51 protein-coding genes (2 of these 51 running past the window's edge) are annotated in these 56,764 nt (G+C 67.3%); 27 read left to right on the forward strand and 24 right to left on the reverse strand.

Annotated elements, in window-relative coordinates; translation table 11 throughout:
* Positions 1-611 carry the 3' portion of a LysR substrate-binding domain-containing protein gene (locus tag PWS46_RS04465; protein WP_434618579.1) on the forward strand. The gene continues 295 nt to the left of window position 1, outside the view, so the window shows 611 of its 906 coding nt (coding positions 296-906); its start codon lies off the left edge, out of view; its stop codon occupies positions 609-611.
* Between the two features lie 12 nt (positions 612-623).
* Here PWS46_RS04465 and PWS46_RS04470 read toward each other — a convergent pair whose 3' ends face one another.
* Positions 624-1,979 (reverse strand): PepSY-associated TM helix domain-containing protein, encoded by a 1,356-nt coding sequence (locus PWS46_RS04470; RefSeq protein WP_434618582.1) that lies wholly within the window; start codon positions 1,977-1,979, stop codon positions 624-626.
* Between the two features lie 51 nt (positions 1,980-2,030).
* On the reverse strand, positions 2,031-2,402 hold the full coding sequence (locus PWS46_RS04475) for a hypothetical protein (protein WP_434618584.1): 372 nt from the start codon (positions 2,400-2,402) through the stop codon (positions 2,031-2,033).
* A gap of 215 nt (positions 2,403-2,617) precedes the next feature.
* On the opposite strand from PWS46_RS04475, the gene PWS46_RS04480 reads away from it, so the two are divergent.
* Both PWS46_RS04480 and pbpC read left to right on the forward strand, forming a co-directional pair.
* Entirely contained in the window at positions 2,618-7,834 is a 5,217-nt protein-coding gene (locus PWS46_RS04480) for an MG2 domain-containing protein (protein WP_434618587.1), read from the forward strand.
* 3 nt (positions 7,835-7,837) lie between these two features.
* Positions 7,838-9,907, forward strand: coding sequence for a penicillin-binding protein 1C (gene pbpC, locus PWS46_RS04485; RefSeq protein ID WP_434618590.1), 2,070 nt, complete (start codon positions 7,838-7,840; stop codon positions 9,905-9,907).
* 6 nt (positions 9,908-9,913) lie between these two features.
* Here the strand turns inward: pbpC and PWS46_RS04490 are convergent, their stop codons facing one another.
* Complete coding sequence (locus PWS46_RS04490; RefSeq protein WP_434618593.1) at positions 9,914-10,186, reverse strand: hypothetical protein; 273 nt, start codon at positions 10,184-10,186, stop codon at positions 9,914-9,916.
* Positions 10,187-10,303: 117 nt separating this feature from the next.
* Here PWS46_RS04490 and PWS46_RS04495 point away from each other — a divergent pair, with 117 nt between their 5' ends.
* Positions 10,304-10,699, forward strand: a complete 396-nt coding sequence (locus tag PWS46_RS04495; RefSeq protein WP_434618596.1) for a hypothetical protein — start codon at positions 10,304-10,306, stop codon at positions 10,697-10,699.
* 70 nt (positions 10,700-10,769) lie between these two features.
* Positions 10,770-12,377 carry a multicopper oxidase family protein gene (locus PWS46_RS04500; RefSeq protein WP_434618598.1) on the forward strand — a complete coding sequence of 536 codons (1,608 nt, stop codon included), beginning with the start codon at positions 10,770-10,772 and terminating at the stop codon, positions 12,375-12,377.
* Between the two features lie 84 nt (positions 12,378-12,461).
* Here PWS46_RS04500 and PWS46_RS04505 read toward each other — a convergent pair whose 3' ends face one another.
* Genes PWS46_RS04505 through map form a run of 4 tightly spaced genes read right to left on the reverse strand, consistent with a single transcriptional unit; the run spans position 12,462 to position 14,935 of the window.
* Positions 12,462-12,914, reverse strand: coding sequence for a cupin domain-containing protein (locus PWS46_RS04505; RefSeq protein WP_434618601.1), 453 nt, complete (start codon positions 12,912-12,914; stop codon positions 12,462-12,464).
* A complete protein-coding gene (locus tag PWS46_RS04510; protein ID WP_434618604.1) occupies positions 12,907-13,500 on the reverse strand; it encodes a Uma2 family endonuclease in 594 nt (197 codons plus the stop codon). The genes PWS46_RS04505 and PWS46_RS04510 overlap by 8 nt, the downstream gene beginning before the upstream one ends.
* A gap of 38 nt (positions 13,501-13,538) precedes the next feature.
* A complete protein-coding gene (locus PWS46_RS04515; protein WP_434618607.1) occupies positions 13,539-14,129 on the reverse strand; it encodes an NUDIX domain-containing protein in 591 nt (196 codons plus the stop codon).
* The gene (map, locus tag PWS46_RS04520) at positions 14,126-14,935 is read right to left on the reverse strand and encodes a type I methionyl aminopeptidase (protein ID WP_434619903.1); all 810 of its coding nucleotides are present in this window, start codon (positions 14,933-14,935) and stop codon (positions 14,126-14,128) included. Before map ends, PWS46_RS04515 begins: the two co-directional genes overlap by 4 nt.
* 315 nt (positions 14,936-15,250) lie before the next feature.
* Here map and radA point away from each other — a divergent pair, with 315 nt between their 5' ends.
* The 4 genes from radA (at position 15,251) to PWS46_RS04540 (ending at position 20,068) form a co-directional block, all read left to right on the forward strand.
* Entirely contained in the window at positions 15,251-16,699 is a 1,449-nt protein-coding gene (gene radA, locus PWS46_RS04525) for a DNA repair protein RadA (RefSeq protein WP_434618610.1), read from the forward strand.
* Positions 16,700-16,923: 224 nt separating this feature from the next.
* Positions 16,924-17,613 carry a CvpA family protein gene (locus tag PWS46_RS04530; RefSeq protein WP_434618612.1) on the forward strand — a complete coding sequence of 230 codons (690 nt, stop codon included), beginning with the start codon at positions 16,924-16,926 and terminating at the stop codon, positions 17,611-17,613.
* A gap of 104 nt (positions 17,614-17,717) precedes the next feature.
* Positions 17,718-19,166, forward strand: coding sequence for an amidophosphoribosyltransferase (gene purF, locus PWS46_RS04535; protein WP_434618615.1), 1,449 nt, complete (start codon positions 17,718-17,720; stop codon positions 19,164-19,166).
* Between the two features lie 194 nt (positions 19,167-19,360).
* Positions 19,361-20,068: an SDR family NAD(P)-dependent oxidoreductase gene (locus PWS46_RS04540; RefSeq protein ID WP_434618618.1), complete on the forward strand. Its 708-nt coding sequence runs from the start codon at positions 19,361-19,363 to the stop codon at positions 20,066-20,068.
* Positions 20,069-20,244: 176 nt separating this feature from the next.
* Here the strand turns inward: PWS46_RS04540 and mutS are convergent, their stop codons facing one another.
* Entirely contained in the window at positions 20,245-22,893 is a 2,649-nt protein-coding gene (mutS, locus tag PWS46_RS04545) for a DNA mismatch repair protein MutS (RefSeq protein ID WP_434619906.1), read from the reverse strand.
* A 250-nt stretch (positions 22,894-23,143) separates the two neighbouring features.
* Between mutS and PWS46_RS04550 the strand changes: the two genes are divergently transcribed.
* Entirely contained in the window at positions 23,144-23,650 is a 507-nt protein-coding gene (locus PWS46_RS04550; protein WP_434618621.1) for a hypothetical protein, read from the forward strand.
* Between the two features lie 186 nt (positions 23,651-23,836).
* Here the strand turns inward: PWS46_RS04550 and PWS46_RS04555 are convergent, their stop codons facing one another.
* Complete coding sequence (locus PWS46_RS04555) at positions 23,837-24,187, reverse strand: hypothetical protein (RefSeq protein ID WP_434618624.1); 351 nt, start codon at positions 24,185-24,187, stop codon at positions 23,837-23,839.
* 229 nt (positions 24,188-24,416) lie between these two features.
* Between PWS46_RS04555 and PWS46_RS04560 the strand changes: the two genes are divergently transcribed.
* Positions 24,417-27,254, forward strand: coding sequence for a [protein-PII] uridylyltransferase (locus tag PWS46_RS04560; RefSeq protein ID WP_434618627.1), 2,838 nt, complete (start codon positions 24,417-24,419; stop codon positions 27,252-27,254).
* A gap of 160 nt (positions 27,255-27,414) precedes the next feature.
* Here PWS46_RS04560 and ccoG read toward each other — a convergent pair whose 3' ends face one another.
* Both ccoG and PWS46_RS04570 read right to left on the reverse strand, forming a co-directional pair.
* Positions 27,415-28,932, reverse strand: a complete 1,518-nt coding sequence (gene ccoG, locus PWS46_RS04565; protein ID WP_434618630.1) for a cytochrome c oxidase accessory protein CcoG — start codon at positions 28,930-28,932, stop codon at positions 27,415-27,417.
* A 105-nt stretch (positions 28,933-29,037) separates the two neighbouring features.
* Entirely contained in the window at positions 29,038-29,631 is a 594-nt protein-coding gene (locus tag PWS46_RS04570) for an HD domain-containing protein (protein WP_434618632.1), read from the reverse strand.
* Between the two features lie 84 nt (positions 29,632-29,715).
* Between PWS46_RS04570 and PWS46_RS04575 the strand changes: the two genes are divergently transcribed.
* Positions 29,716-30,906 (forward strand): vWA domain-containing protein, encoded by a 1,191-nt coding sequence (locus PWS46_RS04575; RefSeq protein WP_434618635.1) that lies wholly within the window; start codon positions 29,716-29,718, stop codon positions 30,904-30,906.
* A gap of 118 nt (positions 30,907-31,024) precedes the next feature.
* Positions 31,025-31,870, forward strand: coding sequence for a hypothetical protein (locus tag PWS46_RS04580; protein WP_434618638.1), 846 nt, complete (start codon positions 31,025-31,027; stop codon positions 31,868-31,870).
* 88 nt (positions 31,871-31,958) lie between these two features.
* On the opposite strand, the gene PWS46_RS04585 is transcribed toward PWS46_RS04580, so the two are convergent.
* On the reverse strand, positions 31,959-32,345 hold the full coding sequence (locus PWS46_RS04585) for a helix-turn-helix domain-containing protein (RefSeq protein ID WP_434618641.1): 387 nt from the start codon (positions 32,343-32,345) through the stop codon (positions 31,959-31,961).
* Positions 32,333-32,608 carry a BrnT family toxin gene (locus tag PWS46_RS04590; RefSeq protein WP_434618644.1) on the reverse strand — a complete coding sequence of 92 codons (276 nt, stop codon included), beginning with the start codon at positions 32,606-32,608 and terminating at the stop codon, positions 32,333-32,335. Before PWS46_RS04590 ends, PWS46_RS04585 begins: the two co-directional genes overlap by 13 nt.
* A 370-nt stretch (positions 32,609-32,978) precedes the next feature.
* Here PWS46_RS04590 and PWS46_RS04595 point away from each other — a divergent pair, with 370 nt between their 5' ends.
* The 6 genes from PWS46_RS04595 (at position 32,979) to PWS46_RS04620 (ending at position 39,540) form a co-directional block, all read left to right on the forward strand.
* A complete protein-coding gene (locus PWS46_RS04595; RefSeq protein WP_434618647.1) occupies positions 32,979-33,719 on the forward strand; it encodes a hypothetical protein in 741 nt (246 codons plus the stop codon).
* Between the two features lie 182 nt (positions 33,720-33,901).
* Positions 33,902-36,013, forward strand: a complete 2,112-nt coding sequence (locus tag PWS46_RS04600) for a multicopper oxidase family protein (RefSeq protein ID WP_434618650.1) — start codon at positions 33,902-33,904, stop codon at positions 36,011-36,013.
* Positions 36,014-36,154: 141 nt separating this feature from the next.
* Complete coding sequence (locus PWS46_RS04605; protein WP_434618653.1) at positions 36,155-37,600, forward strand: NADP-dependent isocitrate dehydrogenase; 1,446 nt, start codon at positions 36,155-36,157, stop codon at positions 37,598-37,600.
* 75 nt (positions 37,601-37,675) lie between these two features.
* Positions 37,676-38,197, forward strand: a complete 522-nt coding sequence (locus PWS46_RS04610; RefSeq protein WP_434618656.1) for an RNA polymerase sigma factor — start codon at positions 37,676-37,678, stop codon at positions 38,195-38,197.
* The gene (locus PWS46_RS04615; protein ID WP_434618659.1) at positions 38,197-38,997 is read left to right on the forward strand and encodes an anti-sigma factor family protein; all 801 of its coding nucleotides are present in this window, start codon (positions 38,197-38,199) and stop codon (positions 38,995-38,997) included. The genes PWS46_RS04610 and PWS46_RS04615 overlap by 1 nt, the downstream gene beginning before the upstream one ends.
* Positions 38,998-39,171: 174 nt before the next feature.
* Positions 39,172-39,540 carry a GcrA family cell cycle regulator gene (locus tag PWS46_RS04620; RefSeq protein WP_085089167.1) on the forward strand — a complete coding sequence of 123 codons (369 nt, stop codon included), beginning with the start codon at positions 39,172-39,174 and terminating at the stop codon, positions 39,538-39,540.
* A gap of 94 nt (positions 39,541-39,634) precedes the next feature.
* Here the strand turns inward: PWS46_RS04620 and PWS46_RS04625 are convergent, their stop codons facing one another.
* From PWS46_RS04625 to rpsF, 9 genes are all read right to left on the reverse strand, one after another.
* Positions 39,635-40,078: an NfeD family protein gene (locus PWS46_RS04625; RefSeq protein ID WP_434618663.1), complete on the reverse strand. Its 444-nt coding sequence runs from the start codon at positions 40,076-40,078 to the stop codon at positions 39,635-39,637.
* Positions 40,079-40,082: 4 nt separating this feature from the next.
* Entirely contained in the window at positions 40,083-41,042 is a 960-nt protein-coding gene (locus PWS46_RS04630; protein ID WP_434618666.1) for an SPFH domain-containing protein, read from the reverse strand.
* A 105-nt stretch (positions 41,043-41,147) separates the two neighbouring features.
* A complete protein-coding gene (locus PWS46_RS04635; protein ID WP_434618669.1) occupies positions 41,148-41,528 on the reverse strand; it encodes an oxidoreductase in 381 nt (126 codons plus the stop codon).
* A gap of 145 nt (positions 41,529-41,673) precedes the next feature.
* Entirely contained in the window at positions 41,674-42,897 is a 1,224-nt protein-coding gene (locus PWS46_RS04640; protein WP_085089173.1) for an NADP-dependent isocitrate dehydrogenase, read from the reverse strand.
* Positions 42,898-43,222: 325 nt separating this feature from the next.
* Complete coding sequence (locus PWS46_RS04645; protein WP_434618673.1) at positions 43,223-44,491, reverse strand: class I SAM-dependent methyltransferase; 1,269 nt, start codon at positions 44,489-44,491, stop codon at positions 43,223-43,225.
* A gap of 254 nt (positions 44,492-44,745) precedes the next feature.
* Positions 44,746-45,309 carry a 50S ribosomal protein L9 gene (gene rplI, locus PWS46_RS04650; RefSeq protein ID WP_295827864.1) on the reverse strand — a complete coding sequence of 188 codons (564 nt, stop codon included), beginning with the start codon at positions 45,307-45,309 and terminating at the stop codon, positions 44,746-44,748.
* Positions 45,309-46,268: a DUF2232 domain-containing protein gene (locus tag PWS46_RS04655; protein ID WP_434618677.1), complete on the reverse strand. Its 960-nt coding sequence runs from the start codon at positions 46,266-46,268 to the stop codon at positions 45,309-45,311. The genes rplI and PWS46_RS04655 overlap by 1 nt, the downstream gene beginning before the upstream one ends.
* Before the next feature lie 48 nt (positions 46,269-46,316).
* Positions 46,317-46,586: a 30S ribosomal protein S18 gene (gene rpsR, locus PWS46_RS04660; protein WP_012974291.1), complete on the reverse strand. Its 270-nt coding sequence runs from the start codon at positions 46,584-46,586 to the stop codon at positions 46,317-46,319.
* A complete protein-coding gene (rpsF, locus tag PWS46_RS04665) occupies positions 46,587-47,027 on the reverse strand; it encodes a 30S ribosomal protein S6 (RefSeq protein WP_085089177.1) in 441 nt (146 codons plus the stop codon).
* Positions 47,028-47,446: 419 nt separating this feature from the next.
* Between rpsF and PWS46_RS04670 the strand changes: the two genes are divergently transcribed.
* From PWS46_RS04670 to PWS46_RS04700, 7 genes are all read left to right on the forward strand, one after another.
* A complete protein-coding gene (locus PWS46_RS04670) occupies positions 47,447-48,433 on the forward strand; it encodes an acyltransferase family protein (RefSeq protein ID WP_434618682.1) in 987 nt (328 codons plus the stop codon).
* Positions 48,434-48,690: 257 nt separating this feature from the next.
* Positions 48,691-49,632: an ACP S-malonyltransferase gene (gene fabD, locus PWS46_RS04675; RefSeq protein ID WP_434618685.1), complete on the forward strand. Its 942-nt coding sequence runs from the start codon at positions 48,691-48,693 to the stop codon at positions 49,630-49,632.
* 40 nt (positions 49,633-49,672) lie between these two features.
* Positions 49,673-50,410, forward strand: a complete 738-nt coding sequence (gene fabG / locus PWS46_RS04680; RefSeq protein WP_434618688.1) for a 3-oxoacyl-[acyl-carrier-protein] reductase — start codon at positions 49,673-49,675, stop codon at positions 50,408-50,410.
* Between the two features lie 188 nt (positions 50,411-50,598).
* Positions 50,599-50,838 (forward strand): acyl carrier protein, encoded by a 240-nt coding sequence (locus PWS46_RS04685; protein ID WP_014247969.1) that lies wholly within the window; start codon positions 50,599-50,601, stop codon positions 50,836-50,838.
* A gap of 127 nt (positions 50,839-50,965) precedes the next feature.
* Positions 50,966-52,228: a beta-ketoacyl-ACP synthase II gene (gene fabF, locus PWS46_RS04690; RefSeq protein WP_434618692.1), complete on the forward strand. Its 1,263-nt coding sequence runs from the start codon at positions 50,966-50,968 to the stop codon at positions 52,226-52,228.
* 49 nt (positions 52,229-52,277) lie between these two features.
* The gene (mltG, locus tag PWS46_RS04695; protein WP_434618695.1) at positions 52,278-53,285 is read left to right on the forward strand and encodes an endolytic transglycosylase MltG; all 1,008 of its coding nucleotides are present in this window, start codon (positions 52,278-52,280) and stop codon (positions 53,283-53,285) included.
* A gap of 124 nt (positions 53,286-53,409) precedes the next feature.
* Entirely contained in the window at positions 53,410-53,700 is a 291-nt protein-coding gene (locus PWS46_RS04700; protein ID WP_434618698.1) for a DUF2934 domain-containing protein, read from the forward strand.
* Between the two features lie 28 nt (positions 53,701-53,728).
* Here PWS46_RS04700 and PWS46_RS04705 read toward each other — a convergent pair whose 3' ends face one another.
* A complete protein-coding gene (locus tag PWS46_RS04705) occupies positions 53,729-53,968 on the reverse strand; it encodes a hypothetical protein (protein WP_085089184.1) in 240 nt (79 codons plus the stop codon).
* Between the two features lie 702 nt (positions 53,969-54,670).
* Here PWS46_RS04705 and recG point away from each other — a divergent pair.
* Positions 54,671-56,752, forward strand: coding sequence for an ATP-dependent DNA helicase RecG (recG, locus tag PWS46_RS04710; RefSeq protein WP_434618701.1), 2,082 nt, complete (start codon positions 54,671-54,673; stop codon positions 56,750-56,752).
* Here the strand turns inward: recG and PWS46_RS04715 are convergent.
* Positions 56,704-56,764: the 3' portion of a DUF502 domain-containing protein gene (locus PWS46_RS04715; RefSeq protein ID WP_434618704.1), read on the reverse strand. It continues 677 nt past the right edge of the window; only the last 61 of its 738 coding nucleotides appear in the window; its start codon lies beyond the right edge, outside the window — the gene reads right to left on this strand; the stop codon is at positions 56,704-56,706. The two genes, recG and PWS46_RS04715, sit on opposite strands and share 49 nt — an antisense overlap.

Below are 56,764 nucleotides of genomic sequence, written 5' to 3' on the forward strand. Positions count from 1 at the left end.
AGACGGTCGGCAATCACTGGCTGCCGCCGCGCCTGCTGCGCTTCGCCGCCGCCTATCCCGGCATCCGCGTCGACCTGTCCATCGGCAACACCGAGCAGGTGGCCGAGGCGGTGCGCGACGGCCGGGCCGAGCTTGGCATCGCCGAAGGCGCGGTGAGCGATTCGGCCCTGGTCAGCGAACCGGTCGAGGGCGACCGGCTACGGCTGGTGGTGGGCGGCGGCCATCCCTGGGCCGGGCTCGGCCGGGTGGGACGGGACGAGCTGGCGGCCGGGCGCTGGATCCTGCGCGAACCCGGTTCCGGCACCCGCGCGCTGTTCGAGGCGGCGGTGCGCGGGGTGGGGCTCGATCCGGGCGGTCTGGATGTCGCCATGACCCTGCCCGGCGGCTGCATCATCCGGGAAGCCCTGTTGGCCGGGGTGGGGGCGAGCGTGCTGTCCGACCTGATCCTGGCCGACGATCTGGCCGCCGGCCGCATCGTCGCGCTGGAGGGGCTGGACCTGCCGTCCCGCCCCTTCCATCTGGTCCGTCACCGCGACCGCCACCGCAGTCTGGCGGAGCGGGCTTTCGTGCGCAGCGCTCTGGAAGCCGGACAGGCGCCGGCTTCCCCCTGACCCGACGCGCGGTCAGGCCGTGCGCAGCGTGCGGACGCCGTAGGTAGCGGCCTCGACGACGGCGAAGACCAGCATCGAAATCCCGACCATCGGGAAGAACAGCCCGCCGGCCGCCGCGATGACGAACAGCCCCTTCGGCACGCCGGCCCCGGCCGGGAGGCGCGGCGCGCCCAGGCTGCCGGCGGGGCGGCGCTTCCACCACATCACCAGCCCCGACACCACCAGCCCGATCATCGCCACCAGCGAGGTCAGCAGGACCAACTGGTTGGCCAGCCCGAAGGCTTGGCCCATATGGATGCTGACCCCCCATTCCGCCAGCCGGCCGAACAGGCCGAGATCCTTCAGCCGCATGTCGAACAGCACCTTGCCGGAATACTGGTCGAGATGGACGACCCGTTCCTGCGTGATGTCGTCCGGATAGACCGACGCGGTGAAGACGCCGTCCGGCTTGGTCGGAATGACGAGGGCATAGCCCGGCGCGATCCCCAGCCCCTCCACCGTCCGCACCACGTCGTCCAGCTTGGCCGGAACCCCGCCTGCGGTGGTGGACAGCGGCGTCGGCTGGTTCTCGATGATCCAGGGGGCGCGGTCGATGCTGTCCTTCAGCGGCACGGTCGAGACCGGATATTTGTCCCAATAGCCGTCGGGCATGCCCATGCCGACCGCATAGGCGAAGCCGTAGAACTGCTTGCCCCAATAGCCGGACCAGGGCAGGCCGGTCATCGCCAGGAAGACGATGAAGACGCTGACGAAGACTCCGGTCACGGCGTGCAGGTCGCGCCAGAACAGGCGCTTGCCCGGCGTGCCGCGCACGGTGACCACTCCGCCCTTCTGGCCGCGCGGCCACCACAGATAGATGCCTGAGGCGGTCAACAGCACCATCCAGCCGGCGACGGCCTCGACGATGCGTTCGGCGAACCAGCCCGCATATTTCAGGCTGTGCAGCTTGCGCACCAGATACATCGACGGCGATCCGGCGGCACCGCCGTCCCACAGGCTGCCCAGCACCCGGCCGCTGTAGGGATCGACATAGACCGTGTCCTTGAGTCCGTCGGCGCCGGTGATCTGCACCCCGGCGGCGCGGTCTGCCGCCTCGGGCGGGCTGTAGCCTTTCAGCGTGCCGGGATGCGCCTCCAGCGCCTTCGCCACCAGGGCGGAGGGCGCCAGCCGCTCGGTGCCTTGCGGCGCGACGATGCGCAGGTCGCGGTGCAGGCCGTCGTTGATCTCGTCCTTGAACAGATAGATGCCGCCGGTCGCGGCGAGCAGGATGACGATGGGCGCGCAGATCAGCCCGGCGAAGAAATGCCAGCGCCAGAGCGCACGATAGAGCGCAGAGCCGATGGCTCCGCCTTGCAGAGGTCCAGTCATGATGTGTCCATTCGGTCGTCGCGATACGGATCGCCCGGTCAAGCGGGCGGCTCAGTGCCTCGGATGACGACCGGATGGCGGGGCCTGGGACTGGAAGGGCTTGCGGTCCTTCGGCCGGTGGACTTCGTCGGGCTTCGCCGACTCCGATGCCAGCAGGATCCCGGCAGGAATGACCGGCATCTGCAGGGCCGGCAGCAGCGCGATGTACTGGCCGAGCCAACTGCAAGGCAGATGCAGCGGCGAAAGCTGCTGCTTGTCGGTTTCGCCGCCATCGGGCAGCGGAACGCCGTCCCGGTCCACCGGCAGATAGACGATCTCGCTGCCGGTACAGATGGCGACATAGCCGTCGCGGTCGGCGGCGCCGGCGGTGGGGGCGACGACGCGCAGGAACAGGCTGAGTGCCAGCGCGAGCGCCAGCACCATCCCCCAACGTTCCTGCACTGTGCGGCAATATGCCAGCATCCGATTGCGACCGCCTCGCAAGCCTAGAAGCGGATCGTTACCCGATCCGCGAGGGGCGAACAAGTGCGGCGGGATCTCCTTACAGCCGAACGGTGCATCGGCGGTTCGCCATATCGCCATGAACCGATTATCGGCGCTATAAACGGAGGCATTCCCGCTTCCGCTTGTAAGGCGACATGATGGCACGGCTGCTGACGCTGCTCTGGGTTCTGGTGGTGATGGCCTTCGCGGCTGCTCCGGTCCGCGCCGACTATACGCCGCCGGGGGCGCTGTCGGACGCCACCGCCTATGCCAACGGGCTGCTGCTGAAATCGCCGCCGCAGCCCAAGCCGCAGGTGATCGCCGACCTGCTGAAGCAGGCCCATGCCGCCCGCGACCGCAAGGACATGGCCGGCGCCATCCAGGCCTATGAGAAGGCCATCACCCAGGGCGGCGGCTCGCCGTCGGTCTGGCTGGAGCTGAGCGCGGCCTGGATGGCAGCCACTCCGCCCAACAAGGACCGCGCGCTGCAGAGCGCCGTGATGGCCGGGCAGTTCAACCCGAAGGACGAGGAACGCGTCGCCATCCTCTGGCGCATCGCCACCCTGATGGACGAGGCGTTCGGCAAGCCGGACGAGGCGGTGAAGGCACTCAACTCCATCCGCCAGCTGGCGCCGAAGCTGGACGCGGCGACGCTCGACGCCCGCGCGCCGAAGCTGGAGGAACGTTTCGTCGCCATGCGCCGCAAGGCCGGGCTGGCGATGACCGGCGTCACCGTCAATGCGGAGGGCAGCAGCCCGCGCGTCTGCTTCCAGTTCAACGACCGCCTCAGCGGCAAGCAGGGCGTGCGCTTCGACGATTATGTCCGGGTGGAGCCGCCGACCAAGACCGCCATCGAGGCGCGCGAGAACAGCCTGTGCCTGCGCGGCGTCAGCCACGGCAACGGCTACACCGTCACCTTGCGCCAGGGCCTGCCCGGCGAGGACGGCGTGGTGCTGAAGGCCGACGAGACCCAGCATGTGCGCGTGCCCGACCGGCCGTCGATGGCCGCCTTCCGCGGCTCGGCCTACATCCTGCCGCGCAAGGGCGCCGACGGCATCCCGGTGGTCAGCGTCAACACCGATCGGCTCGACATCTCGGTCTACCGCATCGCCGACCGGGCGCTGGTCTCCAACAAGTCCGAAGGCAACATCTTCAACGAGCTGACCGGCTATTCCGCCGACCGGCTGGCGGAGGAGAACGGCGAACTGGTCTGGTCCGGCTCGCTGGAGGTGAAGGGGGAGCGCAACCGCGACACCACCGCCGCGATCCCCTTCCGGCAGGCGGTGGGCGACGATCCCAAGCCCGGCCTCTATGTCGTCACCGCCCGCCCGCATGACGTGGAGCAGGCCGACCGCTGGGACGCGCTGGCGACCCAATGGGTGCTGCTGTCCGACATCGGCCTGACCAGCTTCCGCGGCGCCGACGGGCTGACCGTCTTCGCCCGCTCCTTCGGCTCGGCCAAGCCGCTGCCGGGGGTGGATGTCGCGCTGGTCGCCCGCAACAACAGCGAACTGGCGCGGGTGAAGACCGACGAGTTCGGCCGCGCCCGCTTCGCGCCCGGCCTGCTGAAGACCGGCGGCAACGCGCCCGAGATGGTGATGGCCTATCTCGGCACCGACTTCGCCATGCAGGACCTGACCGGCGCCGCCTTCGACCTCAGCGACCGCGGAGTCGGCGGGCGTCCGGCGCCGGGGCCGATGGACGCCTTCGTCTATGCCGACCGCGGCGTCTACCGCCAGGGCGAGACGGTCAACCTGTCGATCCTGCTGCGCGACGACAAGACGGAGGCGGTGAGCGACTTCCCGCTGACGGTGAAGGTCCTGCGCCCCAGCGGCACCGAATATTACAGCGGCGCCCTGAAGGGGCAGGGGGCCGGCGGCTATTTCCTGCCGCTGAGCCTGACCCGCACCGCGCCGCTCGGCGGCTGGGAGGTGCTGGTCTATGGCGACCCGAAGGGCGAGCCGATCGGCCGCGGCGGGTTCCAGGTCGAGGATTTCGTGCCGGTCAAGCTGGCGCTCGACCTGACTGCCGGCGCGCCGATCCTGGTGCCGGGCCAGCCCTTCGAGGTGACGGCGCAGGGCCGCTTCCTCTACGGCCCGCCGGCCGCCGGTCTGGACGGCACCGCCGAGGTGGCGCTGAAGCCCGACCCGACGCCCTATCCGGCCTTCAAGGACTATCGCTTCGGCCGGGTGCAGGACAACCCCACCGAGCGGCTCGACCCGCTGGAGTTCCCGACCACCGACGAGCAGGGCGTCTCCCACATCGCCGTGACGCTGCCGGAGGTGCCCGACACCAGCAAGCCGCTGCGCGCCGACATCCGCGTCACCCTGTCGGAGCCGGGCGGGCGCCCGGTGAAGAAGTCGGTTTCGGTACCGGTGCGGCCAAAGACCTATGCGCTCGGCCTGCGCCCGCGCTTTTCCGACGGCCGCATCGGCGAGGGGGCGGAGGCCGCCTTCGACCTGGTCGCCGTGGCCCCGGACGGCAGTGCCATCGCGAAGCCCGGCGTCAAATGGGAACTGGTGGAGGAGCGGGTTTCCTTCGTCTGGTTCCGCCGCGACGGCCGCTACAGCTACAACGCCTCGGTGCGCGACGTGCCGCTGGCCTCCGGGACCGTCGATGTCGGCGCCGACAAGCCGGCCTTGGTGGCGTTGGGCAAACGTGACTTCGGCCGCTACCGGCTGGAGGTGACGGACAGGGCGGCCGGCGTCGCCAGCTCCTACCGCTTCTATTCCGGCTGGGCCAGCGGTGACGACACCGCCGACATCCCGGACAAGCTGGAGGTCTCCACCGACAGGCAGTCCTATAAACCCGGCGAGACTGCGCGCATCCGCGTGGCGCCGCCCTTCGCCGGTGAGCTGCTGGTGACGGTGGCGACCGACCGCATCTTCGACGTCCGCACCCTGTCGGTTCCGGCCGAGGGCGCGACGGTCGAAATTCCGGTCGATGCCGCCTGGGGTCCCGGCGCCTATGTCACCGCCACCGCTTACCGTCCGCCGGTCAAGGGACGGGAGCGCCAGCCGGTGCGCGCCATGGGCGTCGCCTGGGTGGGCGTCGACCCGTCGGTCCGCACCCTGACTGTCACGCTCGACGCGCCGCAGGTGATGCGTCCGCGCGGCCGGCTGGAGGTCGGGGTGAAGGTCGCCGCCGCCGATGGCGGGACGATGGAGGACACCTATGTCACGCTTGCCGCGGTGGATGAGGGCATCCTGCGCCTGACCGACTTCGCCAGCCCGCAGCCGGAGAAGCATTATTTCGGCAAGCGCCGGCTCGGCCTCGACATCCGTGACGATTACGGCCGGCTGATCGACCCGCTCGACGGTCCCTATGGCGCCATGCGCCAGGGCGGCGATTCCAGCGGCGCCGGGCTGCCGGTGGTGCCCTTCACCGTGGTCTCGCTGTTCCACGGGCCGGTGAAGCTCGGGGCCGACGGCACCGCCCGCATCGGCTTCGACGTTCCGGACTTCAATGGCGAGCTTCGGCTGATGGCGGTGGCCTACAGCCGCGGCCGGGTCGGCTCCGCCGCCGGGCCGGTGACGGTGCGCGATCCGCTGGTGGCCGACGCCATCCTGCCGCGCTTCCTCGCCCCCGGCGACGACAGCCGCGTGACCCTGTCGCTCCACAATGTCGAGGCGGCGGCCGGCACCTACGAGGTGGCGGTGACCGCGCAGGACGCGGTGGCGGTGGAGGGCGGCAATCTCTCCGTCCCGCTGGCGAAGGGCGAGCGCAAGACGCTGGTGGTGCCGCTGAAGGGCGTTTCCGCCGGCATCGGCCATGTCGCCGTGGCGGTGAAGGGGCCGGAAAACCTGGCGCTGAGCCACGAGTACGGCATCACCGTCCGCCCGGCCCGGGCGGTGGAGACCCAGTTCGTCACCCGCCAGATCGCGCCCGGCGAGAGCGTCCGCTTCGACGGGGCGGAGCTTGCCACATATCTGCCGGGGACGGCCAACTGGTCGGCCAGCTTCACCACGGCACCGCCCTTCGACGTCGGCGGCATCCTGAGGGCGCTCGACCGTTATCCCTTCGGCTGCCTGGAGCAGACGGTCAGCCGCGCCCTGCCGCTGCTGGTGGTGCGCGACGTCGAGCTGGCACTGGGCAAGGACCGCAAGCCGGACGACGGCCTGGAGGCGCGGGTCCAGCAGGCGATCTCCCGCACGCTCGACAAGCAGCGCTTCGACGGCGCCTTCGGCCTGTGGGGCGCCCATGACGAGGCCGACGGCTGGCTGACCGCCTATGCCGCCGAGTTCCTGGTCCGCGCCAAGCAGAAGGGCGAGGCGGTGCCGGACAAGCCGCTGACCGACGCGCTGTCCTGGCTGCGCCAGCGCGCCATCGCCAGCGCTTCCGACCCGGAGGAACTGGCGGTGCGCGCCTATGCCCTGCACACGCTGGCGCTGGCCGGCGTGTCGCTGCCGGGGCCGGCGCGCTACCTGCACGACACCGCGCTGGAGAAGCTGCCGACCCCGCTCGCCAAGGGGCAGCTGGGTGCTGCGCTCGCCCGCATGGGCGACAAGGAGCGGGCGGCCAGCGCCTTCGACAGCGCGGTCGCCCATCTGGCCCGCGAGGACTGGCATGTCGATTACGGCTCCACCGTCCGCGACGCCGCGGCGCTGGTGGCGCTGATGACCGAGGTCGATATGGCCGGCAACCGCATCCCGGCGCTGATCGACCGGCTCCCTGCCTCCGCCACTGCCGCCGGCCGCACCAACACGCAGGAGAAGGCATGGTCGGTTCTGGCCGCCGACGCCCTGCTGCGAGGCGCGCCGGCCAAGGCGGAGGTGACGCTGGGCGGCACGCGCAAGGAAGGCGCGCGGGTCGACCTGACCCCGACGCTGGCCCAGCTGAAGGCCGGCATCCCGGTCGCCAACGCCGGCAAGGCGGCGGTGTGGCAGGCGGTGTCGCTGTCCGGCGTGCCGGTGGCGCCGCAGCCGGCGGCGCGCGAGGGACTGCGCATCAAGCGCTACTTCTTCACCCGCAAGGGCGAGCCGCTGAACCTCGACACCATCAAGCAGAACGACGTGTTCGTCGTCGTGCTGGAGGGCGAGGCCAACACCAAGCTGTTCCACCAGGGCATGGTCACCCACGCGCTGCCCGCCGGCTGGGAGATCGAGAACGCCAGGCTGGGCGGCGGCACCCCGGAGGAGATGCAGTGGCTGGGCGATCTCAGCTACACCCGCACGACCGAGGCGCGCGACGACCGCTATGTCGCGGCGGTGGACCTGACGGAGGACCAGCAGACCTTCAAGCTGGCCTTCATCGTCCGTGCCATCACCCCCGGCACCTATGAACTGCCGGGCGCCACGGTGGAGGACATGTACAAGCCGCGCTTCTTCGCCCGCCAGACCACCGGGCGGATCACGGTCCATCCGGCGGAGTAAGGATTGGCGCGGAAATGGCTGCGGCGGGGCGGAGCGGCGGCGGCGGGCGTCGCCGCCCTGATGGGGACGGCGCTGGCGCTCGACCGGCTGTTCCCGCCGCCGCTGGACCGGCTGGCCGACCTGTCGGTGACCGTCACCGACCGCAAGGGCCAGCCGTTGCGCGTCTTCACCAACGCGGCCGGCGCGTGGCGGCTGCCGGCGACGGTCGACGACGTGTCGCCCCTGTTCGTCGAGCTTCTGCTGGCCTATGAGGACCGTCGCTTCGAAAGCCATGCCGGCGTCGACCCATTGGCGGTGCTGCGGGCGGCGGCGCAGAATCTCGGGGCCGGGCGGGTGGTCTCCGGTGCCTCCACCATCACCATGCAGGTCGCCCGCCTGCTGGAGCCGCGCCCGCGCACCTTCGGCGCCAAGCTGATCGAGGCGGCGCGCGCGGCGCAGCTGGAATGGCGCTACGGCAAGCGCGACATCCTCGGCATGTACCTGACGCTTGCCCCCTATGGCGGCAACATCGAGGGGATCCGCGCCGCCTCGCTGATGCTGCTGGGCAAGGCGCCGGTGGAGCTGGACGCGGCGGAGGCGGCGCTGCTGGTCTCGCTGCCGCAATCGCCCTCCCGCCTGCGGCCCGACCGCTATCCGGAGCGGGCGCAGGCGGCGCGCGACAAGGTGCTGGACCGGGTGGCGGAAGCCGGCGCGCTGTCGCCCAAGGCGGTGGCGGAGGCGAAGACCCTGCCGGTCCCCTCGTCCCGCCTGTCCCTGCCGGCCTCTGCCCCGCATCTGGCCGACCGGCTGCGCAACGCCGATCCCCACCGGCCGGTGATCGCCACCACCATCGACGGCACGCTGCAGCACGCCATCGAAGCCATGGCCCGCCGGACGGCGGAAACGCTGAACCCGCAGGCCGGACTGGCGGTGCTGGTGGTCGACAACCGCGACCGCTCGGTCCTGGCCTATCTCGGCAGTCCCGATGCACTGGACGAGACCAGGCAGGGTCCCATCGACATGGTGCGGGCGGTGCGCTCGCCGGGGTCGGCGCTGAAGCCCTTCATCTATGGGCTGGGCTTCGACGACGGCATCATCCACCCGCTGACCCAGATCGCCGACGTCTCCACCCGCTTCGGCGACTGGGCGCCGCGCAATTTCGACCGCAGCTTCACCGGCGACCTGACGGTGATGGAGGCGCTGCAGCGCTCGCTGAACGTGCCGGCGGTGCTGGTGCTCGACCGCGTCGGCCCCCTGCGCTTCGCCGAGGCGCTGCGCAAGGTAGGATCCCGGCTGGTGCTGCCCCGCGGCACCGCGTTGCCGGGGCTGCCGGTGGCGCTGGGCGGGGCGTCGATCAGCCTGTGGGACATGACGACCCTCTACAGCGGGCTGACCCGCGACGGGATGGTCGCGCCGCTGCGCACCATGATGGAGCAACAGGACGGGCCGGAACAACGGCTGTTGTCCGCCTCCGCGGCGCAGCAGGTGCGGGCGATCCTGGAAGGCTCGGCTCCGCCGCCGGGGGTGGTGCAGGCGCAGGAGTTGCGCGGCAGCGGCCCGGTCGCGCTGAAGACCGGCACCAGCTACGGCTTCCGCGACGCCTGGGCCTTCGGCGTCACCGGGCGCTACACGGTGGGGGTGTGGGTCGGCCGGCCGGACGGCACGCCCAGCCCCGACCATTACGGCCGCAACACCGCCGCCCCGCTGCTGTTCGAGGTGTTCGACCTGCTGCCGGCCGAGCGTGGCCGCCCCGCCGGGCCGGTGCGCAACGACGCGCCGCCGGACCTTCTGCGCCGCCTGCGGCCGGGCGAGGTGGAACTGGCCGGCTCGCGACAGACCGACCGGCTGCGCCTGACCTTCCCGGTCAGCGACATGGTGCTGGAGGCGCTGGGACCGGATGGCAGGGGGGAGCCGATGACCCTGACCGCCAGCGGCGGGCGGCGTCCGCTGTCCTGGCTGATCGACGGCCGGCGCATCGCCCAGTCGCCCATCGCGCGCGAGGTGCTGTGGCGGCCGGCCGGGCCGGGGGTGGTGCGGGTGACCGTGCTGGACGCCGACGGCCGCAGCGACAGCGCGACCGTCGAGATTCGCTGAACGAGACTAGGACGCGCGGCGCAAACCGAAGGGGGCGTCGTCGCGCCGGCTCCACACCCGCGTGCGGACCCGCATCTGCTTCTGGCAATCCACCGAGCAATAGAGCGGCGCCGGTCCCCGCGTGGACGGACGGACGAAGGGACGGCCGCAGCAGGCGCAATGCAGCTGGCGGGTCGCGGTGTGCGGGATATTGGCCGGACGGGCGGAGGCGGACATCTGGAAGAGTTCGGACTGGTTTCGGGTGAGCGCCAATATAGGGGCGGTGTGTTGCAGTTCCATGCTCGGGAAAACGCCTAGAACCGAATGGGTAGAGGGTCTGTCCGGCGGTCGGGGGTGGTTGACCGGCTTCGTCCAAGGGCCTATCTGGAAAGGCTGAAAACAAGCGGGAGCAGCGCGGTGCCGATGCGCGTCGCCGACTGGATGCGGAGGCTGGGTGGTGTCGCGGGGGCATTGGTCCTCGTGATGCTCGGCCTGCTGCTGTGGTCGGGTGCCGCCACCGCCGCGTGCCCGCACGAGCGGCCGGGTTCACCGGCCGCTGTCACGTCGCACACCAATTCGCATGCGACGGACGCGAACCGCGTCGACCATGGCCGGCCGGCGCCGGGCCGTCCGCACCATGCGGTTCAGCCCTGCTGTGCCGGCATGGCCTGCGCCGCCGTGCCCGTCGGGCTGCCCGGTGCCGGGATGACGTCGCCGCTCGGATCGGCAGGGATCAAGTTGGGCTGGGCCGCCGGGCCGTTGCGCGAGGGGCTGGGCCTGCGCCCCGCTCTGCCGCCGCCCCGGCTGGGATGATGCCGATGCGCCGCCGGTCATGAGCGGCGCCATCCTCCATCCCAAATCCCCCGATCATCCGGAGTCCATCATGACTCTCGCGCTTTCCCGCCGCCGTCTGCTGTCCACGGCGGCGGCCGGCGGCTGTGCCGCCCTGTTGCCCGCCTTTCCCCGCTCGGTCCTGGCCGCCGCTCCTGATGCCGCCCCAACCGGCGGCGATGCCGTCCGCTTGACCGTCGAGCGCCGCACCCTGGAGGTGAACGGCAAGTCTGCCAGCATGTTCGGCATCCGCCAGCCCGACGGCACGCATGGGCTGGCCCTCGATCCCGGCCGGCCTTTCCTGGTCGACCTGACGAACCGGGCCGGGGAGGACACCATCATCCACTGGCACGGCCAGACCCCGCCCTATGTCCAGGACGGCGTCGCCGACAGGAACCGGCCGACGATCCGCGACGGCCTGACGGTGCGCTACGACTTCGCCCCGAGCACCGGCACCCACTGGATGCACTCCCATCACGGGCTGCAGGAACAGCTGCTGATGGCCGCCCCGCTGGTGGTCCGCAGTGACGAGGACCTCCGCGCCGACGAGCAGGAGATGACCATCCTGCTGCACGACTTCACCTTCCGCGACCCGGCCGAGCTTCTGGCATCGGTGGCCGGGCCGTCCGCCGGAATGGCGCATGGCGGGCATGGTGGGCAAGGTACTGGCGGCATGGGGCAGGGGGCCATGAACCAGGGTTCCATGGATCACGGCGCCATGAATCACGGTCAGATGAGTCCGGGTCAGATGAGTCCGGGCCAGATGGACCATGGCGCCATGAATCACGGCTCCATGCCCCAGCCCAACGGCCATGACAGGGTCGGCATGTCCGGCGGCATGGCGATGGACCTGAACGACATTGATTACGACGCCTATCTCGCCAACGACCGCACCCTTGCCGATCCGCAGGTGGTGCGGGTGGAGCGGGGCGGGCGGGTGCGGCTGCGCGTCATCAATGGCGCCACCTCCACCGCCTTCCATCTCGACCTCGGGCGGCTGACCGGGCAGGTGATCGCCGCCGACGGCAACCCGGTACGTCCGGTGGCGGGCAGCCGCTTCGGCCTTTCGATGGGGCAGCGGCTCGACATCCGCCTGACCCTGCCGGCCGGCGGCGGCGCCTTCCCGATCCTGGCCCTGCGCGAAGGGGCGGTGCAGCGCACCGGCATCATCCTCGCCACCCCCGGCGCGGCGGTGGAGAAGGTCGCGGACACCGGGCAGGCGGAGACCGACGCGCTCGACCTGTCGCTGGAACGGCAACTGGTTGCGGTGACTCCGCTGGCGGCACGGGCGGCCGACCAGACGCGGCGGATGCAACTGACCGGCTCGATGATGCCCTATGTCTGGAGCCTCGACGGCCGCACCTTCGGCCAGCACCGGCCGCTGCTGGTCCGCCAGGGCCAGCGGGTGGAGCTGACCTTCGAGAATGCCTCGATGATGGCGCACCCCATGCACCTGCACGGCCACCATTTCCAGGTGGTGGCGATCGACGGCCGGCCGGTGGCGGGCGCGGTGCGCGACACCGTTCTGGTGCCGATGATGGCGAGCGTGACCGTCGCCTTCGACGCCGACAACCCCGGCCGCTGGCCGTTGCACTGCCACAACCTGCTGCACATGGCGACCGGGATGATGACGGAGGTGGTCTATGAAGGCTTCGTTTGAGGGGCGCTGAGGCGCAGCATTGAACGCCCGCGCCCGCCCTCTCCCGGCCCGAACGCCGGGGGAGGGCGGGCGATCATCCGCCCTTCACGAATCCTGCCCCGGTTCCCATCCCTCCGGCGCCATCCTGAACCCGGCGAACTCGAAGGCTGGCGCCACGGTGCAGCTCACCAGCGACCAGCCGTCCGGCCCGTCGGCGAGGCTGCGCGCCGCCTGCCAGGCCCCGACCGGCACCACCGCCTGAGGCCGCTCGCCGCTGGCGATGTCCATCCCCAGCCGGCGGCGCTCGACCGTCCCGCCCTCTTCGAAGACCGACAACTCCAGCGGCGCCCCGCCATGCCAGAGCCAGACCTCTACGGCATCAACCGCATGCCAATGCGACCGCTCCCCCGCCCGCAGCAGGAAATAGATCGCCGTGACCGCCCCACGCCCGCCATCCGCCGGCGCCCGATAGGTCTCGACGTAGCAGCCCCCTTCCGGATGCGGCTGCAGCCCAAGCAACTCGATCAGCCGCTCGGCGGACAAGGCGTGTTCAGGCATCGTCGGTGTCGCCCATATGGATGGTCAGGTCGAAGGTCACCCGCGTGTCCTCATAGATCGTGGGCAGCGGCAGCGTCACCTCCAGCGCCGGGATCAACAGCGCGCCCTCCGGCCCGGAGATCAGCTCATGCGTCCAGCCGTCGCCCGCGCGCCGGAAGCTCTCGACCACCGCCACGCGCTGATGGACCAGCACATATTGGGACAGCGAGGGCAGGGTGCGGTAGGCGGCGCTCTTGGTGGTGTGGTCGTAGCTCGACGTGCTGTCCGACAGCACTTCGATGATCACCGTCGGCTCGGTCGCCAGCCGGTCGCGGTCGTCCAGCGCGGCGCAGGTGACGAAGACGTCCGGATAGAACACCGACTCGTCGGCGAGGATCCGCATCGTCTCCTGAAACACCCGGCAGGGCGACCCGCGCAACGCCGCGCGCAAGGCGGCGTAGATATTGCCGGAGATCTGGTTGTGGGCGACCGTCCCGCCGACCATGGCGACGATCTCGCCCTGGAGGAATTCGTGGCGGCCATCCTGCCGCTCCTCCCAGGCGAGAAACTCGTCAAGCGTCATCCGGCGCTGTTTGCGCAGGGCCATGCCCGCCCTCCCGGTCGGTGAAAGGTCGCCCTGACTTTTTACACCGACCGCGACCGCGCCGCCATGCCCAGCCCCTCGCGCAGTTCGGGCATCAGCATCGCCCCCAGCATGGCGATCACCGGCAGCACCGCGTAATCGCCGCGCGCCGCCGCGTCGATCAGCTCGCGCGCACTGTGCAGCTCGATCCGCATGTCCTCCAGATCACCATGATCGGGCTCCGCGACCTTGCGGGCGCCTTTGGCGTGGAACATGTGGCAGGTGCTGCCCTTGGAGTTCGCCCCTACCACGAATCCGCCTAGCGCCGTCCAGTCCTCGGCGGCATAGCCGGTCTCCTCCAGAAGCTCGCGCTTCGCGGCCTCCAGCGGCTCCTCGCCGGGGTCGATGGCGCCGGCCGGGAAGGTCAGGCTGACCCGCCGCGCCCCATGCTTGTAGGTGCGCAGCATGACGACCTTGCCGTCCTCGGTCTCGACATACATCAGGGCGAAGTCGGGCTGGTCGAGCTGGTAGAAATTCTCCACCGTCCGCCCGTCCGGCAGCCGCACCGTCTCCGCCCGCACCTTCAGGTACGGGCTGGCGTCGAGCAGGTCGCGGCTGCCCAGCACCTCCCACGGCTTCTGGTCGTCGCTCATGCGGCGTTCCCATAGGGAGGTTGGGTGAAGCCGGCGGGGGAGAGGGTGAAGATCTCGCAGCCGTCCTCGGTGATGCCGATCTGGTGCTCGAACTGTGCCGACAGCGAGCGGTCGCGGGTGACCGTGGTCCAACCGTCGGACAGGATCTTCACCTCCGGCCGGCCGGCGTTGATCATCGGCTCCACCGTGAAGATCATGCCGGGGCGCAGCTCCACGCCGGTGCCGGGCTTGCCGAAATGGTCGACATGGGGGGCGCCGTGGAAGACCTGCCCGATGCCGTGCCCGCCGAAATCGCGCACCACCGAACAGCGCGCCGCCTCCGCCATCGTCTGGATGGCATGGCCGATGTCGCCCAGATGGTTGCCCGGCTTGGCCTGGGCGATGCCGGCCATCATGCAGCGATAGGTCAGGTCGACCAGCTTGCGCGCCTTCACCCCGATCTTCTCGCCGACGAAATACATGCGGCTGCTGTCGCCGTACCAGCCGTCGAGGATCACCGTGACGTCGATGTTGACGATGTCGCCTTCCACCAGCTTCTTGTCGTCGCTTGGGATGCCGTGGTTGACGACGTGGTTGGGCGAGATGCAGCTGCTGGCCGGATAGCCCTGATAGCCTAGCGTCGCCGGAATGCCGCCGCGGTCGCGCTGGAATTCCTCGATCAGCGTGTCGAGCTTCCCGGTGCTGACCCCCGGCACCACGAAGGGCCCGATATAGTCCAGCGTCTCGGCCGCCAGCCGGCAGGCCTTCCGCACCGCCTCGAACCCCTCCGGACCGTGCAGCACGATCCGCTTGCCTTCCCTGTCCATCACACCGTCATCCGTCACGTAATTCCTGTTTTCGTTCCTTCCCCCTCTCCCCCCCGGGGAGAGGGTTGGGGTGAGGGGGATGCACAGGGTGGATTCTCGGTAAAGGGCCGCCGCGCGACCCCCTCACCCTAACCCTCTCCCCGGGGGGGAGAGGGGACTCCATCCTCAGATCGTCTCGTCGATGAGCAAACCGCAAGCAACCTATCACGCCGGGGGTCCGAAAAAAGCTCCTGCATTCCACCCCTGCAAACGTAGGATTCGGCGGGGCATCTTGCTATATGTGGCGGGCCCTATCCCCATCGGACTACCAGACCTTTGGCGAAGCCCACCACCCGATATGTCTGTCAGGCCTGCGGCGCCTCCTACCCGAAATGGGCGGGCAAGTGCGACGCCTGCGGCGAATGGAACAGCCTCGTCGAGGAGGCTGCGCCCGACAGCGCGCCCAAGGGGCTGGGCAGCGCCCGTGGCCGCCGCATCGACTTCGTCGGCCTGCACGGATCCAGCGAGGCGCCGCCGCGGCGCATGACCGGCATCGCCGAGTTCGACCGCGTCTGCGGCGGCGGGCTGGTTCCCGGCTCGGCCATCCTGATCGGCGGCGATCCCGGCATCGGCAAATCGACCCTTCTGCTCCAGGCGATGGCCCGGCTGTCGCAGGACCACCGCTGCGCCTATGTCTCGGGCGAGGAGGCGGTCGATCAGGTCCGCCTGCGCGCCCAGCGCCTCGGCTGCGCCACCGCCCCCGTCGATCTGGCGTCGGCCACCAGCGTGCGCGACATCGTCGCCTCGCTCGACGACGCCAAGGGGCCGGAGGTGATCGTCATCGATTCGATCCAGACCATGTATATGGACAATCTGGACAGCGCCCCCGGCACCGTCGCCCAGGTCCGCGCCAGCGCGCAGGAGTTGATCCGCATCGCCAAGCGGCGCGGCGTCGTCCTGCTTCTGGTCGGCCATGTCACCAAGGAAGGCATGATCGCCGGTCCCCGCGTGCTGGAGCACATGGTGGACACCGTCCTCTATTTCGAAGGCGAGCGCGGCCACCAGTTCCGCATCCTGCGCGCCGTCAAGAACCGCTTCGGCCCGACCGACGAGATCGGCGTGTTCGAGATGGGCGACGCCGGCCTCGGCGAGGTCGCCAACCCGTCCGCCCTGTTCCTCGCCGAACGGCGCGGCGACGTGTCCGGCGCCGCCGTCTTCGCCGGGATGGAGGGCACCCGCCCCGTCCTGGTCGAGGTGCAGGCGCTGGTCGCCCCGTCGCCGCTCGGCACGCCGCGCCGCGCCGTGGTCGGCTGGGACTCCGCCCGCCTCGCCATGGTGCTGGCGGTGCTGGAGGCGCGCTGCGGCGTGCAGATCGGCGCCAACGACGTCTACCTCAACGTCGCCGGCGGCCTGCGCATCACCGAACCCGCCGCCGACCTCGCCGTCGCCGCCGCTCTCGTCTCCTCCCTGACCGGGGAGCCGGTGCCGGCCGACGCCGTGGTGTTCGGCGAGATCGGCCTGTCGGGCGAGGTCCGAGCCGTCGGCCAGAGCGACACGCGCCTGAAGGAGGCGGCGAAGCTCGGCTTCACCTCCGCCATCTTCCCGGCGCGCCGCACCGGCAAGAAGGGCGGCCGCGGCGACAACGGCCTGAAGACGGTCGAACTCCAGCAACTGGGCGAGCTGATGCCGCTGTTCCAGCCGCAAGGCTCCTCCGGCCGGCCGCCCTCGCGTCGTCCCCACGACGACAACGACACGCGCCGCTGGCGCGACGACGAATTCATCTGAACCACGGGATTTGCGGTCTGAAATCATGGTCTTCGCAAGGAACGGCCGTCATCCCCGCGAAGGCGGGGATCCAGGAAGCCCGCCGGCGGACGCGCTGGAGCGGTTGGATTCCCGCCTTCGCGGGAATGACGTGGCTTGTTCGGGGGGCCGAGGCATTCGGAATGCAATGGTCGTAAGCTGCAAACGCCTCTCTCAACCGGCACTCCAATAATCGGCACAGGGTCATGGACAACCTTCCCGTCAATCCGGTGGACATCGTCGTCATCGCCGTCGTGCTTCTGGCCGCACTGCTGGCCTTCAGCCGCGGGCTGGTGGCTGAACTGGTGTCGGTCCTCGCCTGGGCCGGCGCGGCGATCGTCACGCTCTACGCACTGCCCCATGTCCTTCCCTACGCGCAGATCTACATCCGGTTCGAGATGCTGGCCTACGCCGCCTCGGCGGTTGCGGTGTTCATCGTCGCGCTGATCGTGCTGTCGCTGCTGGGGCGCAGCCTGTCGCGCGGGGTACAGGCGTCCGCCCTGTCGGCGCTCGACCGCACGCTGGGCTTCGCCTTCGGGCTGGTGAAGGGCGGGGTGCTGGTGTCCATCGCCTATCTGTTCTTCCTCTGGCTGGTGCCGAACCCGGCCGAACAGCCGGTGTGGCTGCAGCAGGCGAAGACCCGTCCCTTCCTGGCCGCCGGCGCCGAGACGCTCTACGCCTTCGTGCCGGAGACTCTGCGTCGGGAAGGGCTCGGCCAGATGGACATGGCGCGCGACCGTGCGCGTCAGGCGATGGAGGCCAAGCAGGCGCTCGACCGCCTGTCGACACCGGTGCCCAGCCCCGCGAAGACCGGGGGTGCGCAGGCGCCCGATACCGGTTATAAGGACCGCGACCGCGCCGACCTTGAAAGGCTGATGCAGAACAACGCCCGCTGAGCTTGACCGCTCGGTTTCGGCGCTATCGACGTTTGTGGACCGTTTCTTTCCGTTGCATGTGCTGACGCGCCCTGGGGCGCCTCTTGGACGAAGGACTTCTGGTGATGCTGACGACGCATCCGTTCGACGACGACAAGCTGCGCGAGGAGTGCGGCGTGTTCGGCATCTACGGCAACCCGCAGGCGGGCGCCATCACGGCGCTGGGCCTGCACGCCCTGCAGCACCGCGGGCAGGAGGCGGCGGGCATCGTCAGCTTCGACGGCGGGCGCTTCCACCTGCAGCACACGCTGGGTCTGGTCGGCGACCATTTCAGCTCCGAGGCGATCATCGCCAAGCTGAAGGGCGCCAGCTCCATCGGCCATGTGCGCTACGCCACCACCGGCGACACCTCGATCCGCAACGTCCAGCCGCTCTACGCCGATTTCGAGTTCGGCGGCTTCGCGCTGGCCCACAACGGCAACCTGACCAACGCGCAGGCGCTGCGCCGCCAGCTGGTCCGTCGCGGCTGCCTGTTCCAGTCCTCCACCGACACCGAGGTGATCGTCCATCTGATGGCGACCGCCCGCGGCGGTTCGCCGGTCGACCGCCTGATCGAGGCGGTGCGGCAGGTCGAGGGCGCCTTCTCCCTGGTGGCGCTGACCTCCAAGGAAGTGATCGGCGTGCGTGATGCGCTCGGCGTCCGTCCGCTGGTTCTGGGCAAACTGGGCGACACCCATCTGCTGGCCAGCGAGACCTGCGCCTTCGACATCGTCGGCGCCGAATATGTCCGCGACGTCGAGCCGGGCGAGATGATCGTCATCGACGACAGCGGCGTCCACAGCCTCCGCCCGTTCCAGCCGCAGCAGCGCCGCCTCTGCATCTTCGAATACATCTACTTCGCCCGTCCGGACAGCGTGATGGAGGGCACCTCTGTCTATCAGGCCCGCCAGCGCATCGGCCGTGAACTGGCCCGCGAGGCCGGCGTGCCCGCCGACGTGATCGTCCCCGTCCCCGACAGCGGCGTGCCCGCGGCGCTGGGCTACGCCCAGGAAGCCGGCGTGCCGTTCGACCTCGGCATCATCCGCAACCACTATGTCGGCCGCACCTTCATCGAGCCGACCGACCAGATCCGCCACCTCGGCGTGAAGCTGAAGCACAACGCCAACCGCGCGATGATCGAGGGCAAGCGCGTCGTGCTGGTCGACGACAGCATCGTCCGCGGCACCACCTCGAAGAAGATCGTCGAGATGGTCCGCGCCGCCGGTGCCGCCGAAGTGCACATGCGCATCTCCAGCCCGCCGACCTCGCACCCCTGCTTCTACGGCATCGACACCCCGGAGCAGGGCAAGCTGTTGGCCCACCGCATGACGGTGGAGCAGATGCGCGAGTTCATCCAGGCCGACAGCCTCGCCTTCATCTCGCTCGACGGCCTCTACCGCGCGATGGGCGAGGAGCGGCGCGACCCGAAGAATCTCGGCTATTGCGACGCCTGCTTCACCGGCGACTACCCGATCCCGCTGACCGACGCGCTGGAAAGCCCGCCGGTCGAGGCGAACGTCGCCTCCCGCGCCTGAGTTAACACCCTCTCCCGCCCCGGGAGAGGGGAGGGGCCCAAGCGAAGCTTGGGAGGGGTGAGGGGTGTTCCAAGGCGCCATGCGCTTCTGGTTCCTTGGACCACCCCTCACCCTCCCCACGCCTTCGGCGCGGGTCCCCTCCCTCTCCCGGGGCGGGAGAGGGCATGTCCACGTCCAACGCCAGGGCTACTTCCATGTCCCGTCTCTCCGGCCGCATCGCCCTCGTCACCGGTGCATCGCGCGGCATCGGCGCCGCCGTCGCCAAGCGCTTCGCCGCCGAAGGCGCCCATCTGGTCCTGGTTGCCCGCACCGTCGGCGGGCTGGAGGAGACCGACGACGCCATCCAGAAGATTTCCGGCCAGTCGGCCACCCTGGTGCCGATGGATCTGCGCGACTACGACAAGATCGACCAGCTCGGCCACGCGCTCTACCAGCGCTTCGGCAAGCTGGACGTCGTCGTCGGCAATGCCGGCGCGCTGGAGGCGCTCGGCCCCGTCGCCCAGTATGACCCGAAGCTGTGGTCGCGGGTGATGGACCTGAACGTGACGGCCAACTACCGGCTGATCCGCTCGATGGACCCGCTGCTGCGCGCGTCGGGCACGGGCCGCGCCATCTTCGTCACCTCGGCCGCCGCCAGGGCACCGCATCATTACTGGATGCCCTACGGCGCCAGCAAGGCGGCGCTGGAGATGATCGTGAAGACCTACGCGATGGAGGTCTCCGGCTCGACCCTGCGCGTCAACCTGATCGACCCCGGTGTGGTGGCGAGCAAGCTGCGCACCCAGGCCTTCCCCGGCGAGGACCCGACGAAGGTCGCCCAGCCCGACGACGTGACCGAGCCGTTCGTCGAACTGGCCGAAGCCGGCTGCGAGCGGCATGGGGAACTGGTGCAGGCGCAGTGAGTGTGTGGTGGGGCGTCGGTTGACGATGCCCCCTCCCTAACCCTCCCCCGCGTTCCGCGGGAGAGGGGACTGCCGCCGCTCCTTTGCTACACTCCCGCAAAGCTCCAACCCCCTCTCCCGCGAAGCGGGGGAGGGATGGGGAGGGGGCACCCGACGCCACCACTCCCCAAAAAACCTCAACCCTTCAACATCCCCCGCAACCGGTACAGCTCCTCCAACGCCTGCCGCGGCGTCAGACTGTCCGGGTCGATCCCCGCCAGCGCCTCTTCCACCGCCGACGGCCCCGCAGGCGGCACCTCCGCCTCCACCTTCGGCGCCGGCCGCTTCAGTGCCGCGCTGAACAGCGGCAGATCCTCCGCCAGCCGGTGGATCGTCGCGTTCTGGTCCCCGGACTCCAGCAGCTTCAGCACCTCGTCCGCCCGCCCGACCACCGCCGGCGGCAGGCCGGCCAGCTTGGCGACGTGGATGCCGTAGCTGCGATCCGCCGCCCCCGCCGTCACCTCGTGCAGGAACACCACGTCGCCCTGCCACTCCTTGATCCGCATGGTGTGGCAGGACAGCGCCGGCAGCTTCGACGCCAGCATCGTCAGCTCGTGGTAATGCGTGGCGAACAGCGCCCGGCAGCGGTTGACGTCGTGCAGATGCTCGACGCAGGCCCAGGCGATCGACAGCCCGTCGAAGGTCGCCGTGCCGCGCCCGATCTCGTCCAAAATCACCAGAGCCCGGGCGCCCGACTGGTTCAGGATCGCCGCCGTCTCCACCATCTCCACCATGAAGGTGGAGCGCCCGCGCGCCAGATCGTCGGCGGCGCCGACGCGGCTGTAGAGCCGGTCCACCACCCCGATATGCGCCTGCTCCGCCGGCACGAAGCTGCCCATCTGCGCCAGCACCGCGATCAGCGCATTCTGCCGCAGGAAGGTCGATTTACCGGCCATGTTCGGGCCGGTCAGCAGCCACAGCCGGTTGTCCGGCGCAAGGTCGCAGTCGTTGGCCACGAACGGCCCGCCATGGGCGGCGTCCAGCACCGCCTCCACCACCGGATGCCGCCCGCCCTTGATCGAGAAGCCCAGGCTGTCATCGACCAGCGGCCGGCTGTAGCGCCGTTCCTCCGCCAGTTCGGCCAGCGAGGTGGCGACGTCCAGCGCCGCCAGCGCGTGCGCCGCCTGGGCGATGGCGTCGGCCTTCGCCGCCACCGCCTCCACCAGCCCGCCGAACAGCTCCAGCTCCACCGCCAGCGCCCGGTCGGCCGCCTCCGAGATCCGCCGCTCCAGGTCCGACAGCTCGACCGTGCCGAAGCGCACGGCGTTCGCCATGGTCTGCCGGTGCATGAAGACCTCGCGGCCCCGGTCCGACATCAGCTTGTCGGCATGGGCGGCGGTGACCTCGATGTGATAGCCCAGCACATTGTTGTGCTTGACCTTCAGCGAGGGTACCCCGGCGATCTCGGCGTATTTCGTCTGCAGCCCGGCGATCAGCCGCCGGCTCTCGTCGCGCAGCGTCACCAGCTCGTCCAGCGCATAGCTGTAGTCGCGCGCGATGAAGCCGCCGTCGCGCGCCAGCAGCGGCAGCTCCGGCGCCAGCGCCTGGGTCAACTGGTCCACCAGTTCCGAATGCGCGCCCAGCCGCTTGTCGAGCGCCGCCAGCCCGTCCGGCAGCGGCATGGATCCTGCCAGCAGCTCGCGGATCAGCCCGGCCTGCCGCAGCCCGTCGCGGATCGCCGCCAGATCGCGCGGACCCCCGCGTCCCAGCGTCAGCCGCGACAGTGCCCGTTCCAGATCGGGACAGCTCCGCAAGGCGCCGCGCAGCTCACCGCGCAGCCGCTCCTCGGCCAGCGCGAACTCCACCATGTCCAGCCGGCGGGCGATGGCGGCCGGATCGGTCAGCGGCGCCGCCAGATGGGCGCAGAGCAGCCGGGCGCCGGCCCCCGTCACCGTGCGGTCGATGGTGGCGAGCAGGCTGCCCCGTCGTTCCCCGCTCAGCGTCCGCGTCAGTTCCAGATTGCGCGCGGTGGAGGCGTCGATCTCCATCACCGCCCCCGGGCCCAGCCGGCGCGGCGGCGACAGCCGGGGCACGCGCCCCTTCTGCGTCAGCTCGACATAGCCAACCAGCGCACCCGCCGCCGCGACCTCCGCCCGGCTGAAATTGCCGAAGGCGTCGAGCGTGCCGACTCCATACTGGCTCAGCAGGCGCTGCTTGCCGTTCTCGCTGTCGAATCGCGGGTTGGGCTGCACGGTCAGCCGCGACTTCCAGTCCGCCCACAGTTCGAACAACTCGGGCGTCTGGCTCAGCTTCTCCGAGATCAGCACTTCCTGCGGATCGAGCCGCCCGAGCGCAGCGCCCAGGGACGTCCCTTGCCCGGTGCGCTCCACCGGCTGCACCACCAGCTCACCGGTCGACATCTCCAGCCAGGCCAGCCCCAGCCCGCCCGCCGTCTCCGCCACCGCCGCCAGCCAGTTGGAGGAGCGGGCGTCGAGCAAACTGTCCTCGGTCAGGGTGCCGGGGGTGACGATGCGGATGACGCCGCGCTTCACCACCGATTTCGACCCGCGCTTCTTCGCCTCCGCCGGGTCTTCCATCTGTTCGCAGATGGCGACGCGGAAGCCCTGGCGGATCAGGCGCTGCAGGTAATTCTCGTGGGAATGCACCGGCACGCCGCACATCGGGATGTCTTCGCCCAGATGCTGGCCGCGCTTGGTCAACGCGATGTCCAGCGCCGCCGCGGCATTCACCGCATCCTCGAAGAACATCTCGTAGAAGTCGCCCATCCGGTAGAACAGCAGGCAATCGGGATGCGCCTGCTTGATCTCCAGATACTGCGCCATCATCGGCGTGGCGTCGGGCGGAATGACGATTTCTGCGGTGTCGGACACGGGAACCACGGGGCCTTGGATGGGGGTTCTATCGGGGGCGCACCGTAGCACGGGATATGCGGCCGCGGGATAGGCCGGATGTCGGAGCATGGGACAATAGGGCGCGCACGAACGACTCGTGCCTGCGTCCCTGTTGCGGTTGACGGGCGCGCGCCGCCGGTCGCTACAATAGGGCAAGCTGAGAAATAATAGGGAGACGGCCATCATGACGCAAATGACCGGGGAAACCGTACCCGCCGAGGTGCGGGAGGTCGTTGCTCTCTTCTCCACCCGCGCCGGTTTCGACCGGGCGGTGGAGGCACTGCTGGCGGCCGGCTTCGACCGCGCCGACCTGTCGGTGCTCGCCAGCCACGCCTCGCTGGACGCCGCGAATCCGAAGGGCCAGCCGCGCGACGAGGCGCTGACCGGTCTGGTGGGCGAGCTGAAATACGCCTTTCCCCTGACCACCGCCGGCCTGATCGCCATCGTCGGCGGCCCGATCGAGGCCGCGCTGGCGGCGTTGGTCGCGGCCGGCGTCGGCGGTGCGGCGATCAAGGACTATCTGGACGAACTGACCAGCCACCCCAAGCCCGACGAGTTCACCCGCGCGCTGGAGGCCGGCGGCGTCATCCTGTGGGTGCGCATCGACACGCCGGAACAGGAAGCCCAGGCCGCCGCGCTGCTGGAGCGCGAGGGCGGGGCGAACGTGCATGTGAGCGTGCGGGAGGCTTAATTCGGGGACTGTCTGCCCCCTCGCGCTTTTGCCCCCTCCCTAACCCTCCCCCGCGTTCCGCGGGAGAGGGGACTGCCGCTGTCCACGACATAACCCCAGCAAGCGTTCTACCCCCTCTCCCGCGAAGCGGGGGAGGGATGGGGAGGGGGCAAAACGCACGAGGGGGCAGCCGTCGCAACGACGTCTTCACGCCGCCTGCGCCCGCTCCACCTGCCGCCGCTCAACCATCCGCAGCCCGTGCGCCCGGTACTGCGCCTGGACGATGGACGCCCAGCCCATGCGGATCAGCGACAGCTTCACCGTGTCCGACACGTCGTCGCCGGTGACGAGGTCGGTCACCTGCCACATCAGCGTGTCGTCCACCGACCGCGGGAACATCGCCGCGACGCGCAGCAGACGCGCCATCAGCGCCGCCGTGGTCTGCCGGCCCAGCCCACGTTCGGCCAGCGTCAGCGCGTCGTTCAGCGCCGCCAGCTCCCGCCGCCCTTTCACCAAAGCGTCCCCCGCCGCACGCTCCGTGGTCTTCCGGCCGGTCATGGCCCATCTCCCGCAATGCGTTCCGTATGGGATCACTCTGGCCCTGCAAAGTCGCAACCGCTGTGACGGCCGTCACAACCACAGGCACAAGCAGGCCGCGCGCACTGGTTTTCCAGTGCGGGCGTGCTACCTGAAGGCTTTACCGCTATAGTGCGGCCGTCGCACCCGGTCGGGTTCACCTGATCGCCGCCCCGAAAGCCGCCCCGAAAGCCGAGGTTTTCCCCAACCGATGCTGTCCCGCTCCAAGGCGCCGCCCCCGCCCGAGTCGCCCGCGCCCGCCATTCCGAACAAGCGCGCCATCATCTCCCGCCGCAAGCTGGCGGGGGAACTGGAGGATCTGGTCGCCGAACACGGCACCGGCGACAAGCTGCGCCCGGCGCTGATCGCCTGCCTGCGCAAGGCGCTGGCCGAAGGCCGGGCGGAGGTGCGGCAACGTTTCGATGCCGGCGGCTCGGGCGAGCAGTGCGTGCGGGAGAACTGCTATCTCGCCGACCGGCTGGTCGGCACGCTGGCCGACTTCACCGTCCGCTTCATCTTCCCCACCGCCAACCCGACCTCCGGCGAGGTGTTCGACGTGGCGGCCACCGGCGGCTACGGCCGTGGCGAGCTGGCGCCCTTCTCCGACATCGACCTCTTGTTCCTGCTGCCCTACAAGCGCACGCCGCGGGTGGAACAGGTGGTCGAATACATGCTCTACATCCTGTGGGATCTGGGGCTGAAGGTCGGCCATGCCGTGCGCAGCGTCGACGACTGCATCCGCCAGTCCAAGGCCGACGTCACCATCCGCACCGCCATTTTGGAATCCCGCTATCTCTGGGGTCCGGGCAAGCTGTTCGCCGAACTGCGCAAGCGCTACGACAAGGAGGTGGTGGCCGGCACCGGTCCCGAATTCGTCGAGGCCAAGCTGGCGGAGCGTGACAACCGTCACCAGAAAATGGGCGACAGCCGCTATGTGCTGGAACCCAACCTGAAGGACGGCAAGGGCGGCCTGCGCGACCTGCAGACCCTGTTCTGGATCGCCAAATATCTCTACCGCGTCGAGGGCGTGGATGAACTGGTCGGCAAGAAGGTGCTGATGCCGGAGGAGGCGCAGCGCTTCGCCAAGGCGCAGAACTTCCTGTGGACGGCGCGCTGCCACCTGCATTACCTGACCGGCCGTCTGGAAGACCGCCTGACCTTCGACGTCCAGACCAGCATCGGCGCCGCCATGGGCTACACAGACCATGCCGGCACCAAGGGCGTCGAGCGCTTCATGAAGCATTACTTCCTGGTCGCCAAGGATGTCGGCGACCTGACGCGCATCTTCTGCGCGGCGCTGGAAGCCGAGTCGAAGCGCCCGCCCAAGTTCAACCTGCTGCGTCTGGCCTCCGTCGCCCGGCGCAAGGATGTGGACGGCTTCATCGTCGACGGCGAGCGGCTGAACGCCCGCAGCGACAAGCAGTTCAAGGAACAGCCGATCGACATGATCCGCCTGTTCCACACCGCGCAGATGAACGACATTGACATCCACCCGGCGGCGCTGCGCTCCATCACCCGGTCGCTGACCGCCATCGGCCCGAAGCTGCGCAACGATCCGGAGGCCAACCGCCTCTTCCTCGACATCCTGACCGGGCCGAAGGATCCGGAAATCACGCTTCGCCGCATGAACGAGGCCGGGGTGATGGCCCGCTTCATCCCCGACTTCGGCCGGGTGGTCGCGCAGATGCAGTATGACATGTACCATGTCTACACGGTGGACGAGCACACGCTGTTCGCTCTCGGCATCCTGCACAAGATCGCGTCCCGCGAGCATGCCGACGAGCTGCCGCTGTCGACCGAGGTGATCCACAAGGTCGTCTCCAAGCGGGCGCTCTACGTCGCCGTGCTGCTGCACGACATCGCCAAGGGGCGCGGCGGCGACCATTCGGTGCTGGGCGCCCGCGTCGCCGAGAAGCTCTGCCCCCGCCTGGGCCTGACGGCTGAGGAGACGGAAACGGTGGCGTGGCTGGTGCGCTGGCACCTCGCCATGTCGCACACCGCCTTCAAGCGCGATCTGGAGGACGACAAGACCGTCCGCGACTTCGTGGCGCTGGTCCAGTCGCCGGAACGCCTGCGCCTGCTGCTGGTGCTGACGGTGGCCGACATCCGCGCCGTCGGTCCCCAGCGTTGGAACAACTGGAAGGCCACGCTGCTCCGCGAGCTCTACAACCGTTCCGAAGAGCTGATGTCCGGCGGCATGACGGTCGAGGGCCGCGGCCGGCGCATCCAGTCGGCCCAGGCCGCTCTCCGCGCCGAGCTGACCGACTTCGACGAGGAGGCCTTCGAGCGTCACAAGAGCCTCGGCTATCCCGGCTATTGGCTGGCCTTCGACACCGACACGCTGGCCCATCAGGCCCGCCTCGTCCGCGAAGCGGAGCGGGAACAGCGCCCGCTGACGGTGGAGACCCGCGTCGACCGCGGCCGGGCGGTGACGGAGGTGACGATCTACGCCACCGACCACAGCGGCCTGTTCTCCCGCCTTGCCGGGGCGCTGGCCGCCTGTGGCGCCGACATCGTCGATGCCCGCATCTTCACCATGACCAACGGCATGGCGCTCGACGTCTTCTCGGTCCAGGACGCCGCCGCCGGCGGTGCGTTCGAGAGCGGCGACAAGCTTGCCCGGCTGTCGGTGATGATCGAGAAGGTGCTGTCGGGCCAACTGAAGCCGCTGAACGACCTGTCGACCCGCCGCACCGCCCAGGCCAGCCGCACCCGCGTCTTCCATGTGCCGCCGCGCGTGCTGATCGACAACAACGCGTCGACCACCCACACGGTGATCGAGGTGAACGGCCGCGACCGTCCCGGCCTGCTCTACGACCTGACCCGCGCGCTGTCGAACCTGACCCTGCAGATCAGCTCGGCCAAGGTCTCCACCTTCGGCGAAAAGGCCATCGACGTCTTCTATGTGAAGGACGTCTTCGGCCTGAAGGTGACGCACGAGGGCAAGCTGGCGAAGATCAAGGAACGCCTGCTGAGCGCGCTCGACGACCCCACCGGCGACGCCCCCCCGCCCACGACGGTGAAGCGGACCAGGGCGAAGGTAACCTGAGAAGCCCTCTCCCGCCCCGGATACCCTCTCCCCCCCCCGGGGAGAGGGCTGGGTGAGGGGGACGCACATGCCGAACCCCCCCTCGAAGTCCCGACGCGCACCCCTCTCACCCTGACCCTCTCCCCGGGGGGGAGAGGGGAAAAGCCCCGGAAATCGTCCCTCAGGGCGCCATGAACACGCTGGCGTGCCTGCCGACTTCGCCGCTCGCCTGTTCCTTGGCGACCACCGACACGTCGGTCGAGCCCGACTTCACCGCCGCCGCCGGCACCTTCACGAACACCCGGTAGGTCGCCACCGAGTCCGCGGCCGCCTTCAGCGTCAGGCTGCCGCCGCTGCCGGCTGCTTCGTCGCCCACCACCGACAGATGCGCGTCGCGCAACCCGTCGAAGGTCACGACATAGCTGCGGGCGATGTGCGTCTTGTTCAGCACCTTGATGGTGTAGGCGTTCTGCACCGACCCGTCGGACAGCGTCACGAACAGCGGCGCCCGGTCGCGCAGCACGCTGACGTCCAGCGTCGGCCGCAGCATCAGCGCGATGCCCATGGCGCAGGCCACCACCAGCATGATCAGCGAGTAGATCACCGTGCGCGGCCGGACCAGCTTCACCCGCTCCGGCTTGCCGTCGATCTTGGCGATCTGGTTCGACTGGGTGTCGAAACGCACGAGGTCGATCGGCCGGCCGATCTGCCGCATCACGTCGTTGCAGGCATCGACGCACAGGCCGCAGCCGATGCAGGAGATCTGCTGCCCCTCGCGGATGTCGGTGCCGGTCGGGCAGACATGGACGCACTGCTTGCAGTCGATGCAGTCGCCAAGGCCCGCCGCCTGCCGTTCCTCCCAGCTCTGCGACTTGCGCATCGGCCCGCGGCCTTCGCCGCGCCAGTCCTCATAGGTGACCAGGAAGGTGTCCTCGTCCACCATCGCCGACTGGAAGCTGCGCCACGGGCAGACATAGATGCAGATCTGCTCGCGCGCCCAGCCGGCGAAGAAATAGGTCGTGAAGGTGAACAGCGCGATGAACGTGGCGACGCCGCTGGTGATGTTGCCGTGCAGCAGGTCGCTCATCAGCGTCGGCGCGTCGTTGAAATAGAACACCCACGCCCCGCCGGTCAGCAGCGAGATGCCGACCCACGCCGCATGCTTGGCGGTCTTGCGGGCCAGCTTCTCGCCATTCATCGGCGCCTTGTCCAGGCGGATGCGGGTCGTGCGCGGCCCTTCGATCTTGCGCTCCACCCACATGAACAGGTCGGTCCACACCGTCTGCGGGCAGGCATAGCCGCACCAGATGCGCCCGGCCAGCGTCGTGGCGAAGAAGATGCCGAAAGCGCCGAGGATCAGCAGGCCGGTCAGGTAATAGACCTCCTGCGGCCAGATCTCGATCCACAGGAAGTACGCGCGGCGCCCGACCATGTCGATCAGCACCGCCTGATCCGGAATGCCCGGCCCGCGTTCCCAGCGGATCCACGGCGTGATGTAGTAGATCGCCAGCAGGACGATCAGCGCCGCCCATTTGATCTGCCGGAACCGGCCCTTCACATCGGCGGCATAGACCTTGGGCCGGTTGACGAACCAGTGGCGCCCCGGTTCCTCATGCGGCTCGGCATGGGACGAGGCGGCGGGCTTGGCCGCTTGGGCGGGGCGGCGGGTGAGGGTGGTGTCTTCTTGCGGAAGGGACATGGCATCTTTCCTCGGCCGTCAGCGGCACGGGTGGCGTCTGCATCGTCCCTTCTCCATAAGACTTCCGTGATGAAGCCGCATTGCGCGAAATCAATCCGCGGCGGATTACGCCGTCTGCCCGCGCAACTCCGCCAGCCCGTCATGATAGGCGCGGTCGAACAGAGCCTCCAGCCGGGCATCGACGCCGCGCAGGCCGGCGACGACGGCATGGGCCCATTCGAAATACTCGACCTTGCGCGACAGCGGCCAGTCGGCGGGCGGGCTGTGCGCCATGGAGCGCAGGTTCGACACCTTGTCGGCCAGCTTCACCAGCTTCGCCCGCGTCGAGGCATGGGGCGCGGCGTCGATCTGGTGCTGCTTGCGCTCGGCCTTCGACATGCGCTTGTCGTCGGTGGTCTCGGCGACGACCTGCACCACCTCGGCGCCGAACAGCTGTTCGATCTCCTCATAGCTGGCGTCGGTGTCCTCCAGCGTGTCGTGCAGCAGCGCGGCGATCACCACGACCGGGTCCTTGCCCTCCGTCGCCTGGGCGACCAGCAGGGCCACCTCCGACAGGTGGTTGACATAGGGTTCGGCGCGCACGCCTTTGCGGCGCTGGTCGATGTGCTTGTGCGCGGCGAAATCCAGCGCCCGCGCGAAATCGAGGAGGGGAGCGCCGGTCGGCGAGGCGTTTGGCAGGGCAGCGTTTGGCAGGCTCATGCTGTTCTCTCGGCTGGGGCATTGCATTATCCTGCGCCCCGGGCCTCCCATCCTTGGGAGTCCCCGATTCGAAGGACCGCGCCCATGTTCACGTCTTTCTTCTTCGATCTGCGCAAGGCCGGCGTCCCCGTCTCGCTGACGGAGTACCTGACGCTCATGGAGGCCATGAAGCAGGGCACCGCGTCCTTCCGCGTCGAGGACTTCTATTATCTCAGTCGTGCATGCTTGGTTAAGGACGAACGCAACCTCGACCGCTTCGACCGCGTCTTCGGCGCCACCTTCAAGGGCCTGACCGACGAAGCCGGCGCCGCCAACGAGGTCCCCGTCGCCGACCTGCCGGAGGAATGGCTGCGCAAGCTGGCCGAACGCTTCCTGACCGACGAGGAGAAGGCGCAGGTCCAGGCGTTGGGCGGTTGGGACAAGCTGATGGAGACGCTGGCCCAGCGACTGGCCGAGCAGAAGGGCCGGCACCAGGGCGGATCGAAATGGATCGGCACCGCCGGCACCTCGCCCTTCGGCGCCTACGGCTACAATCCGGAGGGCGTGCGCATCGGCCAGAAGGAGAGCCGCCACCGCCGCGCCGTCAAGGTGTGGGACCGCCGCGAGTTCAAGAATCTGGACGACCGGGTGGAGATCGGCACCCGCAACATCAAGGTGGCCCTGCGCCGCCTGCGCAAATTCGCCCGCAGCGGGGCGGCCAGCGAACTGGACCTTCCCGGCACCATCCGCGCCACCGCGAACAATGCCGGCTGGCTCGACCTGAAGATGGTGCCGGAGCGTCACAACACGATCAAGGTGCTGCTGTTCCTCGACATCGGCGGTTCGATGGACGACCACATCCGTCTGGTGGAGGAGCTGTTCTCCGCCGCGCGCAGCGAATTCAAGCACCTGGAGCACTTCTACTTCCACAACTGCGTCTACGAGGGCGTCTGGCGCGACAACGCCCGCCGCCATACGGAGCGCCTGTCCACCTGGGACGTCCTGCACACCTATCCCGCCGACTACAAGCTGGTCTTCGTCGGCGACGCCGCCATGAGCCCCTACGAGATCGTCTATCCCGGCGGCAGCGTCGAGCACTGGAACGAGGAAGCCGGTCAGGTGTGGATGCAGCGCCTGCTGTCGGTCTACGCCAAGGCGGTGTGGCTGAACCCGACGCCGCCGCAATACTGGGACTACACGGAAAGCACCCGCCTGCTCCAGCGCCTGATGGGAGGCCGAATGTTCCCACTGACGCTGGAGGGGCTAGACGGGGCTATGCGGGAGTTAATGAAATAGGATATTTAAAAATTGCATACAACACGTTAACATATATTATGCAACGAATAACACACCTTATTTAATTCGCAAAAGTTGTGTTATCTGATTAGATAAGTTGATTTTGGAGGGCGATGATATGGCTGCAAATGGGTTAGATCCGGAAGTCAAGCAAGTTTTGATGATCTCAATTGGAATTTTCTGTATGTTATCTGCCTTTTCCCTGGCGCGATTAAGTAAAAATTTTTTTGTTCCAGTTGTTTTTGCTGTGTCTGGATTGGTGTGCTTTACATATATTTTAGATTTACATAAACTTTATCTTGCTGTAACAGGTTATATTGAAATTGAGCTTGAAAAAGCTACAGATGTTATAAATGAAGAGAAGCAGGATCGTGCTGTTCAGGTAGCAAGTTTGAGTCACAATGTAAAGATTCTGCAAGAGTTTATGAATAATCAATTGGATGTAAATAAAATACAGGTTGAGAATAATCAAAAATTTCAAAATTTTGGGGAAAATCAAAAATCTCTCAATGAATCTATAGTAATGGAATTAAATAAATTCAAAGATAATAAGCAAAATTTATTGGATAAACTAAAAGAAGTTCCTGATGCAAACGTTATTGGTACAGAGGATTCAAAAAAATTTAAAGACTTACAGGATCTTTTCAATGAAAATGGAAAGTACAGCGTCTTGGTGTATTTCCGTGGCGGCAGAGAAATAGATGCTAGCGCAATAAATAAAATTTTATTGAATAATGGATACAAATCAGCAATAATTCAGACCTCACTCAAAGAGGTTAATGTAAAAGATAAACCTGAACCTAGCCCCGGTTCAATAGCTATAATGCCATTAACTGGATTTGGGGATGTTGCTGGGAGAATTGCAATTCTCTTGGGGATGGCTGTTGAAGTAAATAAAAATAATATACTGCTATGGAGTGAGTATAAACTAAAAAGAGGAAATGTGCAAATATATCTTTTCTAGTAAAGCCGCCGAGAAATTCCAAGAATATTAACTGGAAATAGGCAGTTTTGCGAATTAATTTTGGGGGATTGCAAGATTTTTATCTTGATCATTTGGGGTTATTGATATCCGTTGCCCGTGGCTTCCCCAGCGCCCGCATCACCGCTTCCGGTTCATGCTCGATCACGGCCAGATAGGCCGTGGTCGCGGCGTCCGGCTTGCGGCGGCCTTGTTCCCAGTCGCGCAGGCTGGCGGTGGGGAAGCCGAAGCGTTCGGCGAAGGCCGGTTGGGTCAACCGCAGCCGCTCTCGGATCGCCTTCACGCGCTCACCGAACGTCGCCCGCTCCAGTTCGGCGTCGGACAGGATCGGTGCCGCGTCAGGATTACCGGCCACCTGCCGCGCGATCTCTTCGTCGGTAGTCGCGTCCACGGCCGTCCAGTCGATCCCCCGGAGCGCGTATGCCGCCATTTCCTTGGTGACCTTCACCGTAGCCATGTCCGTTGCTCCCTCTTGTTGGCCTTCCGCACCGAAATCAGGCGGTAGGTCTCGCCGCGCATCGTGTAAACGCAGACGAACAGCCGCCCGGCGATCATCCCGAAGGCAAGGCGGCGGTATTCGGTTCCGAACTCCGTCACATACTCCCGTGGGTCCGCGACATCGCCGACGCGGTTCTCCAGGACGATCAACCCGAGAGCCAATGGAAAGCCGTGCTTGGCCCGGTTGACGGCGTCCTTCTCGGTGTCGAGTTCGATATCCATCGGTCCCAATATGCGGCAATGCCGTACTTCTGGCAACAGCCCGCGAGCGGACCTGCAGGGCAATCGCATATGGAATCCAGAATCCCATAAAAGGACTTCCGTCATCCCCGCGAAGGCGGGGATCCAGGAAACTATCGTGCAAAGCGACTGAAACGGCTGGATTCCCGCCTTCGCGGGAATGACGTGCTTCTTTGTGTAGGATCATAATTGCCATATGCGATTACCCTGAGCGGCCCTGCCGCAGGCCAAAGACCACGCGCTTCGACCGCTGGAATGCTTCGCCACCGCAAAATATGAAAATTATCCTACCAAATCCCCGCATTCCCCGCTGAAATAGGAGCGTCCACCCACCCGATCCCGGAGACGCCCCATGCCCGACTGCCTGCCCCCCGCCAGCCACCCCGCCGACCGCTTCCCGATCTGGGCTGAGGAGCCGCCGGTCCCGCCCGAAGGCTCGCTCGTCCCCGGTTCGCGTTTCCACGAGGAACAGTGGGTCATGGCCGCCGGCATGCTGGCGCGCGGCGCCTCCTTCATGCAGGTCGCCCGTGCCATGGGCTGCAGCCGCACCACGCTGTGGCGGGCCTATTACGGGTCGCAGGCGTTCCGCCATCGCGTCTGGTGGGAGAGGCAGGCGCTGAACCGCGAATCGGATCTGCGGCTCGCCTCGCTGCGCGCCCTGGTGACGGAGCAGGTCGAGCGGCTGGTCTCCTCCGGCGATCCCTCCACCGTGCGCTGGCTGGCCGAGCGGCTCGGCCTGTTCAAGGATTTCGACTCCCAGCCGGGCATGGACCGCAGGGAGAGCGCCACCGCCGCCGCTCCCTCCGGCAAATCTCCGGACCTCCCGCCCGCCGATCCGCAGCCGGCACCCCCGGCCGCTCCCGCCGACCTTGCCGACGCGGTCGGGCCGTTCGACGACGATGCCGTCCCCGGCGCGCTGCGCGAACGCACGCCGCCCAACCCGGCGGAGATCGCCGCCATCCTCGCCCGGCCGGAATCCGAAGGGCCGAAGGGCGTCTATCCCTGGACCTGCAATCCCGACGATGCCTTCCCCAACCTCGGCTCGGCGCTGGAACGGCAGGGCGGGCAGGGCGCCTTCACCCGCCGCCGGTAGGCGGATGCAACGATGGAACGCCGCCCGGAAAACGGTTCACGGCGTTTCAAACGTTCCATTCATTGCCGTCCACCACCCCGCCCCGACAGACCGGCCACATAAAATGACGTGTATTGCCGTTGAAAAGATCAATTATCAGGAATCATATCAGCTCCCATAAGTCTTTTCAGAGGGAGCATTTCATGAGGCATGCATATTTGTTCGGCCTGCTGCTGCCCCTTGCGCTGGGTGCTGCACCGTCCGCCATGGCGGCAACCGCGGCGGCGAAGGACGCTGCGGAATCGGCCGGCGAGGCGTTCGGCAATCCGCCGGTCCTGACCAATTCCGAATCGCAGCGCGTCGGCTCGCTGCTGATGCGGCAGCCGCAGGCGACCGCCCGTCCGCACACCGGGCAGGCGCGCAATTACGACCTGTTCGTCTCCTTCACCGACGGCTATATCCGCAACCCGGCCCAGGGTCGTCCCGATGCCGTGCGGCTGCGCAGCTACCGCGGCACCAACGTCGATCCCGCCCATCCCTATGTCGCGCCGACCATCGAAGCGACGCCGGGCGACACCGTCCGCATCAAGCTGCACAACCAGCTGCCGGACGATCCGAACTGCGCCAACCAGGCGGCGGCGGACATCAACACGCCGCACTGCTTCAACGGCACCAACCTGCACAGCCATGGCGTCTGGGTCAGCCCGACCGGCAACAGCGACAATGTGCTGGTGTCGATCAATCCCGGCGTCAATTTCGAATATGAATACAACATCCCGGCCGACCATCCGGCCGGCACCTTCTGGTACCACCCGCACCGCCACGGCTCGACCGCGCTGCAGGTCGGCAGCGGCATGGCCGGCGCGCTGATCATCCGCGGCGACCGCCCGCCGACCCCCGACGCCAACGGCGACCTCGACACCCTGCTGAAGAGCCCCAAGGGCGTGGCGATGACCGATCGGGTCCTGCTGTTCGAGCAGATCCCCTACGCCTGCACCAAGGACGGCAAGCTGAAATACCAGGCCGATGGCAAGACCATCGACTGGAGCTGCGCGCCGGGCGAGGTGGGCGAGATCGTCTCCTACGACCAGTTCGCTCCCGGCACCTGGGAACAGTCCGGGCGCTTCACCACCGTCAACGGCCGCGTGCGTCCGATCTTCGCCAATGCGAAGACCGGGCAGGCCGAGCGTTGGCGCCTGATCCATGGCGGCGTCCGTTCCCCGATCACGGTGGAGTTCCGCAAGCTGGACCCCACCGGCTTCTTCCAGGCCGAAAAGACCCTGTCGGCCGCCGACCAGGACCGCTTCGCCAAGGAACGCTGCACCGGCCAACCGGTCCCCTACATCCTGGCGGCCTCCGACGGCCTGACCATGACCGAAGGGCAGGTGCGCACCAGCGTGCCGATGCAGCCGGGCTATCGTGACGACCTGCTGGTCAACTTCCCCGAACCCGGCATCTACTGCGTCATCAACAAGCCGGCGGCGGCCAACGCCAGCCCGGACCAGACCGCCACCTCCACCGGCGTGCTCGGTTTCGTCCGCGTGAAGGGCGACCGCGTGGTCAAGGACCCGGTGAAGGAGACCATCCGCCAGCTGACGGTCAACGCGACGAAATACGCGCCGTCGGTCGCGAAGGAGGTCATCGACGGCCTGACCGCCCGCTGCTTCGGGAAGACGATGGTCGACACCCCCTATTGCCCGCGCTTTGCCAAGTTCACCGCCCATCGGCCGATCACCGAGCATGAGGTGATGCACCAGCCCAAGCAGGAACTGACCTTCTTCATCAACCTGCCGCCGCAGGGGGGCAAGCGCACCAACCCGCTGTTCCAGGTCGCCGACAGCTTCCAGGTCGTGGAGAATCCCGACGGCACCTATGGTCCGAAGGGGGCCGCCGCCTATCGGCCGAACGTCGTCAACCGGCCGGTGGTCCTGGGCACCGCCCAGCAGTGGGAACTGGCCTCCTACTTCGTCAGCCATCCCTTCCACATCCACGTCAACCCGTTCGAGATCATCTCGGTCATCGGACCCGACGGCCGCGACGTCAGCGAACCCGGCTCGGGCGATCCCGACTATGCCGGTATGAAGGGCGTGTGGAAGGACACCATCTGGGTGAAGAGCGAGAACAACCGCGCGCTGACCTCCACCGAACCGCCGAAGGACGTCTACAAGGTGACCGTCCGCACCCGCTACGAGCGCTTCATCGGCGAGTATGTGCTGCACTGCCACATCCTCGACCATGAGGACCAGGGCATGATGCAGAATGTCAGCATCGGCGTGCCCGACGGCCGCGGCGGCGTCGCCGGGGCCCACCACTGACCGGTGGCGCACTCCCCTCCATCCGCCAAGCCGGGGGAAGGGGAGTGCGCTCCGCCGGTTGCTGCGATCCGTCGCTGCCTCCAACCATTGAAAAAGGCCCCTGTTTGCGTCTACGGTCGCGCGTCCCCTTGGAGTGAGTGCATGCGCGATATCACCCCCGTCACGGTCGCACGCGGCGACGGCATCGGCCCAGAGATTACGGACGCGGTGCTCTATGTGATGAACGCGGCCGGCGCGCGGCTGAAGGTGGAAGAGGTTCCGGCCGGCGAGGCCGTCTACAAGCGGGGACATCCCGGCGGGCTGGACGCCGCCGGTTGGGGGTCGATCCGCCGCACGCGGGTCTTCCTGAAGGGGCCGATCACCATGCCCCAGGGATACGGCAACAAGTCGCTGAACGTGGTCGCCCGCACAACGCTGGGCCTGTTCGCCAACGTCCGCCCCTGCGTCTCCTACCATCCCTATGTGCGGACCCGGCATCCGCGCATGGACGTGGTCATCATCCGCGAGAACGAGGAAGACCTTTACGCCGGCATCGAGCATCGCCAGACCGACGACGTGATCCAGTCGGTCAAGCTGATCTCGCGGCCGGGGTCGGAGCGAATCGTCCGCTACGCCTTCGACTTCGCCCGCTCCAACCACCGGCAAAAGGTGACGGCCTTCGTCAAGGACAACGTCATGAAGATGACGGACGGGCTGTTCCTGAAAATCTTCTACGAGATCGCGGCCGATTATCCGGAGATCAAGGCCGATCACATGATCGTCGACATCGGCGCCGCCCGTCTGGCCGACCAGCCGGAGCGCTTCGACGTCATCGTCACCCTGAACCTCTACGGCGACATCGTTTCCGACATCGCCGCCCAGCTGACCGGCTCGGTCGGGCTGGCCGGTTCCGCCAACATCGGCGAGACCTGCGCCATGTTCGAGGCGATCCACGGCTCCGCCCCGATGATCGCCGGGCAGGGCATCGCCAACCCGTCCGGCCTGCTGATGGCCGCGGTGATGATGCTGGTCCATATCGGCCAGGGCGACATCGCCGCGCGCATCCACAATGCGTGGCTGAAGACCATCGAGGACGGCATCCACACCGCCGACATCTATGCCCGCGGGCTGGGCCGCGTGCGCGCCGGCACCGCCGCCTTCGCCGAAGCGGTGGTGGAGCGTTTGGGCCAGACCCCGGTCACCATGCCCCCGGTCGGCTATTCGACCGCGCGGCCGGCCTATGACGGCATCAACCGGCTGGCCCCGCGCGTGCGGGCGCTGAAGGAACTGGTCGGGGTCGACGTCTTCCTGCAATGGTCCGGCGGGTTGCCCGACGATCTGGCGGAGCTGGTGCTGCCGCTGTCGACCGACGCACTGAAACTCTCCAGCATTTCCAACCGCTCCCAGCGGGTCTGGCCCGACGGCAACGCCGACGTCTTCTGCACCGATCATTGGCGTTGCCGCTTCCTGACGCAGCATGGCCCGGTGCAGCATGGTGCCATCGTCGATCTGCTCGGCCGGCTGGCGGCGGCCGGGATCGACTTCACCCAGACCGAAAACCTCTGCAATTTCGACGGCAAGGCCGGCTTTTCCTCGCCGGGCCTGTGATCCCATGGCCGCGGCGGGAATAAAGCGGCGGGGCAGGGCGTCATGACAGGTGACGACGCCCTGCCCGGACCCGACATGACTCCCCCGCCAGACATCGACGACCGCGCCATCGCCGCCCATGTGCCGCGGCTCCGGCGCTATGCGACCGCCCTGGTGGGCAACTGGTCCGACGCCGACGACCTCGTTCAGGATTGCGTGGAGAAGGCGCTGGCCAACCGCCATGCCTTGCGCGACCCATCGAAGCTCGGCGGCTGGCTGATGACGATCCTGCACAACCTGCACATCTCCGGCCAGCGCGGCCGGCGCCGGCGCGGCGCGGAGGTGCCGGTGGAGGATCTGGCCGACGATCTGGCGCTCAGTGCTCCGCCGGCCGACCGCGGGGCGGTGCGCGACTTCGTCCGCGCCTTCGCCCAGCTGACCGACGAACACCGCACCATCCTGCTGCTGACGGGGATGGAGGGGCTGTCCTACCGCGAGGTGGCGGAGGTTCTGGAACTGCCGATCGGGACGGTGATGTCGCGGCTGGCCCGGGCGCGCGAGAAATTGAGGGTCCTGCTGGACGGTGGAACCCAGCAGGTCGTCAGGAGGATCAAGTGATGAGCGGCACCCGCAATCCCGTGACCGAGGCCGAGCTTCATGCCTGGCTGGACGGCGAGTTGCCGGAGGAACGGCTGGCCGACGTCGAGCGCCACCTCGCCGACAATCCCGAACTCGCCCAGCGCTTCGACCGCTACCGTGCCCAACGATCGTTGCTGGGCCAGAGCTTCGGGCCGCTGATCGACCAGCCGCTGCCCGACCGCCTGACCCCGCCCTTCACCGCGCGCGACCATGCCGCTCCGGTCCCGCAACGCCGGGGCAGGGGGGTATGGTGGGGTACGGCGATCGCCGCTTCCCTCCTGATGTTCGTCGCCGGCGGTGCCGGCGGCTGGCTGCTGCGCGACCGCGTCGGATGGCGGGCCGAGCCGCTGACCGCCGCCTTCATCGCCGACGCCGTTGCCGCCCATCGCGTCTTTTCCGTCGAGGTCCGCCATCCGGTCGAGATCGGCGTCGATGAGGAAGCCCATCTGGTGAACTGGCTGTCCAAGCGGTTGGGCAAGAACATGCGTTGCCCGAAAGTCACACGAGGGGGGTACCAACTGATCGGCGGGCGGCTTTTGGCCGATTCCGCTGGACCTGTTGCAATGTACATGTACGAGGATGCGGCCGGGCGTCGCATCACGTTGTATATCCGTCCCTCTCCCAATACCTCCGGTTCAGCGTTCCGCTTCGCCCAGGATGGCGGTGTCCGCGCTTTGTATTGGCAGGACAATGGGTTGGCGCTGGCCGTTGCCGGAGAAACCGATCGGGATACCCTGTCCGGCGTCGCCGAGGAGGTCTATGGCGCGCTGAATTCATGAGTCTGCCCACGGACTTATCAACAGGAATGTTGCCGCGCCCCCCTATCGTCCGCGGCCGTCATCTGGTAGCTTCCTCACCGGCTGGCACAAAATGTTGCGGCTTATGGAAAACGGCACTAGACCGTGACCTGTTTGCCACAACATAACCGGACACCGGATCGGGAGTACTCGGGGATGAGTTGGACGGACGAGCGGATTCAACAGCTCAAGGATCTCTGGTCCCAGGGGTTGAGCGCGAGCGAGATCGCCGACATTCTGGGAGACATCACCCGCAACGCGGTCATCGGCAAGGCCCATCGCCTGGGTTTGTCGGGCCGGCCGTCGCCCATCAAGAAGAAGCCGACGCGCGGCGCCACCATCCTTGCTCTGACGGAGCGGATGTGCAAATGGCCGGTCGGCGACCCCAAGCACCAGGATTTCCATTTCTGCGGCAAGAACGCCTTGCCGGGCATGCCCTATTGCGCGGAACACGCCGCAATGGCCTATCAGCCGGCTTCGGGCGGCAAGAAGCGCGAGGAAGACCGCAACGTCGGCGCCGCCTGACCGGTCGACAAGCCATTCAAAAAAGCCCGCTCTCAGTGGAGAGGCGGGCTTTTTTGTTGCCGGAATTCTGAGATCGGCGGCGCCGGCAAAGGCCTTACCGCCCCTCCGCCGCATCGCGCAGCACCAGCACCATCCCCTTGTGTCCGGCGACCAGCATCGCCGCGCCGGCCGGCCGGTCTGGCCCCTCGACCGACCACAGCGTATCGCCGACGAACACCCGTCCATGTCCGTTGACGATCGGCTCGCTCAGCGTCACCGACCGTCCGACGAGTTGGCCGGCGCGGTCGTTGATGCGGTCGGCATTGCCTTCCGCCGATGCGTTGCGGCGGCGTGAAAGGACGATGGCCACGCCAATCGCCGCACCGGCGGCGATGGTGAAGAAGCCGGCCTCGTTGACCAGCCCCCAATCGTGCCACAGCGCCGTCATCAGCCCGGTCAGCAGCGCGGCTCCGCCGAACCAGACCAGGAAGATACCGGGGATGACCAGTTCCGCCGCGATCAGCACGGCACCCAACGCTCCCCACAACAGCGGCGACATTCCCTCACTCCCCATCCGGCCCGGTCGTGGTGGGCGGCACGGACCAGGGATTGCGGGGACTGGGTGAAGAGGGCGGGGCAGCCGGCCGGGGCGGGGTGACGTCACGAACCAGATCGCCCAAGCCCGCCAGCGCACCGGCAACGCCAGCCAGTTCCACCGGCAGGATCATGGTCTTCTGGTTGGGGGAGGCGGCAAAAGCCTTCAAAGCTTCCATGTATTTCTGGCCGAGGAAATAGCCCAACGCCTGGTTCGACCCCTGCGCCACGGCTTCCGAAACCAGCCGGGTGGCCTTGGCCTCCGCCTCCGCCAGACGTTCGCGTGCTTCGGCCTCCAGCTTGGCGGCTTCCAGCTTGCCCTGGGCGATGCGGATCTGGCTCTCCTTCTCGGCGTCGGCCTCCAGGATTTGGGCACGGCGCAGGCGCTCGGCTTTCAACTGCCGGCCCATCGCCTGGACGATGTCGTCGGGCGGGGTGATGTCGCGCAACTCGATGCGGGTCACCCGCACGCCCCAGGAAGCCGTGGCCTCGTCCACCGCGCGCAGCAGGCTGGCGTTGATCGCCTCGCGCTGGCTCAGCAGTTCGTCCAGGTCCATGGAGCCCATCACGGTGCGGGTGGTGGTCATCGCCAGCGTCTGGATCGCCCGCTGCAGGTCGTTGACCTCATAGGTCGCCTTCATCGGATCCAGCACCTGGAAATACAGGACGCCGTCGGCGGTCACTGCGGCATTGTCCTTGGTGATGACGCTCTGCGACGGCACGTCCACCACCGTTTCGCGCATGTCCACCTTGGCCCGCACCGAGCTGATGACCGGGAAAATGACGTTGAAGCCCGGATGCAGTGTTTCCTGATAGCGGCCCAGCCGCTCGACGATGAAGTTGAAGCCCTGGGGGACGATGCGGACGCTGGTGATCGCCAGGATGACGACCAGCACGAACGCCGCGATGACCAGAATGCCGAGTTCCATCGATGGCCGCTCCTGACATGGGCGGACGCCGCATCGGGCGTCCTCAGCCCATCATGAGGCAATTTGCGGAGGCTGCAAATCCCGCCTCCGCCGCGATGATCCGTCTCAATAGTCCTGGGTGTCGTGCTTCAGCTTGACCAGTTCGCCGTTCAGCAGCGACAGCATCAGTTGCACGACCATCTCGTGGACGATCACCGTATGGTGATTGCCGGTCTCCTGCATCGCCTTGCGCAGCCCATCGCGCACGGCCGGAACGCCGGTGACGTCGATCAGCACATCCAACTGCTCGCCCAACTGCGCCAGCTCGTGGAAATTGGTGGTGGTCTTCACGTCGCGATGGTTGGCAAGCGTCATGCCCGGCGCCTCCGGATCGAGGTCCGCCACACCCAGCAGCTCGACGAAGGGGGCAGCCAGCAGCTTGCGCAGCAGCGGCGTTCCGGTCTCGCCGGCGCCCACGACGGCAACACGGAACAGATTGTTGGGCATCGGGTTCGGTCCTTTCACGAATCGCGCAAGAAAAAAGCGGGGAGCCGAAACTCCCCGCCGGAACCCTAGCTGAGCCACGGTCCGGTTTGACCCGGACGCGGCGTCGCACCCTATGAAACAAGCACTGGATAAGACGGTGCCGGCCTTACGACCAGGCGGCCATCTTCTTTTCCAGGTTGTCCGACAGCTTGTCCAGGAACTGCTTGGTGGTCAGCCACGGCTGCTGCGGGCCGATCAGGATGGCGAGATCCTTGGTCATGAAGCCGGATTCGACGGTCTCGACGCAGACGCGCTCCAGCGTCTGTGCGAACTTGATCACGTCCGGGGTGTTGTCGAACTTGCCGCGATAGGCCAGACCCTGAGTCCAGGCATAGATCGAGGCGATCGGGTTGGTCGAGGTTTCCTTGCCCTTCTGGTGCTCGCGGTAGTGGCGGGTCACCGTGCCGTGGGCGGCCTCGGCCTCGACGGTCTTGCCATCCGGCGTGACCAGGACCGAGGTCATCAGGCCCAGCGAGCCGAAGCCCTGCGCCACGACGTCCGACTCGACGTCGCCGTCGTAGTTCTTGCAGGCCCAGACGAAGCCGCCTTCCCACTTCAGGGCCGAAGCGACCATGTCGTCGATCAGGCGGTGCTCGTAGACCAGCCCCTTGGCCTTGAACTGGTCGGCGTAGGTCTCGTCGAAGACCTTCTGGAAGATGTCCTTGAAGCGGCCGTCATAGGCCTTCAGGATCGTGTTCTTGGTCGACAGATAGACCGAGTAGCCGCGCTCCAGGCCGTACATGAAGCTGGAGTGGGCGAAACCCTCGATCGAGTCGTCGAGGTTGTACATGCCCATCGCCACGCCGGCGCTCGGGTAGTCGAACACCTCATGCTCGATCTGCTGGCTGCCGTCGGCCGCTTCCCACTTGATCGTCATCTTGCCCGGACCGGGGACGACGAAGTCGGTGGCCTTGTACTGGTCGCCGAAGGCATGACGGCCGATGATGATCGGCTTGGTCCAGCCCGGGACGTAGCGCGGAACGTTGGAGCAGACGATCGGCTCGCGGAAGACGGTGCCGCCCAGGATGTTGCGGATCGTGCCGTTCGGCGACTTCCACATCTTCTTGAGGTTGAACTCCTTCACCCGAGCTTCGTCCGGGGTGATGGTCGCGCACTTCACGCCGACGCCATACTGCTTGATGGCGTTCGCGGACTCGACGGTGACCTTGTCGTCGGTCTTGTCGCGGTTCTCGATGCCGAGGTCGTAGTACTTCAGGTCGATGTCGAGGTAGGGCAGGATCAGCTTGTCTTTGATGAACTGCCAGATGATGCGTGTCATCTCGTCGCCGTCGAGTTCGACGACCGGATTGGCTACCTTGATCTTGGTCATGGGTGCGAGATCTCCCCGAACGGGTAAGGGCGTTGTCATTCCTTGGGAGCCGGGCGCGTCGTCCAGCGGGCGCTTGTTGCCGGGGAGCATGCCGCATGGGTGGCTCCCCGGTACCCCGGGCGGAAATCAATCGCGGTTATATAGCATCGCCCCGTGACGGAAAGGAAGGCGCGGCGGTGGCTCAGGCGTCGATGTCGCATGATTCCGCTTGCAACGCAGCCCCGCGGCCGGCCATGATGGTCAATTGGTATTACCGGTTGGCCGGATTGAACGCCCGACGCGGCGGATTGCGCCGCAGATGTCTCAAATCCGGCCTCTGGAATAGTCAGGCCGCCGACTCCGGTGTGCGCGAGGGCCTCAGTTCCGCCGATTGGCCACGTGACGTGGCGGCAAGGTCCCGTTCCGCATTCAGCATGTAATCGCGGGACAGCGGCACCGCGCCCAGCGAGCGCGCGACCTGCACCTGGAACACCATATGGCCCTGCAGGCGGAAGGCCAGTTCGGCGCCGGCCAGATAGAACTCCCACATCCGGCAGAATCGCTCGTCATACAGCGCCTTCGCCTCTTCCCAATGGGCGGTGAAGCGGGCGCGCCAGTGGCGCAGCGTCTCGGCGTAATGCAGGCGCAGGACCTCAAGGTCGGTGGCCAGCAGGCCCGATCGCTCGATGACCGGCAGCACTTCCGACAGGGCCGGGGAATATCCGCCGGGGAAGATGTATTTGCGGATCCAGGGATTGGTGCTTGCCGGCCCGTCCAGCCGGCCGATGGAATGGATCAGCGCCACGCCCTCGTCGTTCAGCATGTCGCGCACCGCATTGAAGTAGTTGCGGTAATGCGGCACGCCGACATGCTCGAACATGCCGACCGAGACGATGCGGTCGAAGGCTCCGCGATGGGCGGCGGCGAATTCGCGATAGTCGCACAATTCGAAGGCAACCCGGTCGGACAGTCCCGCCTCTTCCGCCCGCTGGCGGGCCACGGCGAGCTGTTCGGACGACAGGGTGATGCCGGTCACCCGCGCTCCGGTGTGCCGCGCCAGATTGAGCGCCATGCCGCCCCAGCCGCAGCCGATGTCGAGGACCCGCATGCCGGGCACGATCAGCAGCTTGGCCGCGATGTGCCGCTTCTTGGCCTCCTGCGCCTCGTCCAGCGACAGGCCCGGCTCCGCGAAGTAGGCGCAGGAATACTGCATGTCCCGGTCGAGGAACAGTTGGTAGAACTGGCGTGACAGGTTGTAATGATGCTCGACATTCTGGCGGGAGCGCCGCATCGGGTTGTGTTGCTGCACCCGTCGCAGCAGCGGCGACAGAGTTTCCAAAGCGGTGCCGAGGGCGCCCTGCACCTCGGCGCCGCTCATCAGCATCGACAGCAGCTCGTAGATGCCGCCGCCTTCGATGGAAAAGCGGCCGTTCATATAGGCTTCGCCGAACCGAAGGCGCGGATTGATGAGCAGGTCGCGCTCCACGGCGCGGTCGTGAAGGCGAAGGGTCAGGTTTGGTGACCCGGATCCGATCCGATGGTGCTTCCCATCGGCCGTAATAAGGTTGAGCGTTCCGTCGCCTTTGGCGGCGGCAAGCAGACGAACCAGCAGCATGCCGAACTCCTTCCGCGGTGCCGTTCCAAGCATGGCCCGCAGGAAGGGGTGCGACAATTCGTCAATCGGTCAGAACTGTTACCCAATTGGGTATTGCGGACGTATGCACACAGTCGTGCCTGCCATCACGATTGCCAGCCCGGAAAGCGGAAAACCGCCCGGCCCCGGGTGGGGCGGGCGGCTTCCGGACGAGCGGTACGACGTGCCGCAAAAATCCCGAAGACGTCTTCGAATTTTCCGCGGCGGGAGGGCGATCAGCCCTCCTCTTCCTCGGTCGCGGTCTCTTCGACGTAGGTCTCTTCCTCGTCTTCCTCGTCGCGCAGGTCGGCGGCGGTGATCATGCCACCACGCTGGGCCTGCAGCTCGGCCTCTTCGGCCGAACGGGCGACGTTGACCGTGACCGTGATCGACACTTCCGGGTGCAGCACGACGCGCAGCTTGAACAGACCCAGGGTCTTGATCGGGGTGTCGATCTGGACCTGCTTGCGGTCGGTCTTGTAGCCGGCGGCGGTCAGCGCGTCGGAGACGTCGCGGGTGGTCACGGAACCGTACAGGACGCCGGTCTCGGCGGCCTGACGGATCACGACGACCGTCACGTTGTCCATCTTGGTCGCGACCTGCTCGGCGTCCTTGCGGCGCTCCAGGTTCACGGCCTCAAGGTGGGCCTTCTGCTTCTCGAAGACCGCCAGGTTCGCCTTGGTGGCGCGCATGGCCTTCTTCTGCGGCAGCAGATAGTTGCGGGCGAAGCCGGGACGCACATTGACGACCTGGCCCATCTGGCCGAGCTTCTCGACCCGCTCCAGCAGAATAACTTCCATCACTCGTCCTCCTGACCGGGGGCCGCGGGGGAAAACCGGCGGCGCAGCCCGATCCATTGCTCGATCATGCCCAGGCCGACCAAAAGCAGGATCGGCCACCCGAAGAGAAACAGCATCATGTAGAAGCCAACCAGGATCAGCGTGCGCGCCGATTTGCTGCTGGCGAATACATGGACCACCGAAAGCCCGGCAAAGGCGAAGGGTACAGCCAGGATCAGAGCCAGATTGACCGCCAGGAACCCGACGGTTCCCGGTACGGCCGAAGCCGCCGCGACCGCCACCGCGAACAGCGGCGCCAGCCAAGACGGCAATTCCAGCTCGGCCAGACGCATGGCAGGGCGCCGGTTGCGGCCGAACCGCATCAGCGCCCCCTGCGCCAGCACCGCGTTGACGATCGTCATGACAAGCCATGAGACCGCAACCAGCCCCGGCAGGACGGCCGCCACCCAGAATTCCGCGGGATCCGGAGCCGGCTGGCCCTGCGAGCGGAACGCCGGCTCGACGACTCGGGCCAGGGTCTGCCGCATCAGCCCTTCCAACCCACCGGGCTGGTCGAGCGTCAGGATCACCGCGGCCAGCAGCGCCGCCACGCCCATCCCGGTCAGGCCCATCAGGACCCGGCCGGGCGGATACCACTCCAGGGTTCCATCCTCCCGCGCACGCGCCAGCAGCGACTGCCGCACCACCAGGATCGCCGGGGCGGCCCCGGTCACCAAGTAGGACAGCGCCACCAGCATGCTGCCGGAGGTGCCCAGCATCACCGCGGCGGCGCCGGCCAGACCGGCCAGCATCACCGCCGGCGCCCCCAGCCACAGCCCCGTCAGGAACAGCGGCAGGGGGGCCAGATAGCCAAGGATCAGCGCACCCATCCCGCCGAACGTGACCGACAGGTAGAAGAACGCGCTTGCCAGACCGCCGCCGACGGCGACCACCAGCGGCAAGGCCGGACCCAAGGCCATGGAAACCCCTTGAAAACCTTCACCGAAACAGTTCGGCCGTAGCCGGGCTTACTTCACCACGTAGGGGAGAAGGGCCAGGAAACGGGCGCGCTTGATGGCGCGGGCCAGTTCACGCTGCTTCTTCGTCGAGACCGCGGTGATGCGGCTCGGGACGATCTTCCCGCGCTCGGAGATGAAGCGGGACAGCAGCTTGACGTCCTTGTAGTCGATCGCCGGAGCATTCGCGCCCGAGAACGGGCAGGTCTTGCGGCGACGGAAGAACGGGCGGCGCGCGCCGCCGGTGCGGGCCGGAGCGCCCGTGGTCTGCTTGTCGGACATTTACGCGGTCTCCCCTTCGGCGGCGGCAACGTTTTCCTGGCGGCGCGGCGGACGCGGGCCACGGTCGTCGAAGCGACGCGGACCACGGTCGCCACGATCGCCGCGCTCACCACGCTCGTTGCGGCTCTGCATCATCGCCGACGGGTTGGCGTCGAGGGCGTCGACACGCACGGTCATGAAGCGCAGCACGTCTTCGCTGATGCTCATGTTCCGCTCCATCTCGGCGACGGCGGCGGCCGGCGCGTCGATGTTGAAGAGGGTGTAGTGACCCTTGCGGTTCTTCTTGATCTTGTAGGTGAGGGTCTTCAGACCCCAGTATTCGCTCTTGGCGATCGTGCCGCCGTTGTCGCGAACGATCTGGGCGAACTGCTCAGAGAGCTGCTCGGCCTGGGCGGCCGAAATGTCCTGGCGCGCGATCAGCACGCACTCGTAAAGTGCCATTGCACTCCCCATGGCTGTTCATGGTCCGGCGCTGCGCCCCATCCCTCATGGATCGGATCAGCTGCCCGGGCCTAGCCGACGGCGAACCGCCGGCAAGGAGTTATGAAGCGGCGCAGTATGCACAGGCCGGCGGTGGTAGCAAGCGGAAATCCGGGCCGGGATGCGTCACCTTTTGGGAAAATCTATTCGCGTTATAGGGATCTGCCCGGATGACCCCCGCTGCGCCTCCCTGATCATGGGTTGGGCTGGGCGGGGCAGGGGTGGCTATCGCGCGGGATAAGCTCCGGCGCATTTGACCGAAGTGCATCGGATCGCTCGAGGCGCCATGTTCAGCCTGCCGTTTTGCGGCGGAGTTCGCGGTGCGTCCGTCGGTCGCGCACTCCGCCCGCGGTGATGACAGCCCGGTGCCTGGAGTAGCCATGCGCAAGAACATGTTGCCGTATCATGTCGTGGAATTGAGGGGGCTGGCCTGCATCCTGCTGGTCGCCTACCACGTGGTCGGCATTCCCGGGGCTGGCATGCAGGTGGCGGAGGGATCGATCTACCGCTACGCCACCGACAGCTTCGAACTGATCCGCATGCCGCTCTTCACCTTCATTTCGGGGCTCGTCTACGCCCTGAACCCGGCCAGGGGAGACCGGCTGAAGACCTTCTTCGTCAAGAAGCTGCGCCGCCTGGGCTTTCCCTTCCTGGTGGTGTCCACTCTCTTCTATCTGCTGCAGACCCACGCGCCGGGTGCGAACGGGACCGCCGCTCCCGATTCGATGTGGCGGATCTATGTCTTCTCCTACGCCCATTTCTGGTATCTGCAGGCGCTGTTCCTGATCTTCACGGGGGTCGCGCTGCTCGACGCGCTGCACGCAATGGACCGGCCGGGCGGCTTCGTGCTCGCCATGGCGGCCGCGGTGCTCTTGTGCCTGACGGTCCATGTCGACTCGAACATCCTGTCGGTGAACGAGGCCTGCTTCCTGTTGCCGCACTTTCTGCTGGGGGTGGGGGTGACCCGCTTCCGCGCCATGGTTCCCCGGCAGGCGATGCTCGGGGCCGCCGTTGCCGCGCTCGCCGTCGGCGTGGCTCTGCATCAGGCGTCGCTGTGGGGATATCTGCCCCATTTCGGCTGGAACAGCGGCGTCGCCCTGCTGTGCGGCATGGGCGGAGCGGTGACGCTGCTGCATGCCATGCCGCCTGGTCGGATTTTCCGGACGGTGGGCGCCTCCTCCTACGCCATCTATCTGCACCATGCCCTGTTCGCCGCCGGTGCGCGGGTGGTCCTGCACCGGCTGGACGCCACGGACGGCATGATTTTCTGTGTGGCGCTGATCGCCGGCCTGATCGGCCCGATGGTGCTGGAGGCATTGGCGCAGATCAGGCCATGGACCAGGGTGGCGCTGGTGGGCAAGGCATGAGCGCAGCCCTTTGATTTGCGCCGCAGCAGAAGGCGCAAGACCCGGTTCGCGGCGCCTCTGGGTCAGCCCACGAACAATCCCTTCTGCACGGCGGTTTTTCGTAGGCCTTCTGCGTCAATACGTGGCGTTTTATCGCACCATTGTCGCTTTGGTCATCGCGCGTCGCTTGACTTGCTAAAAAGTGAGGGTATGACTGTCGCCCAATCCATGGTGCCGCCGCAGGGGCGGGGCGCATTCATCCAGGGTTTCACCGAAGCATGACCAGGGCGTTCGTCTTTCCGGGGCAGGGCAGCCAGGCTGTCGGCATGGGCCGCGAACTCGCCGAAGCGTTCGAAGTCGCCCGTCACACCTTCGAAGAGGTGGACGACGCGCTGAACCAGCGGCTGTCGCGACTGATGGTCGAAGGCCCCGAGGCCGATTTGACCCTGACCGAGAACGCGCAGCCCGCTCTGATGGCGGTCAGCGTCGCGGTGATGCGGGTTCTGGCGAGCGAAGGCGGGGTCGACCTGTCCAAGCACGCCACCTTCGTCGCCGGCCATTCGTTGGGCGAATATTCGGCGCTTTGTGCCGCCGGCGCCTTCTCGCTGGGCGACACCGCGCGCCTGCTGAAGCTGCGCGGGCAGGCGATGCAGAAGGCGGTTCCCGTCGGCAAGGGCGCCATGGCGGCCCTGCTGGGCGCCGATCTGGAGCAGGCGCAGGCGATCGCCGCCGACGCCGCCCAGGACGAGGTGTGCAGCATCGCCAACGACAATTCGGTCGGGCAGGTGGTGATCTCCGGCAGTGCCGACGCCATCGACCGTGCCATCGCGCTGGCGGCGGAACGCGGGCTGAAGCGCTCGGTGCGCCTGCCGGTGTCGGCGCCCTTCCATTGCTCGCTGATGCAGCCGGCCGCCGATGCGATGGCGGAGGCTCTGGCGAACGTCACGATTGCCGCCCCGGTGGTTCCGGTGGTGGCGAACGTCACCGCCTCGGCGGTGTCGGACCCCAACGCCATCCGCCCGCTGCTGGTCGAGCAGGTGACCGGCATGGTCCGCTGGCGCGAATGCGTGCTCTATATGAAGGAACAGGGTGTCGAGCGGCTGGTCGAGGTCGGGTCGGGCAAGGTTCTCGCCGGACTGACCAAGCGCATCGACAAGGATCTGGCGGCGATCTCGGTCGGAACGCCGGCCGATGTCGAGTCGTTCCTGAAGACCCTGTGACCCATCAGACCCGTGATACTTCAGCCTCGTGAGGCCATCCATGTTTGACCTGACCGGCAAGTCGGCCCTCGTCACCGGCGCGTCCGGCGGCATCGGCGCGTCGATCGCCCGTGCGCTGCATGCCCGGGGCGCCGCCGTCGCGCTGTCCGGCACCCGCGTTGCCCCGCTGGAGGCACTGGCCGCCGAGTTGGGCGAGCGCGCCTTTGTCGTGCCCGGCAACCTGTCAGAGGCCGCGGCGACCGAGCAGCTGTTCAAGGACGCCGAGGCGGCGCTGGGCAAGATCGACATCCTCGTCAACAATGCCGGCTTGACCCGCGACCAGATCGCGATGCGCCTGAAGGACGAGGATTGGCAGTCGGTCATCGACGTGAACCTGACGGCGGCCTTCCGCCTGTCGCGGGCCGCCATGCGCGGCATGATGAAGCGCCGCTGGGGCCGCATCGTCAACATCACGTCGGTCGTCGGCGTCACCGGCAATCCGGGGCAGGCCAACTACGCCGCGTCGAAGGCCGGCCTGATCGGCATGTCGAAGTCGCTGGCGGCCGAGCTGGCCTCGCGGAACATCACCGTCAACTGCGTCGCGCCGGGGTTCATCACCACGGCCATGACCGACGCCCTGAACGACGAGCAGAAGCAGAAGCTGCTCCCCGCCATTCCGGCCGGCCGCATGGGCCAGCCGGACGAGATCGCCGCCGGGGTCGTGTACCTCGCGAGCGAGGAGGCCGCCTACGTCACCGGCCAGACGCTGCACATCAACGGCGGCATGGCCATGATCTGATGAGGATCGGACGGGGCGGCATCGCCACGTGTGAAGAACGGCGCCAACCGGGCTCCCTCGCGGGTGCTGGTCAAGGCTGCTGAAATGTGTTATCGGACGGGGCTTTTCGCGGCAGGACGGCACGTTCTTCGCGTGTTGCTCCGACCGGATTATCCCGAGCGGTTTCAAGGATTGGAAGGTCTTAAAAGATGAGCGACATCGCCGAGCGCGTGAAGAAGATCGTTGTGGACCACCTGGGTGTCGAGGAGTCGAAGGTGGTGGAGAACGCCTCCTTCATCGACGATCTGGGCGCCGACAGCCTCGACACCGTCGAGCTGGTCATGGCCTTCGAGGAAGAGTTCGGTGTCGAGATCCCGGACGACGCCGCGGAGAAGATCCTGTCGGTGAAGGACGCCATCGACTTCATCAAGGCCAACGCCGCAGCCTGATCGGGCCGCGGGCATTGAGCCCCCGAGGGCCAGGCGAACCGCAATTGCGACATCAGCAGCGCGGGGCCTGGCCGTCGACGACGAGTTCGTCGACAGTTTATTCGAGGAAAGGTCAAGGAACAGCCTCATGAGACGTGTCGTCGTCACCGGACTCGGTATGGTCACGCCGCTCGGCGTCGGCCACACGCTGAACTGGGAGCGGCTGATTTCCGGAACTTCGGGAATCCGCGGCATCACGGGGTTCGACGCTTCGGACCTGGCCTCCAAGGTCGCCGGGCAGCTCCCGCGCGGAACGGGTGAGGGCGAGTTCAACGCCGACACCTTCGTTTCGCCGAAGGACCAGCGCAAGATGGATGACTTCATCATCTTCGCCATTGCCGCGGCGCAGGAAGCAATCAAGGATTCGGGTTGGACTCCCCAGACCGATGAAGAGCGCGAGCGGACCGGCGTCATGGTCGGTTCGGGCATCGGCGGCCTTCCGGGCATCGCCGACGGCGCCGTGACCCTGCATGAAAAGGGTCCGCGCCGCCTGTCGCCCTTCTTCATCCCCGCCTGCCTGATCAATCTGGCCTCCGGCCACATCTCGATCCAGCACGGCTTCAAGGGCCCCAACCACGCGGTCGTCACCGCCTGCTCGACCGGCGCGCACGCCATCGGCGACGCCGCCCGTCTGATCATGTGGGATGATGCCGACGTCATGGTCGCCGGCGGCACGGAGGCGGCGGTCAGCCGTCTCGGCGTCGGCGGTTTCGCCGCCATGCGCGCGCTGTCCACCAACTTCAACGACACGCCGGAGAAGGCGTCGCGTCCCTATGACAAGGACCGCGACGGCTTCGTCATCGGCGAGGGTTCCGGTGTCGTTGTGCTGGAGGAACTGGAGCACGCCAAGAAGCGCGGCGCCACCATCTATGCCGAGGTGGTCGGTTACGGCATGTCGGGCGACGCCTACCACATCTCCGCTCCGGCGGAAGACGGCAATGGCGGTTTCCGCGCCATGAAGGCGGCGCTGAAGCGCGCCGGCATGAACCCGTCCGAGATCGACTACGTCAACGCCCACGGCACCTCGACGCCGCTCGGCGACGAGATCGAGCTGGGCGCGGTGAAGCGCCTGTTCGGCGACTCCATGGACAATCTGGCGATGTCCTCCACCAAGTCGGCCATCGGCCACCTGCTGGGGGCCGCCGGCGCGGTCGAGGCGATCTACTCGATCAAGGCGATCAATCACGGCATCGTGCCGCCCACGCTGAATCTCGACAACCCGTCGGAAAGCTGCATGGGCGTCAATCTGGTGCCGAAGGTCGCGCAGGAGCGCCGCGTGCGCGCCGCGCTGTCGAACTCCTTCGGGTTCGGCGGCACCAACGCCTCGCTGGTGTTCAAGGAATTCGCGTAAGCGAATCTCCGCACCTGCATTGCGGTCTGCAGTCTTTAAGAGGTGAGCGATGGGCTGGGGTCTCCGGATTTTCGCGGGGACGCTGGCCCTCGCGGTCGGTGCGGCGGGCGGAATCGGCGTCTGGGGCTACCAGCGCTATTCGGCTCCCGGTCCGTTGGAGCAGGCCGAGACGGTCGTCATCCCGCGCGGCAGCGGGCTTGAGGCCATTGCCATCACGCTGGGCGATTCCGGCGTGATCGGTTCACCGTTGGTGTTCGTCGCCGCAGCCAAGCTGTCCGGGACCTTCCGAGAGTTGAAGGCCGGCGAATATCAGTTCCCCGCAGGAATCAGCATCGAGGGCGTCCTGGAGCAGATGCGCCAGGGCCGCACCGTCGTGCATCGCATCACCGTGCCGGAAGGGCTGACCTCGGCCCAGGTGGTGGCGCTTCTGGAACGGGAAGCCGTGCTGACCGGCGACGTCGCGAAGCCGCCGAAGGAAGGCTCGCTCCTGCCGGAGACCTATCACTTCGCCTATGGCGACAGCCGCGCCGCACTGATCGAGCGGATGCAGACGGCGATGACCCAGGCGTTGGCGGAGGCGTGGAAGACCCGCGATCAGAACCTTCCCATCGAGACGCCGCAGCAAGCGCTGACCCTCGCGTCCATCGTCGAGAAGGAGACCGGTGTCGCCGCCGAGCGACCCCGGGTGGCCGGCGTTTTCGTCAACCGGCTGGAAGCCGGCATGAAGCTGCAATCGGATCCGACGGTGATCTATGCGCTGACCGATGGCAGCGGAGAACTCGGCCGGGCGCTGACCCGCAACGACTGGAAGTTCGAATCACCCTACAACACCTATGTGGTGACCGGCTTGCCGCCGGGCCCCATTGCCAATCCGGGCAAGGCGTCTATCCAGGCGGTGATGAAGCCGGAACGGCACGAGTTCCTGTATTTCGTCGCCGACGGCACGGGCGGCCATGTCTTTGCCAAGTCGCTGTCCGACCACAACCGCAACGTCGCCAAATGGCGCGAGGTTCAGCAGAGCCGGCAGCCGGAGCATGGCGAAACGTCATCGGAGTGACGGACGAGGCGTGTGGCGGTCTGTGGTTAAGGGCCGATAACGATCCGCTTGGTTGCGTGTTTTTCGCAAATTGTGCAGTCTTTGCATCGCAGCAAACCCGACCACCATTCCCTGGGGAGATGTGATGACCGTGGATGTCGAACAGCGCATCCGTGACCGCGCCTATGCGATCTGGCTGGACGAAGGTCGTCCCCATGGCCGTGACGCCGACCATTGGCTGCAGGCCGAACGCGCAATTCTGGCCGAGGCGGCGGCCATTCCCGATATCGCCCCGGTCGTCGCGGTGGTGAAGGCTCCGCGCAAGACCACCAACGCGAAGCCGCGGGCATCGGTGAAAGCCGCCGAACCGGCGTCCGCAATTCCGGAGCCCCCCAAGACCCGCAAGCCGCGTACCCGCAAGCCGGCCTCCGCCTGACCGGAGTCTGAACGGAGACCGCCGGGTGTCAGGCGGCGTTGGAGGCCTGCGGCAATTCCAGGTTCGAGACGACCATCACCCCGGCGGTCGTACCGTAGTTCTTGCGGGCGGCGCGCAAGGCCTCCAGGGCCTCCGTCAGGCTTTCCTCGGCGAAGCCCGGGGCCAGTCCGGCCAGTTCCCGCTCCGTCAAGTCGATGAAGGCGTCGAGCAGGCGCGCATGGATGCGGCTGGCCAAGCGGACTTCATCGGCGACCTTGTGTGCGGGCATAGGTAGCTCCCTTGGTGTCGTGTGGGTCTAATGTTCGGTAGAGCGTCTTCTCGGGATCGAACGTCCCGCGAGACCGATTAGGCGTCGAATAGGGTTAAAAGAACTTTAAATGCGAGATATCTCCCTCGGGGATTAAGAATTACCACTTCGGATTCTATCGAGCGGTCGACTGCCTGGTGGTTCTGAGGACCGGATTACGGTCGCGATTTACCCGCCATCAATGAACTTCAATGACCGGCCTTACCCGGCCGCACCGCCGGCCGGGCAATGCGCCGTGGACCACCTCATTTTCCAGTCATTCCAGCCGATGCGGCGACCGCAGTTCATGAAGTGGATTTCATGGACGGGTCAGGTTCGGGACAGGGCGGCCGGGCTATTGTCCTTCTTGTGACGCGGTCGGGCCAGCCCCCCTGAAACACCGGCCCGTCACGAGAGCGTCTTCTTATCTGGTGTCTCTTCCCGATGGTCCCCTGCCATCGGATATGACCGTCCGGTTCTCCCGTTTGCCTCCGGACGGCACCTATCGGCGGAGCGCGTCCGTGGCCAAATCCAAGGCCGACGTTGCCCCCCACCATAGGCCCCTGGCCTCGGGTGCGCTCCGCCGTCCCTTCTTTTCCCCGGTTCCCTTCAGCAGTCTTGACGCGGCTGGGTCCGCCCGGCTTTCTGGAAGCCGTCGAAGGCTTTCCCGGTAGCGTCCCGCCCGTGCGTCCCGCCATCCTGTTTCCGCTGTTCAAACCGGTTACGGCACTTCCCGGCCTCGGCCCCCGTCTGGGCAAGCTGGTGGAGAAGCTCGCCGGCGCCCACGTCGTCGATCTGCTGTGGCATCTGCCCTGCGGCGTGGTCGACCGCCGCTTTTCGCCGAAGATCGCGCAGGCGCCGCACGGGCGCATCGCCACCCTGACCGTGCGCATCGATTCGCACGCGCCGCCGGTGAACCCGCGCCATCCCTACAAGATCCGCTGCACCGACGAGACCGGCGTACTGGAACTGGTCTATTTCCATGTCCGTGGCGACTGGCTGTCGAAGCAGATTCCGGCCGGCACCACCATGGTCGTCTCCGGCAAGGTGGAGTGGTTCAACGACACCGCCCAGATCACCCATCCCGATGCCGTCGTCCCGGTCGATTCCAAGGAAGAGCTGGAACTGGTGGAGCCGGTCTACCCGATGACCGCCGGCCTGCCGGCCAAGACCCTGCGCAAGGCGGTGCGGGCTGCGCTGAACGACATTCCGACGCTCGACGAATGGCAGGATCCGGCATGGCTCGCCCGTCGCCAGTGGCCCAACTGGGCCGAAGCGCTGAAGCGCGCCCACACGCCGGAGGACGAGGGCGACCTCGCCGCCACCGCGCCGATCCGCTGCCGTCTCGCTTATGACGAGCTGCTGGCGAACCAGCTCGCGTTGATGCTGGTGCGGGCGAGCCAGCGCCGGCTGGCCGGACGCGCGACCGAGGGCGACGGCAGGCTCCGCCAGGCGGCGCTCGCGGCGCTTCCCTTTTCGCTGACCGGTTCGCAGGCGGCCTCTCTGGAGGACATCTACGCCGATATGGCGGCCGAACGGCGGATGCTGCGGCTTCTCCAGGGCGATGTCGGCAGCGGCAAGACGGTCGTCGCATTGATGGCGATGCTGAACGCGGTGGAGACCGGCGCCCAGGCCGCGCTGATGGCCCCCACTGAAATCCTGGCCCGCCAGCATGCCGAAAGCCTCGCGCCGCTCTGCAAGGCCGCTGGAGTCGAAATCGGCCTGCTGACCGGCCGCGACAAGGGCAAGGCGCGTCAGGCCGTGCTCGACCGGCTGGCGTCGGGCGAACTGCCGCTGCTGGTCGGCACCCATGCCCTGTTCCAGGAGGATGTCGCTTTCAAGGACCTGGCCCTTGCGGTGATCGACGAACAGCACCGCTTCGGCGTCCACCAGCGCCTGCAACTGTCGGCCAAGGGCCGGGCGGTGGACGTGCTGGTGATGACCGCCACGCCGATTCCGCGCACGCTGACGCTGACCGCCTATGGCGACATGGACGTGTCGCGCCTGACCGAGAAGCCGGCCGGCCGCAAGCCGGTGCAGACCGTCACCATCGCGCTCGACCGTCTGGAGGAGGTGGTCCACGGCATCCAGCGCAAGGTGGCGGAGGGCGCGCGGGTCTATTGGGTCTGCCCGCTGGTCGATGAATCGGAACAGAGCGACCTTGCCGCCGCCACCGAGCGCCACGCCTTCCTGCGCGCCACCTTCGGCGACCGGATCGGGCTGGTCCATGGCAAGATGCGCGGGCCGGACAAGGACGCCGTGATGGCCGCCTTCGCCGAGGGCAGCCTGGACGTGCTGGTCGCCACCACGGTGATCGAGGTCGGCGTCAATGTGCCCGAAGCGACCGTGATGGTGATCGAACATGCCGAGCGCTTCGGCCTCGCTCAGCTTCACCAGCTGCGCGGCCGGGTCGGGCGCGGCGAGAAGCCGTCGAGCTGTCTGCTGATGTTCGATTCGAACCTGACGGAAACGGCGCGGGCGCGGCTGAAGACCCTGCGCGACACCGAGGACGGCTTCGTCATCGCCGAAGAGGATCTGCGCCTGCGTGGCGCCGGAGAGGTGCTGGGGACCCGTCAGTCGGGCCTGCCCGGCTTCCGGATGGCCGATCTCGCCGTGCATGGCGATCTGCTGGCGGTCGCGCGCGACGATGCCCGGCTGGTTGTGGACCGCGACCCCGACCTTGCCAGCCCACGCGGGCAGGCGTTGCGGACTCTGCTCTACCTGTTCGAACGCGACGCGGCGGCCAAGACCTTGCGGTCGGGCTGATCGTTGCCGCCT

It is taken from the genome of Azospirillum sp. B2RO_4, from assembly GCF_051124815.1.
Taxonomy (GTDB): Bacteria; Pseudomonadota; Alphaproteobacteria; order Azospirillales; family Azospirillaceae; genus Azospirillum.

Bases quoted from the DNA above. Each gene is read 5' to 3' on its own strand.
- PWS46_RS04615 (WP_434618659.1), top strand. From the start codon at position 38,197: ATGAGCGGCACCCGCAATCCCGTGACCGAGGCCGAGCTTCATGCCTGG.
- PWS46_RS04630 (WP_434618666.1), bottom strand. From the start codon at position 41,042: ATGGAACTCGGCATTCTGGTCATCGCGGCGTTCGTGCTGGTCGTCATC.
- PWS46_RS04550 (WP_434618621.1), top strand. From the start codon at position 23,144: ATGACGCAAATGACCGGGGAAACCGTACCCGCCGAGGTGCGGGAGGTC.
- rplI (WP_295827864.1), bottom strand. From the start codon at position 45,309: ATGGAAGTTATTCTGCTGGAGCGGGTCGAGAAGCTCGGCCAGATGGGC.
- mutS (WP_434619906.1), bottom strand. From the start codon at position 22,893: ATGATGGCGCAGTATCTGGAGATCAAGCAGGCGCATCCCGATTGCCTG.
- PWS46_RS04610 (WP_434618656.1), top strand. From the start codon at position 37,676: ATGACTCCCCCGCCAGACATCGACGACCGCGCCATCGCCGCCCATGTG.
- rpsR (WP_012974291.1), bottom strand. From the start codon at position 46,586: ATGTCCGACAAGCAGACCACGGGCGCTCCGGCCCGCACCGGCGGCGCG.
- rpsF (WP_085089177.1), bottom strand. From the start codon at position 47,027: ATGGCACTTTACGAGTGCGTGCTGATCGCGCGCCAGGACATTTCGGCC.
- PWS46_RS04490 (WP_434618593.1), bottom strand. From the start codon at position 10,186: ATGGAACTGCAACACACCGCCCCTATATTGGCGCTCACCCGAAACCAG.
- map (WP_434619903.1), bottom strand. From the start codon at position 14,935: ATGGACAGGGAAGGCAAGCGGATCGTGCTGCACGGTCCGGAGGGGTTC.
- PWS46_RS04595 (WP_434618647.1), top strand. From the start codon at position 32,979: ATGCCCGACTGCCTGCCCCCCGCCAGCCACCCCGCCGACCGCTTCCCG.
- PWS46_RS04530 (WP_434618612.1), top strand. From the start codon at position 16,924: ATGGACAACCTTCCCGTCAATCCGGTGGACATCGTCGTCATCGCCGTC.
- purF (WP_434618615.1), top strand. From the start codon at position 17,718: ATGCTGACGACGCATCCGTTCGACGACGACAAGCTGCGCGAGGAGTGC.
- fabF (WP_434618692.1), top strand. From the start codon at position 50,966: ATGAGACGTGTCGTCGTCACCGGACTCGGTATGGTCACGCCGCTCGGC.
- PWS46_RS04500 (WP_434618598.1), top strand. From the start codon at position 10,770: ATGACTCTCGCGCTTTCCCGCCGCCGTCTGCTGTCCACGGCGGCGGCC.
- PWS46_RS04620 (WP_085089167.1), top strand. From the start codon at position 39,172: ATGAGTTGGACGGACGAGCGGATTCAACAGCTCAAGGATCTCTGGTCC.
- PWS46_RS04575 (WP_434618635.1), top strand. From the start codon at position 29,716: ATGTTCACGTCTTTCTTCTTCGATCTGCGCAAGGCCGGCGTCCCCGTC.
- PWS46_RS04640 (WP_085089173.1), bottom strand. From the start codon at position 42,897: ATGACCAAGATCAAGGTAGCCAATCCGGTCGTCGAACTCGACGGCGAC.
- PWS46_RS04560 (WP_434618627.1), top strand. From the start codon at position 24,417: ATGCTGTCCCGCTCCAAGGCGCCGCCCCCGCCCGAGTCGCCCGCGCCC.
- PWS46_RS04605 (WP_434618653.1), top strand. From the start codon at position 36,155: ATGCGCGATATCACCCCCGTCACGGTCGCACGCGGCGACGGCATCGGC.
- PWS46_RS04585 (WP_434618641.1), bottom strand. From the start codon at position 32,345: ATGGCTACGGTGAAGGTCACCAAGGAAATGGCGGCATACGCGCTCCGG.
- PWS46_RS04475 (WP_434618584.1), bottom strand. From the start codon at position 2,402: ATGGTGCTGGCGCTCGCGCTGGCACTCAGCCTGTTCCTGCGCGTCGTC.
- PWS46_RS04700 (WP_434618698.1), top strand. From the start codon at position 53,410: ATGACCGTGGATGTCGAACAGCGCATCCGTGACCGCGCCTATGCGATC.
- PWS46_RS04655 (WP_434618677.1), bottom strand. From the start codon at position 46,268: ATGGCCTTGGGTCCGGCCTTGCCGCTGGTGGTCGCCGTCGGCGGCGGT.
- PWS46_RS04590 (WP_434618644.1), bottom strand. From the start codon at position 32,608: ATGGATATCGAACTCGACACCGAGAAGGACGCCGTCAACCGGGCCAAG.
- PWS46_RS04635 (WP_434618669.1), bottom strand. From the start codon at position 41,528: ATGCCCAACAATCTGTTCCGTGTTGCCGTCGTGGGCGCCGGCGAGACC.
- PWS46_RS04645 (WP_434618673.1), bottom strand. From the start codon at position 44,491: ATGCTGCTGGTTCGTCTGCTTGCCGCCGCCAAAGGCGACGGAACGCTC.
- fabD (WP_434618685.1), top strand. From the start codon at position 48,691: ATGACCAGGGCGTTCGTCTTTCCGGGGCAGGGCAGCCAGGCTGTCGGC.
- PWS46_RS04515 (WP_434618607.1), bottom strand. From the start codon at position 14,129: ATGAGCGACGACCAGAAGCCGTGGGAGGTGCTGGGCAGCCGCGACCTG.
- PWS46_RS04540 (WP_434618618.1), top strand. From the start codon at position 19,361: ATGTCCCGTCTCTCCGGCCGCATCGCCCTCGTCACCGGTGCATCGCGC.
- mltG (WP_434618695.1), top strand. From the start codon at position 52,278: ATGGGCTGGGGTCTCCGGATTTTCGCGGGGACGCTGGCCCTCGCGGTC.
- PWS46_RS04510 (WP_434618604.1), bottom strand. From the start codon at position 13,500: ATGGCCCTGCGCAAACAGCGCCGGATGACGCTTGACGAGTTTCTCGCC.
- PWS46_RS04685 (WP_014247969.1), top strand. From the start codon at position 50,599: ATGAGCGACATCGCCGAGCGCGTGAAGAAGATCGTTGTGGACCACCTG.
- PWS46_RS04705 (WP_085089184.1), bottom strand. From the start codon at position 53,968: ATGCCCGCACACAAGGTCGCCGATGAAGTCCGCTTGGCCAGCCGCATC.
- PWS46_RS04670 (WP_434618682.1), top strand. From the start codon at position 47,447: ATGCGCAAGAACATGTTGCCGTATCATGTCGTGGAATTGAGGGGGCTG.
- PWS46_RS04570 (WP_434618632.1), bottom strand. From the start codon at position 29,631: ATGAGCCTGCCAAACGCTGCCCTGCCAAACGCCTCGCCGACCGGCGCT.
- PWS46_RS04555 (WP_434618624.1), bottom strand. From the start codon at position 24,187: ATGACCGGCCGGAAGACCACGGAGCGTGCGGCGGGGGACGCTTTGGTG.
- PWS46_RS04600 (WP_434618650.1), top strand. From the start codon at position 33,902: ATGAGGCATGCATATTTGTTCGGCCTGCTGCTGCCCCTTGCGCTGGGT.
- ccoG (WP_434618630.1), bottom strand. From the start codon at position 28,932: ATGTCCCTTCCGCAAGAAGACACCACCCTCACCCGCCGCCCCGCCCAA.
- PWS46_RS04480 (WP_434618587.1), top strand. From the start codon at position 2,618: ATGATGGCACGGCTGCTGACGCTGCTCTGGGTTCTGGTGGTGATGGCC.
- PWS46_RS04470 (WP_434618582.1), bottom strand. From the start codon at position 1,979: ATGACTGGACCTCTGCAAGGCGGAGCCATCGGCTCTGCGCTCTATCGT.
- PWS46_RS04580 (WP_434618638.1), top strand. From the start codon at position 31,025: ATGGCTGCAAATGGGTTAGATCCGGAAGTCAAGCAAGTTTTGATGATC.
- PWS46_RS04505 (WP_434618601.1), bottom strand. From the start codon at position 12,914: ATGCCTGAACACGCCTTGTCCGCCGAGCGGCTGATCGAGTTGCTTGGG.
- PWS46_RS04625 (WP_434618663.1), bottom strand. From the start codon at position 40,078: ATGTCGCCGCTGTTGTGGGGAGCGTTGGGTGCCGTGCTGATCGCGGCG.
- fabG (WP_434618688.1), top strand. From the start codon at position 49,673: ATGTTTGACCTGACCGGCAAGTCGGCCCTCGTCACCGGCGCGTCCGGC.